Origin of the sequence: Micromonospora sp. PLK6-60, assembly GCF_019890675.1 — a bacterium.
Lineage (GTDB): Bacteria > Actinomycetota > Actinomycetes > Mycobacteriales > Micromonosporaceae > Micromonospora.
Genome location: NZ_JAIOAA010000013.1, coordinates 1 through 57,671 on the forward strand (window position 1 = coordinate 1; position 57,671 = coordinate 57,671).

Genomic DNA, 57,671 nt, shown 5'->3' on the forward strand with positions numbered 1-57,671 from the left:
GTCAAGGGCCGCCCGTCAGGGGCGGCCCTTGACTGCGTTAGCGTCCTGGCGACGCAATGAGGAAGGATGTACCGGTGAGTTCTGGACCGCAGGGCGGCGACCGCCCCCGTCGTTACGAGGACCGTGGCGACCGTCAGCAGGGGCGTGGTGACGCCCGACGCGACGACCGTCCGCCGTACCGCGGGAGCCGTGACGACCGTTTCGGTGGCCAGCGAGGCGGCGCCGGCGGCGACCGCCGCGACGGCGGTTCCCGCGAGGGCGGCGACCGCCGGGACGGCGGCTTCCGCTCCGGCCCCCGCGAGGGCGGCTTCCGGCGGGACGACAGCCGCGACGGTGGTTCCCGTGGCGGGGACCGTCGCGAGGGTGGTTTCCGCTCGGGTTCGCGCGAGGGTGGCTTCCGCCGCGACGGCGACGCGCCGCGCGAGGGCGGCTACCGGGGCGGCGACCGTCGTGAGGGCGGCTTCCGTGGCGGTGACCGTCGTGAGGGCGGCTTCCGCTCGGGTCCCCGTGAGGGTGGTTTCCGCCGGGACGGTGACGCGCCGCGCGAGGGTGGCTTCCGGGGTGGCGACCGTCGTGAGGGCGGCTTCCGCTCGGGTCCCCGTGAGGGTGGTTTCCGCCGGGACGGTGACGCGCCGCGCGAGGGCGGCTTCCGCGGTGGCGACCGCCGTGAGGGCGGCCCCCGTGGTGACCGTGAGAGCGGTGGCTTCCGGGGCGGTGACCGTCGCGAGGGCGGGGACCGTCGTGAGGGTGGCTTCCGCTCGGGTCCGCGTGAGGGCGGCTTCCGCCGGGACGACAACCGTGGCGGCGACCGTCGTGAGGGTGGTTTCCGCTCCGGTCCCCGTGAGGGCGGCTACCGGCGGGACGGCGACGCGCCGCGTGAGGGCGGTTTCCGGGGCGGTGAGCGCCGCGACGGCGGGTTCCGCGGTGGCGATCGCGATGGCGGCTTCCGCGGTGGCCGTGAGGGCGGCGCCCGGGGCGACGACCGTCGTGAGGGCGGTTTCCGGCGGGACGACAGCCGCGGCGGTGACCGCCGTGAGGGCGGCTTCCGCTCCGGCTCCCGTGAGGGTGGTTTCCGCTCGGGTCCGCGCGAGGGTGGTTTCCGCCGGGACGGCGACGCGCCGCGTGAGGGTGGCTTCCGCGGTGGCGACCGTCGTGAGGGCGGCTTCCGCTCGGGCCCGCGCGAGGGTGGTTTCCGCCGGGACGGCGACGCGCCGCGTGAGGGTGGCTTCCGGGGCGGCGACCGCCGTGAGGGCGGCCCCCGTGGCGGCCGCGACAGTGGCGGCTTCCGCGGCGGCGATCGTCGCGAGGGCGGCCCCCGTGGTGACCGCGAGGGCGGTGGCTTCCGGGGCGGTGAGCGCCGCGAGGGTTTCCGTGGTGACGACCGTCGTGAGGGCGGTTTCCGCCGGGACGGCGACGCGCCGCGCGAGGGTGGCTTCCGGGGCGGTGACCGTCGGGAGGGCGGCTACCGGGGCGGTGAGCGCCGCGACGGCGGGTTCCGGGGTGGCGATCGTGACGGCGGCTTCCGGTCGGGGCCCCGCGAGGGCGGCTACCGCCGGGACGGCGAGCGTCGCGAGGGCGGCTTCCGGGGTGGGCCGGACCGGCCGCGTACCGAGCGCGGCGGCGCCGACCGCCGGGGTTTCGACGACCGTCGCGGCGAGGGCGGCTACGGCGCCGGTCCGCAGCGGGACCGACGGGACGACCGGGCCGAGGGCACCGAGGGCGGCCCGGCCGCGCCCGTGCTGCCCGACGAGATCGTGGCGAGCGACCTCGACACCGCGGTCCGCGCCGAGCTGCTCTCCCTGAACAAGCCGGTGGCGGAGACCGTCGCCCGGCACCTGGTGGCGACCGGTCAGCTGATCGACGAGGACCCGGCGGAGGCGCTGGCGCACGCGCTGGCCGCCCGGCGGCTCGCCTCGCGGATCTCCTCGGTGCGGGAGGCGGTCGGGCTGGCCGCGTACCACGCGGGGGAGTGGCAGACGGCCATCGCCGAGCTGCGCACGTACCACCGGATGACCGGGTTGCAGAGCCACCTGGCCGTGCTGGCGGACTGCGAGCGCGCGCTGGGCCGTCCCGAGCGGGCGATCGACCTGTTCCGTGGCGCCGACCGGGACAAGCTCGACCAGGCCGTCGCCATCGAGCTGCTGATCGTGGCGGCCGGGGCCCGGGGCGACCTGGGCCAGAAGGACGCCGCCGTGGCGATGCTCCAGGTCCGCGAGTTGACCGCCGACACGGCCGAGCCGTGGACGGCACGGCTGCGCTACGCGTACGCGGACGCGCTGCTCGCCGTCGGCCGGCGCGAGGAGGCCCGGGAGTGGTTCTCCCGGGCGGCGGACGTGGACACCGACGGCGAGACCGACGCGGCGGAGCGGCTGCTCGAACTCGACGGCGTGGTGATCGAGGGCGACGACGAGGACGACGAGCCGGTCGAGGAGCTGGCTGGCCCGGGTACGCCGGGCGCGGTGCCGACCCGGCCGGACACGGACGCCGCCGACGACCTCGCCGACGCCGACGAAGTCGCGCAAGATGTCGACGCGGACGACGATGTTGACGCGGACGACGAGGACGCGGACGCGGACGTTGACGCGGACGACGATTATGCGGACGACGAAGACGATTACGCGGACGACGACGACGGCGACGCGGACGACCTCACGGACGACGAGGACACCGACACCGGCATCGACCGGGAGCCCTTGGCGGCGGACGACCTCGTCCGGGACGACGACCGGGACGCGGACGGCCGGACCGGCGACGAGCTGACCGACGACGCGGCGACCGCCGTGGCAAACCGGACCGCACCGTCGGCCGCCGCGACGGAGGCGACCGGCCCCGTGGCCACCGGTGCCGCGGTCGAGTCGACCGACGCGGGCGAGCCGGGCGACGCGGGCGGCGTGACCGAGCCGGTCGCGGACGTGCGCGGAACGGACTCGCCGCAGCGATGAGCGGGAACGCGGGGGACCGGCTGGTCGACGGGTACACCCTGGTCGTCTTCGACCTGGACGGGGTGATCTACCTGATCGACCGGCCGATCCCCGGCGCGGTCGAGGCGGTACGCCGGCTGCACGCCGAGGGGCGGGGCGTCGCGTACGCGACCAACAACGCGTCCCGGCGCTCCAGCGAGGTCGCCGAGCTGCTCACCGGCATGGGTGTGCCGGCCCGGGCGGAGGAGGTGCTGACCTCGGCCGCGGCCTCCGCCGAGTTGCTGCGGGACCGGCTGCCCGCCGGCGCCAAGGTGCTGGTGGTGGGCGCGGAGGCGCTGCGCGCGGAGGTCCGCGCCGCCGGGCTGACCCCGGTCAGCCTGGCCGACGACGCCCCGGCCGCCGTGGTGCAGGGCTACGGCCCGCGGGTCGGCTGGACGGAGCTGGCCGAGGCGGCGGTGGCGATCCGGGCCGGCGCGTCGTGGATCGCCACGAACACCGACCGGACCCTGCCCAGTGACCGCGGTCCGCTGCCCGGCAACGGCTCGCTCGTCGCCGCGCTGGTCACCGCGCTGCGGCGGGAGCCCGACGTGGTGGTGGGCAAGCCCGAGCCGGCGCTGTTCGCCACCGCGGCGCGCCGTGCCGGGGCGGGGCGGGCGCTGGTGGTCGGGGACCGGCTGGACACCGACATCGAGGGCGCCCGGCGGGCCGGACTCGACAGCCTGCTGGTGCTCACCGGGGTCAGCGACGTACCGGAGCTGCTGGCCGCCCCGGAGGAGCGCCGGCCGACGTACGTGGCGCTGGACCTCGCCGGGCTGTTCGACCCGGCGGCGGTGGTCCGGGTGCCGGCCGGGTCGGTCCCGGGCTGGTCGGTCGTCGGGACCGGCGGCGGCCTGGAACTCGCCGGCGCCGGCCGCCCGCTGGACGCCCTCGCCGCGCTCTGCGCGGCGGCCTGGTCGGCGGCGGGGGAGCCGACGCTGGTGCGACCGGCGTCGGAGGCGGCGGAGGAAGCCCTCGCGGCCCTCGGCCTGCCGGCCTGAGCCTGGGCCGGGCTCAGAGCAGCTTGCGGAGCTTCATCAGGTCGAACGGGTTCGCCTTGATCGAGACCCGCCGGGCGGCCACCGCCTTGGTGACGTCGAGCTGACCGTGGACCAGGGCGACGAGGTCGTCGCTGGTGGTGCTGAGGACGATCTTGGCTTTCGGGTCGTCCCCGTCGGTCAGCTCGACCAGGCGACCGCCGGTGATCCGCCCGTGGAACGCGGTGTCCAGGTCGGTGACCCGGCAGGCCAGGGTCCGGTCGAGGTCGATCCGGTCCTGCACGTCGGCGTGCCGGTCCAGCCGGGCGGCCAGATCCCGCAACGCCTGCCGGCACTCGTCCACGCTGGCCACATCGTCTCCTCACCACGCGCCACGCCGTTTCCCGGCACCGTACCGCACGCCGACCGTCAGCCCGGCCCGGTAGCGTGACACCAGCACAACCCACCCCGCGGAAGGACTCAGGCATGCAGGACGCGTGGCGCGCCTACCTCGAGCTGGCCATGGGCCTGACCGAAACGCCCCGCAGGCGGGCCCAGGACGTCGTCCGCCGGATGGTCGGTTCGGGCGGCGCCACCGCCGCGCAGCTCCAGGCGCTGGCCGAGGAGCTGGTCTCCACCGGCCTGGCCAACCGGGAGGCGCTGACCAAGCTGGTCCGGTTCGAGGTCGACCGGGCCCTCGGCGCGGTGGGGTTGGCCACCGCGGACGAGGTCGCCGAGCTGACCCGCCGGGTGCACGAGCTGGAGCGCCAGCTCCGCGAGGCCAAGGGCGGGCCGGAGGCGGCGGTGACCGCGCCCCCGTCGGCCGCCCCCGCCGTGCCAAGTGCGCCGGCACCGGGCCGGGCCGTGGCGAAGAAGGTGGCGAAGAAGGCGGTCGCGAAGAAGGCGCCCGGCGTGGTGACCCGTGCCGCGGGCCCGGCGGCGGGCGCCGCCGAGCCGGCCGCGCCGGTGCGGAAGGCCCCGGCCGCGCCGCGGCTGCCCGGGGACGCCCGGTGACCGGCTCGACGCGCCGGCGAGGCCGCCGGTGACCGGCCCGTACCGTCCCGGCCCGCCGCCCGGCGGGCGACCGGTGCCGTCGCCGGGCCCCCGGCCCGGGCCGCCCCCCGCGGCGCGTCCCGGCCCGCCTCCCGGCACCGCGCCGACGGAGTTCGAGGACGCCCGGCATCCGGCGGTGGACGCCGCGGTGCGGGCGATGGCGAACGCCGAGGCACTGTCCCCGGCGGACCAGATCGCCCAGTACGAGGCGGCGTACGAGACGCTGCGCGAGACCCTGGCCGGCATCGACCAGGCCTGACCGACCGGAGAACCACCACCCATGGCACGTCGCAACCGGCTCGACGCCGAACTCGTCCGTCGCGGTCTGGCCCGTTCCCGGGAGCAGGCCGCCGCGCTGGTCGAGGCCGGCCGGGTCCAGCTGCGCGGGGTGCCGGCCCGCAAGGCCGCTGCGATGGTCGACCCCGCCGACCCGCTGCTGGTCACCGGCGCGGACCCCACCTCGGAGTACGTCTCGCGGGGCGGCCACAAGCTGGCCGGCGCGCTGGCCGCCTTCGCCCCGGGCGGGCTCGCCGTCGCCGGTCGCCGCTGCCTGGACGCGGGTGCGTCCACCGGCGGCTTCACCGACGTGCTGCTGCGCGCGGGCGCGGCCGAGGTGGTGGCGGTGGACGTCGGCTACGGCCAGCTCGCCTGGGCGCTGCGCACCGACGAGCGGGTTCGGGTCTTCGAGCGCACCAACGTGCGTACCCTCACCCCGGAGCTGATCGGTGGCGAGGTCGACCTGACGGTGGCCGACCTGTCGTTCATCTCGCTGCGGCTGGTGCTGCCGGCCCTGGCGGCCTGCACCCGCGCCGACGGCGACCTGGCCCTGATGGTCAAGCCGCAGTTCGAGGTGGGTCGGGAGCGGGTCGGTGCCGGCGGGGTGGTGCGCGATCCGGAGCTGCGCGCGGAGGCGGTGCTGGACGTGGCCGCCGCCGCCGCGACGCTCGGGCTGGGCCTGGCCGACGTGACGGCCAGCCCGCTGCCGGGGCCGAGCGGCAACGTCGAGTTCTTCGTATGGTTACGCCGGGGCGCCCCGCCGGCCGACCCGCAGCGGGTGCGGGCGGTGGTGGCGGCCGGCCCCGAGGGCCGGGGCGCGTCCGGCGCCCCGACACACACGGAGGAGATGGCCCCTTGACCGTGGAGCGGACCGCGCTGCTGGTCACCCACACCGGCCGTCGGCGCAGCACCGAGCACGCGCGGGCGGTGGCGAGGGATCTGACCGCCGCGGGCTTCGAGGTGCGGGTGGTGGCGGAGGAGGCCGAGGACCTGGATCTGCCGGGCGCGGTGCCGGTGACCGGTCCGGAGGCGGCCGAGGGCGCGGAGATCGTCTTCGCGCTCGGCGGCGACGGCACGTTCCTGCGTGCGGCGGAGCTGGCCCGGCCGGCGAAGGCGCCACTGCTCGGCATCAACCTGGGCAAGGTGGGTTTCCTCGCCGAGGCCGAGATCGGCGACCTGGACTCGGCGGTGCGGGACGTGGTGGCGCGCAACTACACCGTGGACGAGCGGCTCACGCTGGACGTCACCGCCGAGTTCGAGGGCGGGCCGACGATCGAGTCGTGGGCGTTGAACGAGGTGAGCGTCGAGAAGGGCGAGCGGGCCCAGATGCTGGAGCTGCTCGTCGACGTGGACGGCCGGCCGCTGTCCCGGTACGGCTGCGACGGCGTGGTGTGCGCCACCCCCACCGGCTCGACGGCGTACGCGTTCTCCGGCGGGGGGCCGGTGGTCTGGCCCGAGGTGGAGGCGTTGCTGCTGGTGCCGATCAGCGCGCACGCGCTGTTCAGCCGGCCGTTGGTGACCGCGCCGACGTCCACCTTCGTCATCACCGTGGATCCGTTCACCACGCTGGCGGTGCTCTGCTGTGACGGCCGCCGGGTGTACGACCTCCCGCCGGGGGCGCGGGTGACGGTGCGGCGGGGGGCGTTGCCGGTGCGGATCGTGCGGCTGCGGCCCCGCCCGTTCACCGACCGGTTGGTCGCCAAGTTCGACCTGCCGGTGCAGGGCTGGCGCGGCAGCCGCAGGTGAGCGCCGTGGCGCCGGTCCGGCCGGCCCGCCGGTGGCGCTGTCGGGCGGGCCGGGGGCGCCGTGCCGGCTGGTCAACTGTCCCAGGGCGCGTCTAGTGTCGGTTGCTGTGCTGGAAGAGCTGCGCATCACCGGACTGGGCGTCATCGAGGACACCACGCTCCCGCTGACCGGCGGGATGAACGTCATCACCGGCGAGACGGGCGCGGGCAAGACCATGGTGGTCACCGGTCTGGGCCTGCTCTTCGGTGGTCGGGCCGACGCCGGCCGGGTCCGGGCGCAACCGGGGCGGGCGGTGGTGGAGGGGCGGCTGCGGTTGCGCGGCCGGGTCGGTGACACCGTGCACGCCCGGATCACCGACGCCGGTGGCGAGCCGGACGAGGACGGTGCGGTGCTGCTGAGCCGGACGGTCACGGTGGAGGGTCGGTCGCGGGCGCACCTGGGCGGCCGGTCGATGCCGGTGTCGATGCTCGGTGAGGTCGGCGAGCAGGTGGTGGCGGTGCACGGCCAGTCCGACCAGCTGCGGCTGCTGCGGCCGGCCGAGCAGCGGGCCTCGCTGGACCGGTTCGCCGGCGCGGAGCACGAGAAGCTGTTGGACGCGCTGCGGGAGGTGTATTCCCGCTGGCGGGCGGTGGTGGACGACCTGGCCGACCGGCGGCGCAACGCCCGGGAGCGCCACCAGGAGGCCGACCTGCTGCGGTTGGGCCTGGACGAGATCACCCGGGTCGACCCGCAGCCCGGCGAGGACGACGACCTCAAGGCGGAGGCGCAGCGGCTGGAGCACGCCGAGGGGCTGCGCACGGCGGCGCAGCTGGCCCACCAGTGCGTGGCCGGCGGGGTGGAGGCGACCGACGACACGCCGGACGCGACGGTGCTGCTGGGCACGGCCCGCCGCACGCTGGAGGCCCAGGCCGGCACGGATCCCGCGCTGGGTGAGTTGGCGGCCCGGTTGGAGGAGGCCGCCACCCTGGTCGCGGACGTGTCGGCCGAGCTGTCGGGATACCTGGCGGGGTTGGACGCTGATCCGGCCCGGTTGCAGACGATCTACGAGCGCCGGGCGGCGTTGCGGGCGTTGACCCGCAAGTACGCCGACGACGTGGACGGCGTGATCGCCTGGGCGGAGCGGGCCCGGACCCGGCTGTCCGATCTGGACACCTCGGACGACGTGCTGGAGGAGCTGGACCGGGAGGGTCAGCGGCTGGCCGCCGAGGTGGCCGAGCTGGCCGGCCGGGTGTCGGCCTCCCGACAGGAGGCGGCGCTGCGCTTCGCCGAGCAGGTGACGGTGGAGCTGGCCGGGTTGGCCATGCCGCATGCCCGGATCGAGGTGGCGGTGCTGCCCCGGGCGGCCGGCCGGGCGGAGCCGGCCCTGCGGGTCAACGGTGCCGAGGTCGGGGTGGGCCCGGACGGCGGCGACGAGGTGGAGCTGCGGCTGCTGGCCCATCCCGGTGCGCCGTCGCTGCCGCTGCAGAAGGGCGCCTCCGGTGGCGAGCTGTCCCGGGTGATGCTGGCCATCGAGGTGGTCTTCGCCGGGTCGGGGGGGCCGCCGACGTTGGTATTCGACGAGGTCGACGCCGGGGTCGGTGGTCAGGCGGCGGTGGAGATCGGGCGCCGGCTGGCCCGGCTGGCCCGCAGCCACCAGGTGCTCGTGGTCACCCACCTGCCGCAGGTGGCGGCGTTCGCCGACCGGCACATGGTGGTGGCCAAGGACACCGGGGGAGCGGTGACCACCAGCGGGGTGCGGGTGGTGGAGGACACCGAGCGGGCCCGGGAGTTGGCGCGCATGCTGGCGGGTTTGCCGGATTCGGATCTGGGTATCGCGCATGCGGAGGAGTTGCTGGCCGTGGCGGCGAAGGAAAGGCGTTCGTGAGCCCGGCTTTGTGAGCGCAAGCACACCGGCTTGTGCTCGGAGTGTGCTTCCCTGGGTAGGCGGCCCTGCTCAGGCATGTCGCGACAGAAATGCCTGCCTCAACATGCCAGGATGGTCACGATGCGTCTACCCACGTTGCGCCGGACCCGGAATGCGGAACCGGGCACAGTTGCCGGCACCGCTCGCCTCGATCGCCGGACGAAGCGCCTGGTCGGGCGGCTGAGGCCCGGGGACATCGCGATCATCGACCATGTCGACCTGGACCGGGTGGCGGCCGACTCGCTGGTCGCCGTCGGCGTCGCCGCGGTGCTCAACGCCAAGCCGTCGGTCTCCGGCCGCTATCCCAACCTCGGCCCGGAGGTGCTCGTCAAGGCGGGCATCCCGCTGCTCGACGATCTCGGGGAGTGCGTCTTCGAGCAGGTCCGCGAGGGCGATCAGGTGCGGATCGAGGGCAACACGGTCTTCGTCGGCGAGGAGCCGGTGGCGCACGGCGCGCTGCAGGACGCCGAGTCGGTGGCCAAGTCGATGGCCGACGCCCGGGAGGGCCTGTCCGTGCAGTTGGAGGCGTTCGCCGCCAACACCATGGACTACCTCCGGCAGGAGCGGGACCTGCTGCTGGACGGGGTCGGCGTACCGGAGATCGAGACCGAGGTCCGGGGCCGGCACTGTCTGATCGTGGTCCGGGGCTACGACTACAAGGCCGACCTGGACGTGCTGCGGCCCTACATCCGGGAGTTCAAGCCGGTGCTGATCGGCGTGGACGGCGGCGCGGACGCGCTGGTGGAGGCCGGCTACACCCCCGACATGATCATCGGCGACATGGACTCGGTCACCGACGACGTGCTGCGCTGCGGCGCCGAGGTGATCGTGCACGCGTACCCGGACGGTCGGGCCCCGGGCCTGGCCCGGGTGAACGGGCTCGGCGTGCCGGCGATCACCTTCCCGGCGGCGGCCACCAGCGAGGACCTGGCGATGCTGCTGGCCGACGAGAAGGGCGCGTCGCTGCTGGTGGCGGTGGGCACGCACGCCACGCTCGTCGAGTTCCTGGACAAGGGGCGCGGCGGCATGGCCTCGACGTTCCTCACCCGGCTCAAGGTCGGCGGCAAGCTCGTCGACGCCAAGGGTGTCAGCCGGCTCTACCGGCAGAGCATCTCCGGCTCCTCGTTGCTGTTGCTGGTGCTGTCCGCGGTCGCCGCGATGGCGTCCGCGGTGGCCGTCTCCACCGTCGGCAAGGCGTATCTGGGCGTGGTTTCGGAGTGGTGGGACAATTTCGTGTTCCGGCTCGGCCAGCTCTTCTAGCTCCCCGACGATCAAGAGGCTGCAAGCGTGATCAACTTTCGGTACCACGTGGTGTCCCTGACCGCGGTCTTCCTGGCGCTGGCCATCGGGTTGGTGGTCGGCACGGCGGCGCTCAACGGCCCGGTGGCCGACTCGCTGCGGGAGAACGTCAACCTGCTGCGCAAGGACAACCAGCAGATGCGTCAGTCGGTCAACAACCTGCAGAAGGAACTGGACTCGGAAGAGGACTTCGCGGCCGAGATCGCCCAGGTGGTCCTGCCCGGCAAGCTCACCGGCAAGCGGGTGCTGGTGCTGAGCCTGCCCAGCGGGCGGCAGCACACCGACGGCGTGGTCAAGATGCTGGACCTGGCCGGGGCGGACGTGACCGCCCGGGTCGAGCTGCAGGAGAAGTTCATCAACCCGGACAACAACAGCAACCTGATGGAGCTGGCGGTCACCGCGGCCCGACCCACCGCGCCCGCCTCCGGGCTGCCCGGCAACGGGCACGGGGTGGAGACCTCCAGCGCGCTGCTGGCCAGCGTCCTGCTGGACCGGGCGGCCGGCGCGGCCCCGGTCAGCGAACCCGACCGGCGGTCGGTGCTCGGCGCCTACTCCAGCGCCGGCTACCTGACCACCGACGACCGGGTGACCAAGTCCGCCGAGGCGGTCGTGCTGGTCAGCGGCCAGCCGTACGTGGACAAGGATTCGGTCAAGAAGGACGAGTCGGTGGTGAAGGTGGCCGAGCAGTTCGACCGGACCGGCTCGATCGTGGTCGGCGGCAACGGCTCCGCCGGCGGCAACGTGGTGGCCGTGGTCCGCGGCGACCCGGTGCTGGCCCAGGCCATCTCCACCGTCGACAACGCCAACACCGTCCAGGGTCAGCTGGTCACCACCCTGGCGCTGGTGCAGCAGCTGACCGAGAAGAAGGCCGGCCACTACGGCGTGGGCGACAGCGCGGCGGCGATCCTGCCTAAACTGCCCCAGTGAATCAACGGCGGACGCCCGGTTCGCGCCCCCGCGCGCCCCGGGTCCGGATCGGAGGGCTCGCGTGAGCAGGTGGGGTCGGTTGCTGGCCGCCGGGGCCGGGGCGGTCGCCGCCCGGTACGTGCTGCGGGAGGTGCGCACCGCACCGGTGGCGCCCGCGCTGGAGCGGACGAACTTCCGCGGCCGTACCGTCACCCTCGCCGCCGGGCCGGCGCTGGCCGTGGGCGGCGCCGGGGCGGCCGCGGTGGGCGCGGGCAGCGGGGCCGCCGGGGCGGCCGCGCTCGTCGCCGGGCTGGGCGCGGGCGCGGTCGGGCTCTACGACGACGTGGTGGGCGCCCGGCCGGAGCAGAAGGCCGCGAAGGGATTCGCCGGGCACCTGGCCGCGCTGCGCGAGGGCCGGGTCACCGCCGGACTGGTCAAGATCGCCGGGGTGGGCGCGGCGGGGCTCGGCGCGGCCGCCCTGCTCGCCGCCGACCCTCGGGTAGCCGCCCATCCGCGCCGGCAGCGGCACGGCGGACTCGGCCGCGCCGTCGACGTCCTGCTCGGCGCCGGCGTGGTGGCCGGCACCGCCAACCTGCTCAACCTGCTCGACCTGCGCCCCGGCCGGGCGCTGAAGTCCGGCCTGCTGCTGGGCGCGCCGCTGGCCGGCGGCCCGCACGGCGGGATCGCCGTCGGGGCGGCGAGCGCCGCCGCCGGCCTGCTCCGCGACGACCTCGACGAGACGGTGATGCTCGGCGACAGCGGCGCCAACGCGCTGGGCGCCCTGCTCGGCGTGTCGCTGGCCGCCCGCAGCGGGCCGCTGGGCCGGGCCGGCGTGCTCGCGGTATTGGCCGGCCTCACCGCCGCCAGCGAGCGGGTCAGCTTCACCCAGGTGATCCACCGGACCCCGGGGTTGCGGCACCTCGACGAGCTGGGCCGGCTCGCCGACTGACGTGACGAAACCGGCACCTCTCGCCGCCGCCGGCCGCGTCGCCGGGGCGGCCGCCCTCATCGCCGTCCTCACCGTGGTCAGCCGGCTCGCCGGCTTCGGCCGTACCGCCGTGTTCACCTGGACGCTGGCCCCCACCGACCTCGGTGGCGCCTACCTGGTGGCGAACTACGTCCCGAACTTCATCTTCGAGATCGTCGCCGGTGGGGCGCTGGCCAGCCTCGTCGTACCGCTGCTGGCCGGTGCCGTCGAGGTGGGCGACCGGCGGGCCGTGGCCGCCACCACGGGTGCGCTGCTGACCTGGACGTTGAGCCTCCTGATCCCGCTGGCCGTGCTGGTCGCGCTGCTCGCCGATCCGCTGACCGGCCTGCTCGGGCACGGTCTCAGCGACGTCCAGCAGGCCGCCGGGGCGCGGATGCTGCGGGTCTTCGCGCCCCAGCTGCCGCTCTACGGCGTGGGCATCGTGCTCACCGGCGTCCTCCAGGCGCACCGCCGGTTCGCCTGGCCGGTCCTCGCGCCGTTGCTGTCCAGCGTCACCGTCATCGCGGTCTACCTGTGCTTCACCGCCGTCGAGGGGCGGCTGGCCGGCATAGGCGAGGTCGGTCGGGGCGGTGAGCTGCTGCTCTCCGGCGGCACCACACTCGGCGTCGTGGTGCTCTCCCTGTCGCTGCTGATCCCGCTGCGCCGGCTGCGGCTGCGGCCCCGGCCGGGCTACCGGTTCCCGGCCGACGCCCGGGCCCGGGTCGGCGGGCTGGTGGTCGCCGGGGTGGTGACGGTGGCGGCCCAGCAGATCGCCCTGGTCGTCACGCTCAACCAGGTCACCTACGGCCGGACCGCCGACGTGGGTGTCTACAACCTGGCCCAGACGATCTACTTCCTGCCCTGGTCGGTGCTGGCGGTGCCGCTGGCGGTGGCGGCGTACCCGACGCTGGTGGCGGCCCGGGCGAGCGGCGACGAACGGGCCTACCGCGAGACCCTGGCCCCGGCGGTGCGCGGGGTCGTGCTGTTCAGCCTGCTCGGCGCCGCCGCGCTGGTCGGCGCCGCGATCCCGGTCGGGCACTTCTTCTTCGCCGACCCGGTCGACGCGCGCACCGCCGCGGTCGGCATCGCCGGCTTCGCCCCCGGCCTGGTCGGCTACGGCCTGTTCGCGGTCCTCACCCGGGCGCTCTACGCCCGGGGCGAGACCCGCGCGGCCACCCTGGCCACCGCGTGCGGGTGGCTGAGCGTGCCCGCCCTCGCGCTCCTGTTCGGCCGGGTGCTGCCGCTGGCCGACCGGGTGCTCGCGGTGACGCTGGCCACCTCGGCCGGCATGCTGCTGCTCGGCGCGCTGCTGGTCACCGCCGTGCGGCGCGCCGCCGGCCCGGAGGCGCTGGCCGGCATCGGGCGGGCCGGCGCCGCCGGGCTGCTGGCGGCTGCCGTCGCCGCGGCGGGTGGGGTGGCCACCGCCCGGGGCCTCGGCGGGCTCGGCGACGGGACCCCGACGACACTCCAGGCCCTCGCGCAGGGCATGCTGTCCGGGGTCGTGGCCGGCGTCCTGTTCCTCGCCGTCGCCTGGCTGACCGACGCCCGCGACGTGCGGCCGCTGCTCGCGGCCGTGACCCGCCGGCTGCGCCGGCGGCGACCGGCCGGCGGGGCCGACGGCCCGCGGGCGGACCAGCACCCCGGCGAGCGGGGCGACGGAAAGGAGACCGTTTCCTCATGACGGACGCCTCGTCGGCACCGCGGTGGCCCGGCTCGGTGGCCCTGGTCCTCGCCTCCAGCACCGGCGGGGTCGGCCAGCACGTCCGGTCGGTGGCCCGGGGCCTCGCCGAGGCCGGCGCGTCCGTGCTGGTCTGCGGGCCGGCCGCGACCCAGGAACAGTTCGACTTCACCGGCGCGGGCGCCCGGTTCGTCCCGGTGGAGATCCCGGCGAGCCCCACCCCGGCCGACGCCCGGGCCGTCGCCGCGCTGCGCCGGGCCCTCGCCGACGCGAAGGTGGACGTGGTGCACGCGCACGGGCTGCGCGCCGGGCTGGTGGCCGTGCTCGCCCGGCCCGCCGTCCCGCTGGTGGTGACCTGGCACAACGCGGTGCTGGCCGGTGGGCTGCGGGGCCAGCTGTCCCGGCTGGCCGAACGGGTGGTGGCCCGGTCGGCCACGATCGCCCTGGGAGCCTCCGCCGACCTGGTGGCCCGGGCCGCCGCGCTGGGCGCACCCGACGCCCGGCTCGCGCCGGTGGCCGCGCCCACGCTGCCGGCGCCGCGCCGGCGCCGGACCGCCGTCCGCGCCGAGTTCGGCGTCGCCGCCGGGCAGCCGCTGATCCTGTCGGTCGGCCGGCTGCACCCGCAGAAGCGCTACGACGTGCTGGTCGACGCCGCCGCCCGCTGGCGTACCCGCCGGCCCGCGCCGGTGGTGGTGATCGCCGGCAGCGGCCCCGCCTACCTGCCGCTGGCCGCCCGGATCTCGGCGGCCCGCGCCCCGGTGACCCTGCTCGGGCACCGCACCGACGTCGCGGACCTGCTGGCCGGCGCCGACCTGGCCCTGGTCACCAGCGACTGGGAGGCCCGCCAGCTGTTCGCGCAGGAGGCGCTGCGCGCCGGCGTGCCGCTGGTGGCCACCGACGTGGGCGGCCTGCCGGAGCTGGTCGGCGACGCCGCCGTGCTGGTCCCGCCCGGTGACGTCGACGCGGTCGACGCGGCGGTGCGCGGCCTGCTGGACGACGACGCGCGCCGGGCGGAACTCGCCCGGCGGGGCGTGGAGCGGGCCGCGGCCTGGCCCACCGAGGCCGACACGGTCGCCGCGCTGGCCGCGCTCTACGCCGAGCTGAGCCCGCCGGGCTCCGGCCCGGCCCGGCCCGACGCCGGCGCCCCGTCGACGGGGCAGCGCTGATGCTGCGCAGGCTGACCCCGGTGCTGCTCACCCTGGTCGTGGTGGCGCTGGGCATCACCGCCCTGGCCGCCCGGCCGGACCAGACCGCGCCGCGCCGGTCGGCCGACTTCGTCGTGCTGGCCGGGGTGGCCGGGCTGCGCTGGGAAGACGTCGACCCGCAGACCACCCCGACGCTGTGGCGGATGGCCGAGCAGGGCTCCATCGGGTCGCTGTCGGTGCGGTCCGCGCACCGGCCCACCTGCCCGGTGGACGGCTGGCTGACCCTGGGCGCCGGGAACTTCGCCGCCTGGAACGGGTCCCGCCCGGCCGGCGGCTGCCCGGCCGGTGCGGTCACCGTGGAACAGCCGGACGGCATCGGCGCGAACCTGCCGCAGCAGGAGGGGGTGGTCGCCCACAACCAGGACCGGCTGCCCTGGGGCGCGGTGCCGGGCTCGCTGGCGGAGTCGGTGCGCTGCTCGGTGGCGGTCGGCCCCGGCGCGGCGGTGGCCGCGGCCCGGCCGTTCGGCCGGGTCGACCGGTACGCGTCGGCGCTGCCGAAGGACCCGGCCAAGCTGCTCGGCTCCTGCGTGCTCAGCATCGTGGACCTCGGCACGGTCAGCGGCACCGACCCGGCCGGGCGGGCCGAGGCGGCGCGCCTGGCCGACCAGCAACTGGCCCGGGTGCTGGCCGCGCGCCCGCCCCGGTCGCTGGTGCTGCTCGCCGGGATCTCCGACACCGACGAGACGTCCCGGCTGCACGTGGCGGTCGCCGACGGGCCGGGTTGGGAGCGGGGCTGGCTGACCTCGGCCAGCACCGGCCGGGAGGGCTACCTGCAACTGGCCGATCTGGCGCCCACCGCGCTCACCGCGCTGGGCCGCCCGCTGCCGCAGCGGCTCTTCGTCGGCCGGCCCGCCCAGTCGGTGGGGGAGCGCCCGGGTGATCTCGCCGCCGACATCGAGGCGACGGCGGACGCCGACCGGGAGGCCGGCGCCCAGCGCCGGGTGGCCGGGTGGTTCTTCGCCCTGCTGGCGGTTGCCCAGGTGGCGCTCGCCGTCGCGGTGCTGCCACTGCTGCGCCGCGCCCGCCGGCACGCCGGCCCGTACGGCCCGGAGCCGGTGTCGCCGCGGGTGGTCGGCGCGGTGGAGCTGCTGCTGATCGCCGCCGCGCTGGCCGTGCCGGCGGCCCTGCTGGCCGACGCGGTGCCGTGGTGGCGGGGTGAGCACGCGGGCGGGTACTTCGCGCTGGTGACGGTGCTGCTGATCGGTGGCGGGACGGCCCTGGTGCGGATCGCGCCGGGGTACGCCGGGACGCTGGGACCGCTCGGCGCGGTGGCCGGCCTGGCCACCCTGGCGGTCGGCGCGGATGTGCTCACCGGGGCCCGGTTGCAGCTCAACGGGGTGGTGGGCTACTCGGCGTTGCAGGGCGGCCGGTACGCCGGGCTGGGCACGGTGGGTTTGGGGGTGTTCCTGGCCGGCGCGCTGCTCAGCGCCGGCTGGCTGGCGCAACGGTTCCGGCGCGGCTGGCGGCCGGCGGTGATGGTGCTGGTGGGTGGCCTGGCGGTGGTGGTGGTGGGCAGCCCGTATCTGGGCGCCGACTCGATCGGGGCGATCGCGCTCACCGCCGGGGTGAGCGTCGCCGCCGCGATCAGCGCCGGTGGCTGGCTGACGGTGAGCCGGTTCGTCTGGGCCACCATGGCCGGGCTGGCGGTGACCATCGGCTTCGCCACGGTGGACCTGCGCCGGCCGGAGTACGAGCGGGGCAGCCTGGGCCGTTTCCTGGCCGCGCTCGGCGACGGCACCGGCGGGTTGACGGTGAACCGGTCCAGCAGCGCCAACTTCGAGACCCTGGTGAACAGCCCGCTGACGGTGATCGCGCTGGCCGGCGCGGCGCTGGTCTGGCTGGCCCTGCTCCAGCCGTGGGGCGGCCTGATGCGGTTGTTCGGCATCTACCCGGCGGTCCGGGCGGCGATGGCCGGCACCGGCGTCGCCGCCGGCATCGGCGGCGTGCTGGGCGGGGTGGCGCTGGACGTGGCCGGCGCGGCGGCGGCGCTGGTGGTGCCGATGGCGGCGCTGGCCGCGCTGCGGGTGCTCGACCACTCCACCGACCGCACCCAGCCCGGCACCGGCCGGCCCTGGGACGACGTGCCGGGCGGCGGCCCGGACGACGCGCCCGACGGCCGGCCCGGGGGACAGCGGCGGCCCGGCGGCGGGCCGGCGCCGGACGACGCCGGTCCCGGCGGGCCGGTCTCGGACGACGCGGCGGGCGCGGCCGGTCCGGGGCCCGGTGACGGGGCCGACCCCGCCGACGGGCCGGTGCCGCACCAGGCCCGGCGGGCATCGACCGAGGTCACGGCCGGCTGAGCCGGCCCGGCCCGGATCGGGCGTACGACGGGTGCGGCCCCGGTCCCCGGCGGGGAAGGTGTTACCGTGGAATCCCGTGGATCGCGTGATCACCCAGGTGATCGGCACGGCGGTTCGCACGACCGCTACGGACGACACGGGAGCAGGCCTTGGCCCCTTCAGCACGGACGACCCGGCACATCTTCGTCACCGGGGGCGTCGCCTCCTCGCTCGGTAAGGGCCTCACCGCCTCCAGCCTCGGCAACCTGCTCACCGCCCGCGGGCTGCGCGTGGTGATGCAGAAGCTCGACCCGTACCTCAACGTCGACCCCGGGACGATGAACCCGTTCCAGCACGGCGAGGTCTTCGTCACCGAGGACGGCGCCGAGACCGACCTGGACGTCGGCCACTACGAGCGGTTCCTCGACCGGGCGCTGTCCGGCAAGGCGAACGTCACCACCGGCCAGATCTACTCCGACGTGATCGCCAAGGAGCGGCGCGGCGAATACCTCGGCGACACCGTCCAGGTCATCCCGCACATCACCAACGAGATCAAGTCGCGGATCCTCGGCATGGCCGACCCGGACGCCGACGGGCAGCTGCCCGACGTGGTGATCACCGAGGTGGGCGGCACCGTCGGCGACATCGAGTCGCTGCCGTTCCTGGAGGCGATCCGCCAGGTCCGCCACGACCTCGGCCGGGACAACTGCTTCTATCTGCACGTGTCGCTGGTGCCGTACCTGGCGCCGTCGGGTGAGCTGAAGACCAAGCCCACCCAGCACTCGGTGGCGCAGCTGCGCAACATCGGCATCCAGCCCGACGCCATCGTGCTGCGCTGCGACCGGGAGATCCCGGAGAAGCTCAAGGAGAAGCTGTCGCTCTACTGCGACGTGGACCGCGAGGCCGTGGTCGCCGCCCCGGACGCGCCCAGCATCTACGACATCCCGAAGGTGCTGCACCGCGAGGGCCTCGACGCGTACGTGGTGCGCCGGCTCGGCCTGTCCTTCCGGGACGTGGACTGGACCAGCTGGGACGACCTGCTGGACCGGGTGCACCAGCCGCACCACACGGTCACCGTCGCGCTGGTCGGCAAGTACGTCGACCTGCCCGACGCGTACCTGTCGGTCAGCGAGGCCATCCGGGCCGCCGGCTTCGGCCACCGGGCCCGGGTGCAGCTCAAGTGGGTGCCCAGCGACGACTGCGTCACCCCGGCCGGGGCCGCCGCCGCGCTGGCCGGCGTGGACGGCATCGTCATCCCCGGCGGTTTCGGCGTGCGCGGCATCGAGGGCAAGATCGGCACCGCCCGGCACGCCCGGGAGAACGGCATCCCGCTGCTCGGCCTCTGCCTCGGCCTGCAGTGCATGACCATCGAGGTGGCCCGCCACCTGGCCGGCCTGGACGGGGCGAACTCCCTCGAATTCGACGAGGACGCCAAGCACCCGGTCATCGCCACCATGGCCGACCAGGAGGACATCGTCGCCGGCAAGGGCGACCTGGGCGGCACCATGCGCCTGGGGGCGTACCCGGCGAAGCTCACCGAGGGCTCGCTGGTCGCCGAGGCGTACGGCAGCACCGAGGTCAGCGAGCGGCACCGGCACCGCTACGAGGTGAACAACGCCTACCGGGACCAGCTCGCCAAGGCCGGGCTGCACATCTCCGGCACCTCGCCGGACGGCCGGCTTGTCGAGTTCGTCGAGCTGGACCGGGGGCAGCACCCGTTCTTCGTGGCCACCCAGGCGCACCCCGAGCTGAAGAGCCGCCCGACCCGCCCGCACCCGCTGTTCGCCGGGTTCGTCGCGGCCGCCATCGCGTACTCGGAGGCCGACCGGCTCCCGGTGGACCTGGACGGCCCGCCGGCGAAGAAGGCGGGCCGCAACGGTGGCGCGCCGGTGGCCGAGGCGGCCGCGCGCCCATGAGCGCGGTCGAGCACCGGTACGAGGTGACCGGCCGGCGGGAGCGTTACGCCGGCCCGGTCTTCACCGTGTTCAGCGACGAGGTCACCATGCCGGGCGGCGGCACCGCCACCCGGGACCAGGTGCGGCACGTCGGCGCGGTGGCCGTGGTGGCGCTGGACGACGCCGGGCAGGTGGTGCTGCTGCGGCAGTACCGGCACGCCGTCGGCCGGCACCTGTGGGAGCTGCCCGCCGGGCTGATGGACGTCGAGGGTGAGGAGCCGCCGGCCGCGGCGGCCCGGGAACTGGCCGAGGAGGCCGACCTCACCGCCGGGCGGATCGACCTGCTGGTCGACGTGCACACCTCGCCGGGCTTCTCCAACGAGCTGGTCCGGGTCTTCCTCGCCCGCGACCTGGGTGCGGTGCCGGCCGAGCGCCGGCACCGGCGCACCGACGAGGAGGCCGACCTCCAGGTGGTCCGGCTGGACCTGGACGAGGCGGTCGGCATGGTGCTGGCCGGTGAGATCACCAACGGTCCGTGCGTGGCCGGGCTGCTCGCCGCGGCGCGCGCCCGGGACGCCGGCTGGTCGGTGCTGCGCCGGGCCGACGCCCCGCTGCCCCGCTGACCGGGTACGCCCCGACGGGCCGGCGCGGCTGTCGCCGCACCGGCCCGTCGCCCGTCGCGCACGCGTCCGCGTCTCCGTCCCGGCGGGGCGTATTGCGGCATGTCGGCCTGTTCGGCCTCGGTTAGGCCGCTTATTGCCGCACGTCGGTGCCACCCCGCCGGCCGAGCACGGCCCAGCGGCGCGGCCGCGGTCGTGGTCGGTGGGCGGGGACGGTCACCCGGTGCGACGATGGGGGTGGTTCCACGGGCGGCAGGGAGGGCCATTCCTGACACATCGTCAGGCGAACCCGTCACCGGGTGTCAGTGTGCTGGCTTCCCGAGGGTGGGTGCGGCCCTAGACTGCCGCCGGGCGGACCGGTGGACCGCGTCGGCAATGGGGCCGCCGTGGCGCCGCGCAGTCGGGGATGAGCAGCCCCGGAGGAAGGTGTCTGCATCGTGAAGGTCGGAATCCCGCGCGAGGTCAAGAACCACGAGTACCGCGTGGCGATCACGCCCGCGGGCGTCAACGAGTTCACCCGCCACGGCCACGAGGTCTTCGTCGAGGCCGGTGCCGGCGTCGGCTCCAGCATCACCGACGACGAGTTCGCCGCGGCCGGCGCGAAGATCCTGGCCACCGCCGACGAGGTCTGGGACGCCGCCGAGCTGGTGCTCAAGGTCAAGGAACCGATCGCCGAGGAATACCACCGGATGCGCGAGGGGCAGGTGCTCTTCACCTACCTGCACCTGGCCGCCTCGAAGGACTGCACCGACGCGCTTGTCGACCGCAAGGTCACCGGCATCGCGTACGAGACCGTCGAGCTGCCCGACCGCTCGCTGCCGCTGCTCGCCCCGATGTCCGAGGTGGCCGGCCGGCTCGCCCCGCAGGTGGGCGCCTTCTACATGATGCGTACCGGCGGCGGCCGGGGCGTGCTGCCCGGCGGCGTCTCCGGCGTGTACGCGGCGAAGACCGTGGTCATCGGCGCGGGCGTGTCCGGCATGAACGCCGCCGCCATCGCGCTCGGCCTGCAGTCCGAGGTGCTGCTGCTGGACAAGAACGTCGCCCGGCTGCGCCAGGCCGACGCCATCTACCGGGGCCACCTGCAGACGGTCGCCTCCAACGCGTACGAGATCGAGCGGGCGGTGCTCGACGCCGACCTGGTGATCGGCGCGGTGCTGGTGCCCGGCGCGAAGGCCCCGAAGCTCATCTCCAACGAGCTGGTGTCCCGGATGAAGCCGGGCAGCGTGCTCGTCGACATCGCCATCGACCAGGGTGGCTGCTTCGAGGACTCGCGGGCCACCACGCACGCCGACCCGACCTACAAGGTGCACGAGTCGATCTTCTACTGCGTGGCGAACATGCCCGGCGCGGTGCCCAACACCAGCACCCACGCGCTGACCAACGTCACCCTGCCGTACGCGCTGGAGCTGGCCAACCAGGGCTGGCGGGCGGCGCTGCGCAACGACCCGGCCCTCGCCCTGGGCCTGAACACCCACGCCGGCCGGGTGGTGTACGGCCCGGTGGCCGAGGCGCACGGCCTGGACGTGCTGCCGCTGGCCGAGGTGCTGGGCTGAGCGCTGCCACCGACGCCAGGGCCGGCGCGGAACCCGCGCCGGCCCTGCGCCGCGCGGTCCGGGGCTACCTGGACCACCTCACCGTCGAGCGGGGCCTGTCCCCGAACACGCTCGCGTCGTACCGCCGGGACCTGGACCGCTACCTGGACACCCTCGCCGCGGCCGGCGTCACCGACCTCGCGTCGGTCGGCGCCGGCACCGTCGAGGCGCACCTGGCCCGGCTGCGGGCCGGCGACGACGACCACCCGCCGCTCGCGGTCTCCTCGGCCGCCCGGGCCGCCAGCGCGGTGCGCGGCCTGCACCGGTTCGCGCTGCGCGAGGGGCTGACCGCCGCCGACCCGAGCCGCGACGTGCACCCGCCCACCCCACCACGGCGGCTGCCCCGGGCCCTGCCGGTCGCCGACGTGGTCCGGCTGCTGGAGACCGCCGGCCCGACCACCGCCACCGGCGACGGGGCGGCCCTCGCGCTGCGCGACCGGGCGCTGCTGGAGTTCCTGTACGGCACCGGGGCGCGGATCTCCGAGGCGGTCGGCCTGGCCGTGGACGACCTGGACGCCGAGGCCGGCTCGGTGCTGCTGCGCGGCAAGGGCGGGCGCAGCCGGCTGGTCCCGATCGGCGGGTACGCCGTCGAGGCGGTGCGCGCCTGGCTGGTGCGCGCCCGTCCCGGGCTGGTCGCCGCCGGCCGGGGCACCCCGGCACTGTTCGTCAACGCCCGGGGCGGCCGGCTGACCCGCCAGGGCGCCTGGACCATCCTGCGCCGCGCCGCCGACCGCGCCGGCCTGCCGGTGGACGGGCCGGACGCGGTCTCCCCGCACACCCTGCGCCACTCCTTCGCCACCCATTTGCTCGACGGCGGCGCGGACGTGCGGGTGGTGCAGGAACTGCTCGGTCACGCGTCGGTCACCACCACCCAGGTGTACACGTTGGTCACCGTGGAGCGGCTGCGCGAGGTGTACGCCACCGCCCATCCGCGCGCCCGCGGCTGAGCCGGACCGGGCGGCGGTCGCCGGTCCGGTGGCCGACACGCCGGACCGGTACCGAACGCCCTGCTCGCCGGTGGCGTACAGTCGGCATCGGCGCGGACCTCCTGGGCGACACCGACCGGGGTACGCAGCGGCGCCGCGAGGGACGTCGGACGGCTCCGACGCCGGGTGGTCGTCGGGAGGGGGCAACGAGGACATGGCTGGCAACGAGGATCGTGCCGACGCCTGGACGTCGGAGCTCCGCGAGCAGCAGGCGTCGCTCGGCGCGGACCTCGGGCCGGCGGACCCGGCCGCGTACACGATGCGCAAGCCGATCCCGGAGCCGATGCCCACCGACCGGCACGGCCCGGCGCGGATCATCGCGATGGCCAACCAGAAGGGTGGCGTCGGCAAGACCACCACCACCATCAACCTGGGCGCCGCGCTGGCGGAGTACGGCCGCAAGGTGCTGCTTGTCGACTTCGACCCGCAGGGCGCGCTCTCGGTGGGCCTGGGGGTCAACCCGCACAACCTCGACCTGTCGGTCTACAACCTGCTCATGCAGGACGACGTCACCGCCGAGGACGTCCTGATCAAGACCGACGTGGCCGGCCTGCACCTGCTGCCGGCCAACATCGACCTCTCCGCCGCCGAGATCCAGCTGGTCAACGAGGTCGCCCGGGAGATGGCCCTGGCCCGGGTGCTGCGGACCATCCGCAAGGAATACGACTTCATCCTGATCGACTGCCAGCCCTCGCTGGGCCTGCTGGCGATCAACGCGCTGACCGTGGCGCACGGCGTGCTCATCCCACTCGAGTGCGAGTTCTTCAGCCTGCGCGGCGTGGCGCTGCTGCTGGACACCATCGACAAGGTGCGCGAGCGGCTCAACTTCGACCTGGAGCTGGAAGGCATCCTCGCCACCATGTACGACAGCCGCACCACCCACTGCCGGCAGGTGCTGCAACGGGTGGTGGAGGCGTTCGGCGACAAGGTCTACCAGACGGTGATCACCAAGACGGTGAAGTTCCCCGAGTCCACCGTGGCCGGTGCCCCGATCACCACCCTCGACCCGGCGTCCTCCGGCGCCCGCAACTACCGCCAGCTCGCCCGTGAGGTGATCGCCGCCCAGGCGGAGCGGTAGCCGCAGGTCCGGTCCGTGCTGACGTGGACTACGGTCTTCCGGTGACCGCGCCCCTGCTCGACCCGCCGGCGAGCCCGGACCAGCCGCCCGTGGCGGCGGCCGAGGCCGCCGCCGAGGTGCCCACCGACCCGGCCGGCGTGCCGGCGGCGGAGGAGAGCGCGGGCTTCACCGTCCGGCTGGCGAACTTCACCGGCCCGTTCGACCTGCTGCTGCAACTGATCAGCAAGCACAAGCTCGACGTGACCGAGGTGGCGCTGCACCGGGTCACCGACGAGTTCATCGCCTACATCCGGGCCATGGGCGACCAGTGGGACCTCGACGAGACCAGCGAGTTCCTGCTCATCGCGGCCACCCTGCTGGACCTGAAGGCGGCCCGGCTGCTGCCCGCCGCCGAGGTCGAGGACGAGGAGGACCTGGCCCTGCTGGAGGCCCGGGACCTGCTCTTCGCCCGGCTGCTCCAATACAAGGCGTACAAGGAGGCGGCGGCGCACATCGCCGAGCTGGAGGCCGTCGGCGGCCGGCGCTACCCACGGGCGGTCACCCTGGAACCCCGGTACGCCGAGGCGCTGCCCGACCTGGTGCTCGGCGTCGGCCCGCAGCGGCTGCTGAAGTTGGCGCTGCGGGCGATGACGCCGAAACCGGTGCCCGAGGTCTCCATCGCGCACGTGCACATGGTCCGGGTCAGCGTCCGGGAGCACGCGGAGATCATCACCGGCCGACTGCGCCGGGCCGGCACGGCGAGCTTCGCCGCGCTCTGCGCGGACTGCGACATCACCCTGGAGGTGGTGGCCCGCTTCCTGGCGCTGCTGGAGCTGTACCGGCAGGGGCTGGTCGCCTTCGTGCAGGACGAGGCGCTGGAGGAGCTGACGGTGCGCTGGACCGGCCCGGCCGACGGCGGCACCGACCTGCACATCGACGAGTACGCCGGCACCCCCGCCGAGGCGGGGCCGTCGGCGACGGGGCCGGGCGGTGACGTGGTGGGGACGACGGAGGAGCGAGCGGAATGAGCGAGCAGCAGCGCCGGGACTCCCTGGCCGAACAGGCCGCCGCCTGGGTCCCCCCGTGGGAACGCCCCGCACCCCCGCCGAACCCCGAACCCGACCCCACTTCCGAGCCGCCCGAGCCGCCCGTCGACGGCGAGGACGACCCGATCTTGGACAGTTACCGTTCGTCCGGAACGGAAACTGTCCAAGATCCGGCGGTGGCGGGTGGGCCGGCGGGACAGGACGAGGCCGCGGGCCGGAGCCGACCCGAGGCGCGGGAGGCGGCTGCGGAGGGCGTGCCGGCTGCGCGGGCGGCGGGGGAGGACGGCGCTGGGGGCGTACCCAGGAAGCAGCCGGCGGGGCGGCGGCGGGCGACGCCGCCGCCGGAGCCCGGGCCGGTGCTGGACGACGCGGAGCTGCGTGGCGCGCTGGAGGCGATCCTGCTGGTGGTGGACGAGCCGGTCAGCGAGCTGACCCTGGCCCAGGTCCTGGAGCAGGCCCCGGAGCGGATCGGTCCGGCGCTTGCCGGCATCGCCGCCGGTTACACCGCCGCCGGACACGGCTTCGAGCTGCGCCGGGCCGCCGGCGGCTGGCGGCTCTACACCCGGCCGGAATACGCGAGCTACGTCGAGCGGTTCGTGTTGGACGGGCAGTCGGTGCGGCTGACCCAGGCCGCGCTGGAGACCCTGGCCGTGATCGCCTACAAGCAGCCGGTGACCCGGTCGCGGATCTCGGCCATCCGGGGTGTGAACTGCGACGGGGTTATCCGTACCCTGGTCTCCCGCGGCCTGGTCGAGGAGTGCGGCACCGAGGCGGACAGCGGGGCGTTCCTGTACCGGACCACCACGATGTTCCTGGAGAAGCTGGGACTCGACTCGGTGGCCGACCTGCCGCCCCTGGCCCCGTTCCTGCCTGACGACGTGGAAGAGCTTGCCGATGCGACGTGACGACCGTGCCCCGAAGCCCGACGCCCCCGTGTACGAGGGCGCCGAGCGCCTGCAGAAGGTGCTCGCCGCCGCCGGCGTGGGTTCCCGGCGGGCCTGCGAGGACCTGATCTTCCGGCGCCGGGTGACCGTCAACTGCCGGGTGGCGCAGCTCGGCGACAAGGCCGACCCGGCCCGCGACGTGATCTTCGTCGACGGGGAGCGGTTGCAGGCCGACGTCCGCCTGGTCTACGTGGCGATGAACAAGCCGCGCGGGGTGGTCACCAGCATGGCCGACGACAAGGGGCGCAACGAGCTCGCCGAGTTCATCGGCAACCGGGTGGAGCAGCGGGTCTACCACGTCGGGCGGCTCGACGCGGACAGCGAGGGCCTGCTGCTGCTCACCAACGACGGCACCCTCGCGCACAAACTCATGCACCCGTCTTACGAGGTGTTGAAGACGTACCTGGCCGAGGTGGCCGGGCCGATCCCGCGCAACCTGAGCAAGCGTCTGCTGGCCGGCGTCGAGCTGGAGGACGGGCCGGTCAAGGTCGACTCGTTCAAGGTGGTGGACACCCTGGGCAAGACCGCCCAGGTGGAGCTGAGCCTGCACGAGGGGCGCAAACACATCGTCCGGCGCCTGCTGGCCGAGGTCGGGCACCCGGTGTCCCGGCTGGTGCGTACCTCGATCGGGCCGATCAAGCTCGGTGAACTGCGTACCGGGCGGCTCCGGCGGCTGACAAACGCGGAGGTCGCCGCCCTGTTCAAGGCCGTCGGTGACTGACGGCCGCCGGGGCGGGTACCGCTGCCGGTAGGCTTCGTCGCGGCCGACAGCGGGCCGGGCGGGCCGCGGTGGCGTGGGTCGCCCCCGGCGGCGGCGCGTGCGGGCCCGGACGGGGCCGCGGGCATCATGGATGAGGAACACTTCCGCTCAACGGCACAGCCGGTGCCCGCGAGACACGGGCCGAGGAGGAACACGGTGGGGCAGAACATACGAACCGGGCGGTGTGTGGTCGCCGTCGACGGACCATCCGGTTCGGGCAAGTCCACCGTCTCCCGACGGCTGGCCGTCAGCCTGGACGCCCGCTACCTGGACACCGGCGCGATGTACCGGGCGATCACCTGGGCGGTGCTGCGCTCCGGGGTCGACCCCGCGGACGCCGAGTCGGTGGCCAAGGTCGCCGGCGAGGTCGAGCTGCGCATCGGCACCGACCCCCGGGGGTACGGCGTGACCGTCGACGGCACCGTCGTGGACAAGGAGATCCGCGGCCCGGAGGTGACCGCGGCGGTATCCGCCGTCTCCGCGGTGCCGGCCGTGCGCGCCCTGCTGGTCGACCGGCAGCGGCAGATGATCGACAACGCGGGCCGGATCGTGGTCGAGGGACGCGACATCGGCTCGGTGGTGGCGCCCGACGCCGACCTGAAGGTCTACCTGACCGCCTCGGAGACGGCCCGGGCGCGGCGGCGCAGCGCCGAGGACGCCGCCGACGTGACGGCCACCGCCGCCGACCTGGCCCGGCGGGACAAGCTCGACTCGACCCGCAAGACCAACCCGCTCCAGCAGGCCCCCGACGCGGTGGTGCTGGACAGCACCGAGCTGGGCATCGACGAGGTCGTCGCCCGGCTGCGCGACCTGCTCACCGAGCGGGGTGTCCAGTGACCGAGGAGTACGGCGGCTGGGTGGAGCTGCGCGAGCCGGACCTCGACGTCGAGGAGCCGTCTGGCCCGCAGCCGGTGGTGGCCGTGGTCGGCCGCCCCAACGTCGGCAAGTCCACGCTTGTCAACCGGATCATCGGCCGCCGGCAGGCGGTCGTCGAGGACATCCCCGGGGTGACCCGGGACCGGGTGCCGTACGACGCGCAGTGGAACGGCCGGGCGTTCACCGTGGTGGACACCGGCGGGTGGGAGCCGGACGCGAAGGACCGGGCGGCGGCGATCGCCGCGCAGGCCGAGATCGCGGTGGTCACCGCCGACGTGGTGCTGTTCGTGGTCGACGCGATGGTCGGCTCCACCGACGTGGACGAGGCGGCGGTGAAGATGCTGCGCCGCAGCGCCAAGCCGGTGATCCTGGTGGCGAACAAGGCCGACAACACCGCCATCGAGATGGAGGCGACCTCGCTGTGGTCGCTGGGCCTCGGTGAGCCGCACGTGGTGTCGGCGCTGCACGGCCGGGGCTCGGGCGAGCTGCTGGACGCCATCCTGGACGCGCTGCCCGAGGCGCCGAAGATCGTGGAGAACCGGCCCCGTGGCCCGCGCCGGGTGGCCCTGGTCGGCCGCCCCAACGTGGGCAAGTCCAGCCTGCTGAACCGCTTCTCCGGCGAGGAGCGGGCGGTGGTCGACTCGGTCGCCGGCACCACCGTCGACCCGGTGGACAGCCTGGTGGAGATCGGTGGGGAGACCTGGCAGCTGGTGGACACCGCCGGCCTGCGCAAGCGGGTCGGCAAGGCCAGCGGCACCGAGTACTACGCCAGCCTGCGGACCGCCTCGGCGATCGAGGCGGCCGAGGTGGCCGTGGTGCTGCTGGACTCCAGCGAGGTGATCAGCGAGCAGGACCAGCGGATCCTGTCCATGGTCGTGGAGGCCGGCCGGGCCCTGGTGATCGCCTTCAACAAGTGGGACCTGGTCGACGCCGACCGCCGGTACTACCTGGACAAGGAGATCGAGCGGGAGCTGCGCCGCATCCCCTGGGCGATCCGGCTGAACCTCTCGGCCCAGACCGGCCGGGCGGTGGACAAGCTCGCCCCGGCGCTGCGCCGGGCCCTGGCGAGCTGGGAGCAGCGGATCCCCACCGCGCAGCTCAACCAGTGGCTCACCGCCCTGGTGCAGGCCACCCCGCACCCGGTGCGCGGCGGCCGGGCGCCGAAGATCCTCTTCGCCACCCAGGCCGGGGTCGCGCCGCCGCGGTTCGTGCTCTTCACCACCGGCCCGATCGACGCCGGCTACCAGCGCTTCGTCGAGCGCAAGCTGCGCGAGGAGTTCGGCTTCGAGGGCAGCCCGATCGACATCTCGGTCCGGCCGCGCAAGAAGCTCGGCCCGGGCGGTCGCGGCAAGGCCCACGGCTGACCTGCCCTTTTTCGGTACGCCGGGCGGGCTTCCCCGCCCGGCGCACCGTTCAACCCACCCTCCTAGGATGCCTTAGCGGTGGTGACGGGTGAGGCTGAAGTGGCGCGGGGAGGGGTGTGCGCGGCTGTGGCAGTAGCTGCGCTAAGCTGTACCGGCTGCCGCGGGGGAGACCGCGCGGGGAGCATCGGGACGTGGCGCAGCTTGGTAGCGCACTTGACTGGGGGTCAAGGGGTCGTCGGTTCGAATCCGGCCGTCCCGACACATCAGAAGCCCTGACCAGCGGAAACGCGGTCAGGGCTTCCGCTTTCTTCGATGAGGTTTTGAACCGCCACTGTCCAGCATCGACGTGCTGCGACAGCGCCGCAGGGCGTTGGCTGTCCTGGAACGCATCATCGACGCCGGGGAGCCGAGTCAGCGATGTCGTCCGGCCATCCGATCGGCGCTAGGTATCGCAACAGGTCGGGGTGGGGACCGGGCGTGGTTGCCAGTGGGAAGCTGGGCTCACCGGCGGAGGCTGCCGGGCCCGCGGCCGGTCGTGGACGGCGGGCTGACCGGCGCCGCCGGTGGTGTGTCCAGCGCGCAGTGCACCAGGTGCCTGGTCGGGGTCGCGGCCACCGTGCCGGGCAGCCGGCGAATGGTCAGCGCCGCGAGCAGGCCACCGGCCAGGCACAGGGCCGCGCAGATCAGTACCGCGGTGTGGAAGCCGGTGGAGAACCGCGCCGGCTGCTGCCAGTCACCGCCGGTGATGCCGGCGGCCGCCGGCAGCACCGCGACGGCGATCAGGGCGGCGGCGCGGGCGACGTCGTTGTTGACCGCCGAGGCGATGCCGGCCTGGTGGGCCGGCGCGGCATTGAGCGCGGCCGAGGTCAGCGGGGCCACCGTGGTGGCCAGTCCCAACCCGAACACGATCACCGCCGGCAGGACCTGGGTGGCGTACGTGCCGTCGGGGCCGACGCGTACGAGCAGGGCCAGCCCGGCGCCGACCAGCACCGGTCCGACGCTCATCTGCACGCGAGGGCCGATGCGGGCGGCCAGCGCGCCGGAATGCGCCGACAACAGCAGCATGATGATCGTGACCGGCAGCAGCGCGATACCGGACTGCAGTGGCGTGTAACCGCTCACCTGCTGCAGTTGGATGGGCAGCAGGAACAGGGCGCCGCCCAGCGCTCCGTAGACGATGAAGGTGATGGCGTTGGTGGCGCTGAACTGCACCGAGCGGAACAACCGTAGGGGGAGCATCGGCGTCGCCGCTCGGTGTTCCCAGGCCAGGAACCCGGCCAGCGCCGCTGTACCACCGACCACCGACGTGAGCACCGCGGGGTGGGTCCAGCCGGTGCCCGGCCCCTGGATCAGTCCGTAGGTCAGTCCGACCAGCCCCAGGGTGACCAGCGTGCCGCCGGTGATGTCGATGCGGGGGGCGGCGTTCCGGTCGCGTGATTCGGGTACGTGTCGCAGCGCCATGGCCACCACGAGTGCGGCGAGCGGCAGGTTGATCAGGAAGATCAGCCGCCACGATCCGGCGGCGACCAGCCAGCCGCCCACGAACGGGCCGATCGCGGTCGCCACGCCGCCCAGGCCGGACCAGGCGCCGATGGCGCGGCTGCGGTCGGCCGGTGCGAAGGCGGCCTGCAGGATGGCGAGGCTGCCGGGCGTCAGTAGGGCGGCGCCGACGCCCTGCAGCGCACGCATCGCGACCAGCATTCCGGCGGTGGGCGCGACGGCGCACAACAGCGACGCGACAGCGAACCACACCACCCCGGCGACGAACACCCGCCGCCGTCCGTACCGGTCTCCCAGCGCCCCGGCGACCAGCAGCAACCCGGCCAGGGTCAGCGTGTAGCCGATGACCACCCACTGCAACGCGGCCAGCCCGGCATTGAACTCCCGGCCGATCGCCGGCAGCGCGATGCCGACCACGGTCGCGTCGATCGAGGCCATCGCGGACCCGAGCACCATGGCCGCCACCGTCCACCGCCCGGACGCGCTCGAGAACGTCAGGCCCGACTCGGCCTCGGACGCGGTCACTGCCGAACCCATGATTGCCCACTCCCTGCCGGCGGTGTGGTCGCCGGTGTCTGTCCTCGATGCCGTCAGGGCAGCGCCGGTGTCGCCCGTACGCCGGAGCCGTTGTCAGGGTGGTGCCCGCAGGTGGGGCGAGCGCCGCATCGGTGTTCTCGAGCGCGGCGATCCGGCCGGTGGCGTGGACGAACTGTACGCACGCGTCGGCCTTCGGCGCCATCGACTCGGCAGGCGACGCGGTCGCTTCTCACCTCGTCGCAGGTTCTGGGCCCGGGTGTCCGGGGCCGTGCGCCGACAGGGCGTCGCGGAGCCCGGCGCGTGACGACACGCCGAGTTTGGGGAAGATCCGGTACAGGTGGGCGCCGACCGTCCGGTGTGAGAGGTAGAGGCGCTCGGCGATCTGCCTGTTGGTGAGGCCGCTGGCGGCCAACCGGGCGATTTCGAGTTCCTGGGCGGTCAGGGCGGCCGGCGGTGGCTCGGCGCTAACCGGGCGGTATCCGGTGGCCCGCAGTTCGACGATGCATCGGGCCAACCACGGTTCGGCGCCGATGGCGGTGAAACCGGCGCGCGCGGCGAGCAGTTGGATCCGGGCGCGGGCGAAGTCCTTACGTCGCCGCAACTTTTCCGCGAAGGCGAGTCTGATCCGCGAGGCATCGAAGAGCCAGCGCTCGGAGAGCTCGTCCTGGAGTGTTTCCTCCAGTCGATTGTCCGCTTCGTCGGTGTCGAGCACGAGGGCGTCGACGCCGTGTTGGATCAGCCTCATGCGGGGGGACAGCTCGGCGACGCGGGCGGCTCGCATGGCGTCGGCGTGTGCCCGGGCGTCGGCCGTACGCCCGGTGCGCAGTGCTGCCTCGACCAGGTCGAACATCACCCAGGTGCTGATCGGGACGTACGGTGCGAGGACGCCGGCGGGGCTTATCGCGGTGGCGTGCAGGTAGGCGGCCTCGAAGTCACCTTCCGCCACCGCGGCGAGCGTTCGGGGATGGTGGGCGATGGCCGTCGCGCCGGCGACGCCGCGGGGCAGTGCCCAGTGGGTGATCTCGTCGGCCAGCTTGAGCGCCTCGTCGCAACGGCCGCGGCCAGCCGCGACGATGGCCTGGTTGTAGAGGAAGTACCAGTTCAAGAAGGGGAGGCCGCTGGCGACGCAGACCTTCTGGGCTTCGTGGGCCAGCTCGTCGGTCTCGTCCCACCGGCCGGTGAGGAAGCCGTCGAGGCAGAGGTGCATCAGCCCGGCCAGTTGCCGGCGCGGCGCACCTCCGTCCCGGCCCTGGCGGATCAGCCGCCATGAGTGTTCTCGGTTGTCGCCGAGCCGGTCGAGGTAGACCGAGGCGGTGCCGATCCGCATGACCCGCGTCAGGTCCTCCTCCCGCGCCAGGGTGGAGATCAGCGAGTCCAGCTCGGACCGGGCGGCCGCACCGGTGCGTACGGGGTCGGCGAAGGTCCTGCTGAGCACCGAGAGGATGTCGGGCGGGCCGGGGACGAGCCGGTCCATGGCTCGGTGGAAGACGGCCCAGTGCTCGGCCGTGCCGGCGTACCAGGACAGCAGGAGCAGGGTGTGCATGGCCTCGTCCAGCGCCGGGTCGTCAGCCCGCCAGCCGTGCCCGCCCGTCTCGATCGCCCCGGCGAGCAGCCGGTGGGCGGTGTGCACGTCGCCGTCTCCGTTGATCACCAACAGGGCGGCCGCGTTGGCCGCGTGCAGCGACCCGGCGGTGCCCGGGCTGGTCGCCTGGGCATCGGCCAGCAACGTGGTCGCATCGCCGGCGCCGCCGGCTTCCGCGCCGATGTACGCGGCTTCGGCCAGTCGCCGCGCTCGGGCGTCCGCGGTGGCGCTCAGCTCCGCCGCGCGGACCAGGGCGGCGATGGCGGCCAGGGCGTCTCCACGCTGCATGACACGGTGCGCGGCGTCCTCGAGTTCCGCCGCCACCGCCTCGTCCGGGCCGGCCGTGGCCGAGGCCAGATGCCACGCGCGGCGTTCCGGGTCCGTGGGCAGTCCGGCCGCGGCGGCGAGATGGGCGTTGCGGCGCTCCTCGTGGGTGGACGTCGCGACGATCGCCGATCGGATCAGCGGGTGGCGGAAGGTGATCTGCCCGGTGGCGTCGTCCACTCGTACCAGGTCGGCCCGTTCGGCCGGCGCCAGGTCGACGAGGCTCGCCATGCCGCGCAGCACCCGTACGTCGCCGCTGCCCTCGAACGTGGCGAGCAGCAACAGCAGCCGCGTCGCCTCGGGCAGGCCGGCTATCCGCTGGGCGAAGACCGCCTGGAGTCGTTCGCTCAGCGGCACCACGTGGGACCGCTCGGCGCATTCCGCGGCGGAGCCGGTCAGGGTGCCGGGCAGTTCGACAAGGGCGAGCGGGTTGCCTTGTGCGAGGTCGATCAGGTGCTGCCGGGCACGTGCCGGCATGGTGGGGAAGCGGGTGTCCAGGAGTTGGGCGCCGGCGTCCCGGGTGAGCGGCTGAACCGTGACCTCGGTGAGGCCGCGGCGGTCGAGGAAACTCTCGGTTCCGGTGCGCGAGGCCGCCACGACGCCGACCGGCGAGCCCGGCACCCGCCGCGCGATGAAGCCCAGCACCACGGCGCTCGGCCGGTCCACCCACTGCACGTCGTCGACGACCAGGAGCACGGGCGTCTTCTTGGCGACGGTGGTGAGCAGCATGAGGGCGGCGTTGCCGACCAGCAGCGGCGCGGGGGTGGGGCCCGGGCCGAAGCCGAGGGCGACGGTGAGGGCGTCTCGCAGGGCGGGTGGCAGGCGCTGCACCTCGTCGTGCAACGGCAGCAGCAGCTGGTTCAGGATCGAGTAGCTGACGTCCGCCTCGAACTCGGAGCCGGATGCCTGGAGCACCCGCATGCCGTCCCGATCGGCCAGGTCCGCCGCGGCGGCCAGCAGCGCCGATTTTCCGATGCCCGGCTCGCCGCGGACCATTCGTACGTCGCCGCCGGCCCGCACCGACTGCAGGAATCGGCTGATCCGGGCCAACTCTGTCTCGCGGCCGAAGAGATGTTCCATGGCAACCGCCTCGATCAGGTCGGGCCGGAGCCGGAAGCGCCCAGCGGGTGGCCAGGGTTCGCCGGTTGGCGGAAGCGCCTACGTCTCGACTGACGGATGCATCATGCAATATGTTGCACGGCGGCCTCGGAGGTTGTCAAGGGTGGCGCCGATGATCAGCTCGACCGACTCTCCGCGAAGGAGAGGAGGGGAACTCCCCGGCGGGTCCGCGGACTCGCCCCAGCACAGTGCCGGTCGACCCTCGGGAGCTACCTGTCGAATGACCTAATCGTGCCACCCGTGGTCGTCTGCCGACATCGATCCGCCCCGTTGTTCGCCGTGGGCTCGCGACTGCTGATGCCGGCCCGGGAGCCCGAGTGATCCGGACAGTTCGGGCCAGGCTCTGCCGGGTCGCCGGCGCCCGGCCGCGCCCGCCCGCAGGCGAATGACTGATTCGGTACGCCGCGCCGGAGCCGACTCTGGGATCCATCAGCGGCCCGCCGCAATGTCGCATCGAGCTTCAGGGAGCCAAGCCCAGATGAAACCCACAGTCGTCCTCGTCCATGGCGCCTTCGCGGAGTCGGCCAGCTGGAACGGCGTCATCAGCCGGCTTCAAGCCGCCGGTCACCGCACCATCGCGGCCGGGAATCCGCTGCGCAGTCTCACCGGAGACGCCGCCGCCGTGTCCAGCCTTCTCGCCACGATCGAGGGTCCGATCGTACTGGTCGGTCACTCGTACGGCGGCGCGGTCGCCTCCAACGCGGCCGTCGGCAACGACAACGTCAAGGCCCTCGTCTACGTGGCCGCGCTGGCTCCGGACAAGGGCGAGAACGTGCCGGACCTGACCGGCAAGTTCCCGGGGGCCACCCTTGGTGATCACCTCTACGAGGTGCCCCTCGGCGACGGCACCGCCGACGTCTACGTCCGTCCGGAGAGCTACCACGAGCACTTCGCCGCCGACCTGCCGTTCGACCAGGCCGCGCTCGCCGCGGCAACCCAGCGGCCGTTCAACACCAACGCCCTCACCGAGGGATCCGCCGAGCCGGCGTGGAAGACCGTCCCGTCCTGGTTCATCTCTCCGGAACGGGACCTCGCCATCCCGCTCGAGACGTTCCGCTTCATGGCCGAGCGGGCCAACGCGCGGGAATCGGTCGAGGTGCCGGGCGCCTCGCACGCCCTTCCGACGTCGCAGCCACGGGCGGTGGCCGACCTCATCCTCCGGGCCGCAGCGGCTGTCTGACGCTCCACCAGGTTCCCCCGAGCGACGCCCATCGTCGCCCGATTTCCCACCATCCCTGATGGACGACCCGAGTCAGTCGGGCCGTCCTGGAACTGAAAGGACGATCCCATGAACCTCTCCTTCTTCCGTGCTTCCCGACAGCTGGCCTCCTGGACGGCCGTCGTCGCCGGTGTCGCCACCGCCGCCCTCGTCGCCGGGTCCGCCCAGGCGGTGCCGGGACACCGCCCATGGGCCAAGCCCACGGTGGTGCTGGTGCACGGCGCGTTCGCCGACTCGTCGAGCTGGAACGGTGTGATCAAGGACCTCAAGCGGGACGGCTATCCGGTGGTCGCGGCGGCGAACCCGCTGCGGGGGCTGCACTCGGACGCCGAGTACGTGCGCAGCGTGCTGGACAGCGTGCAGGGGCCGATCGTGCTGGCCGGGCACTCCTACGGCGGTTCGGTGATGAGCGAGGCCGCCGACGGGGACAAGGACGTCAAGGCGCTCGTCTACATCGCCAGTTTCGCCCCGGACAAGGGCGAGAGCACCTCGGGGCTGGCCGCGAAGTTCCCGGGCGGGCAGCTGGGCCCGGCGCTGGTGAGCGTGCCGGTGTCCATTCCGGGCGCCGGCGCGGGCACCGACCTGTACATCAAGCAGGACCAGTTCCGGCAGGTGTTCGCCGCTGACGTCCCGCGGAACGTGACCGACCTGATGGCGGCCACCCAGCGGCCGATCACCAGCGCGGCGCTCGACGAGACGGCCACGAAGACGGCGTGGAAGTCGATCCGGTCGTGGTTCATGGTGACCCGACAGGACCTGGCCATCCCGGCCGAGTCGATGCGCTTCATGGCCAAGCGCGCCAATTCGCGCACCGTCGAGATCAACGCCTCGCACGCCGTGACGGTCTCCGAGCCGAAGGCGGTGGCGGATCTGATCGACGAGGCCGCCCGCGCCACCACCCGCTGACCGATCGAGGCAGACGCCCGGCATGCCGGCTGCTCCGGCCGCCGTCATGCCGGGCGGCATCGAGAGATTTCGCCACAGTTCCCGGTGGACGTAGGAGGTTGGGACCATGTCCGTCACCAAGCACCACCAGACGCCGCTGTGCTTCGGCGTGCTCGGGCCGGTGCGGGTCTGGCGCCAGGGCACACACGTGGATCTCGGCCCTCGCCAGCAACGTCTGATCCTGGGTCTGCTGCTGGCCAACTCCGGACAGCCGGTCGGCGTCGGCGACATCGTCGAGGTGCTGTGGGGGCAGCGGCCACCGCAGAGTGCCGTGAACGTCGTGCACCGGTACGTGGGCGCACTGCGGCGGCTGTTCGAGCCCGGTCTACCGCCGAGATCCGCCGGACGGTGGCTGCTGGGCGACGCCGCCGGATACCGGTTGCGGGTCGACGCCGACAACCTGGACCTGCTGAGACTGCGCGCTCTGGCCGAACGGGCCAGGTCGGACGAGAGCGCCGGACGGCTCGCTGAGGCGATGTCGGCCTATGAGGCGATACTCGGCCTGTGGCGTGGTCCCTGCGGCGGGGCCTCGGAGCTCGGCGCGAACGATCACCTGGCCTTCGGCGTCGTCGACCACGAGTGTGCCGACCTGGTCCGCGAGGCGACCACGCTGGCGTTGCGCCTGGAACGCGCCCGAGCCGTCCTTCCCGTCCTGCGACGGATGGCGGAGCATCGCCCGTGGGACGAGGCGCTGCAGGCCCAGCTCCTGCTCGCGTTGTCCGCCGACGGCCAGCAGGCCGAGGCCATCGCGCTGTTCCGGAACGTCCGACGCCGGCTCGCCGACGAGCTGGGTGTGGATCCGGGTGAGGAGCTCCGCGAGGCGTATCAGCTGGTGCTGCGGCAGAACGCGACCGCACCCGCGACGCCGGAGACCGTCGAGCCCTCGTCCCCGAGCCCGCACCCGGGTCGGATGCGGATCGCGCGGGCGCCGTGGCGCACCGAGGTGCTGCCCGCACAGCTACCGGCCGATCTTCCGTACTTCACCGGCCGGGATGACGCTCGGCGCCGGACGCTCAGCCTGGTCAACGGTCACGTGATGTCGCAGGTGTCGATGCCGGTGCTCGCCATCGACGGGATCCCTGGTATCGGGAAGACGTCCCTCGCCATCCACCTCGCCCACCAGTTGGCCGACGCGTACCCCGACGGGCAGCTCTACGTCGATCTCCAGGGCTTCGACCCCGACCAGTCCCGGCTGCATCCCGCCGAAGTCCTGCAGGGCTTCCTCAATGCCCTCGGCGTTCCGGACGCCGACATGCCCGCCAGCCAGCACGCCCGGTCCGGCCTGTACCGCAGCATCCTGGCCGGCCGCCGTGTTCTCGTCGTGCTGGACAACGCCCACAGCGTCGAGCAGGTGCGGTCCCTGCTGCCGGGCGCCCCCGGATGCCTGGTGCTGGTCACCAGCCGTAGGCGCCTCACCGGGCTGGCGACCGCGCACGGCGCCCACCTGATGACGCTCGACGTGCTGTCGCCGGAGGACGCGCGAAGCTTCCTGATCGCCCGCATCGGCGCGGCGCGAACCGCCGCGGACCCGACGGCGCTGGACGAGATCACCGAGCGCTGCGGACGGCTGCCGCTGGCGCTGGCCGTGGTGGCCGGCCGGGCCCTGGCCCATCCGGATCGCTCGCTGACCGCCATCGCCGGTGTGCTGCGGGACGCCCAGGGCAGCCTGGACGGCTTCTCCGACATGGGCGACGACCTCCGGGCGATCTTCTCGTGGTCGTACCGAATGCTCGGCGTCCGCGCGGCCCGCCTGTTCCGACTGTTGTCGCTGCATCCCGGGTCGGACCTCACGATCCCCGCGATGGCCGGTCTCGCCGGGGTACCCCTGCCTGAGGTGCGGCTGCTCACCGCCGAACTGGTCGGGACCGGGTTGATCACTGAACACAGCCCGGGCCGCTTCACCACGCACGACCTGATCCGGGCCTACGCCCGAGAGTTGGCCCACCTGCACGAGGACGACGAGGCCAGGGAACAGGCGCTCCACCGGCTCGTCCAGCACTACCGGCAGACGGCCCACGCGACGGGTCTGCCGCTGGCCCCCGAACCTGGGCTGGACCCGCCCAAGGCGATGGACGTGGTGGTCACCGGCCGGCCGGTCGGTACCGACGGGGCCATCGCCTGGCTGAACGCCGATCGGCACGTCCGCTCGGCGGTGGTGCACCGCCGGATCGACGACGGGTACGCGACAACCCGCCGCTCGACTGGTGGGCGGTTGACCCACTCGGCGCCGGACCGGGAACTCCCGGGCGACCGGCTCGGGGTAGGCGGAATTCGCACCGGAGTGGGTAGGCGCACACGTCCTGAGCAGGGCTTGTTGAGAAACACTGCACGCAATATACTGCATATCGCAGGCGGCATGCCGCCAGTTCACCAGGAACCCCCGCTCCGGGATGGCCGGCGCGGCGACGGAAGGAAGAAGCCATGAGCACTACCGATCGAGAGATCCAGAACGTCGTGCTCGTGCACGGCGCGTTCGCCGACGGTTCGGGCTGGCGCGGCGTGTACGACAACCTGACATCCCGGGGATACCGGGTCACCATCGTGCAGAACCCGCTCACCTCGCTCGACGACGACGTCGCGGCCACCGTCCGCGTGCTCGACCGGCAGGACGGTCCGACGATTCTCGTCGGCCACTCCTGGGGCGGCACGGTCATCACCGAGGCGGGCGTCCACCCGAACGTCGCCGGGCTGGTCTACGTGTCGGCGCTGGTGCCCGACGCCGGAGAGACCTCCGCCCAGCAGTACGAGGGTTTCGCCCCGACGCCGGACTTCGTCATCGACGTGGTCGAGGGATACGGCTACCTCAACCCCGACAAGTTCAAGGCCGGGTTCGCGGCGGATGCCAGCGACGCCGACGCCGCCTTCCTGCGCGACTCGCAGGTGCCCGTCAACATGTCGGCGTTCTCGACGCCGGTGAAGAACGCCGCCTGGCGCGACAAGCCGAGCTGGGCTGTCATCGCGACCGAGGACAAGGCGTTCGACCAGGCGATGCTGCAGCACATGGCCAAGCGCATCAACGCGGAGATCACCAACGTCTCGGCCAGTCACGCCCTGTTCGCGACCCAGCCCGACGTCATCTCCGACGTGATCGTCACCGCCGCACAGAGCGCCGCCGGCGCTCGCTGACACCGACCACTGTCGACCCAGGGCCGGCTCGCACGCGCCACGCGAGCCGGCCTCGATCTCCCCGGAGTGTGACCGCATGTCCACGACCTTCCAGGTGGCGCTCTGGATCGAACTCCTCGCCGCAGGACTCGGCGGCCTTCAGGGCGCCCTGTTCGCCGCAGGAGAGCGACATCGCCGCATCGACGTGCTCGGCGTCATCGTCATCGGGCTCACCGTGTCACTCGGGGGAAGCCTGCTTCGCGACATCGTGCTCAATCAGCCGCCCGTCGTGGTCTGGAAGAACTGGTACCTGCTGGTGGCCGGCGCCTCGGCGGTCCTGGGCATGGCGCTGCAACCGGCGTTCGCGCGGGCGGACTGGCTGATCACCGTGCTGGACGCGGTCGTCATGGGCCTGTTCGGCGCGATCGCCGCCTCGAAGGCGTTGTCCCTCGGCGTCGGCGAGGCCGGAGCGCTGGTCGTGGGAGTCATCGGTGCCATCGGCGGCGGGATGCTGCGCGACGTCATCCTGGGCCTGCCGATCTCCATCCTCCAGGTCGGCACCCTCTACGCCGTCGCCGCCGGGGCGGGCGCCGGGACGCTCATCCTGCTCACCGAATTCGGCACCCCGACCCTGATCGCGGGAGTCGTCTGCGTCGTCGTGACCACGTCCGTCCGGCTGGCCGCGATTCGCTTCCGCTGGACGTTCCCGGAACAGCGCGCGGTACGCCCGCGACGCCCGAAGGGCCCGCGGCCCGTGAAGACGCCCACCGGGTAGGCGTCGGCGCCCGGACGGGTGACCGCCCCCACGGCCCAGCCTCGTCTGTCGACGCTTCCCGACCATCTCGCGGCGGCCTGAGCGCCTGGTCGTCCGGTCCGGGGCCCACCCGGCGCGGAAAACTGACGTCCCGCCGCTACGAATGCGGCATCCCGACGTTCAATCAGACATCGCTGAATTTCTGTCTGTCTAGTCACCGCTCCGGGTGGTTGTCTCCGACAGTCGCGCGCATGACGCTGTTTGTGGCGGGCCGGAACGGACCGAGATGGGTCGCCGGCCGACCATTCGTTCCGCACGGAAACCAGAACTGGGGAGGGTGTCAGTATGCAGAGGAGAATCCGTACCGCAGCGGGCCTGACCGTGGCCGGTATCGCGGCGATGGTGGGAATTCAGGCCCAGCCCGCACTGGCCGTCGACGTTCCGGAAACGGGACTGAGCATTTTCGAGGGTACGTTCGCTCGATCCGTCCTGTACGTGGCCGAACCTGACGGTAGCTGCACGGCGATGCCACCGACCGCGGACTCACTCACCGGCGAGCGCACCATCGAACAGGTGAGCGCGTTCACCGGCCCGGACTGCACCGGGGACCAGTGGAATCTCGGCACGTTCCGCACCTTCCCAACCGGGAAGTACCAGTCGTTCCGCGCGTTCATGTTCACCCGCTAACTGGGGTCGTGAGCCCTCGGCGGATCCGCCGGTCTCGTCAGGGCGGCGTATCTGGCGAACCGGCGGCCCGCTCAGCAGTGGCTGCGGGCAGCCTCCGGTGTCCGGGTGACGGCCTTGGCCATCCCGACGTTCTGGCCCGCGGCGGTGAGCGTGGCGATCAGCACGTCGGCTTCGCTGTCGGTCAGTGGTACCGGTCCGGCGACAGCGGCGAAGACGATGGCGTGCGCGACCTCGACCGGGTGGTTTCCCGCCAGCCGCTTTCCCAGCGCCGCGACGAGCTCCTCCGGCAGGCGCCCGGCGAGGGCTCGGAGGAGTCGGAAGAGGTCGGTTCCCGGTTCTCCCGGTTGCGTCATTCGGATCACCTCTCGCTGCGGTCGACGTGGGTGGTGCGGCACTCAACTGTTGATCAATGCGTTGCGCAGGAACCGCGTGGCGTAGTGCGCGCGGGATTTGACGGTCCCGACCGGGACACCGAGCCGCGCGGCGGTCTCATCGACGGAGTTTCCCTTCACGTACAGCTCCGTCAGCACGGACCGGTGGGCGGCGCTGAGTAGACCGATGGTGTGTTGCATGGTCACCGTCGCGATCGCCGTGTTCGCCGCCTCGCTCCCGGCCGCGGGCTCGATGTCGAGAAGGCTCACCTCCACGGGCCGCGACTGCCGCTTGCGGTGCGCGTCGATCGCCAGCCGGCGGGCCACCGCGAACAACCAGCGCCGCTGTGAATCGGGCTCGGTCGGCACCGTGTCGAGTCGCCGCCAGGCACGCAGCATGGTCTCTTGGAGGAGGTCCTCGGCGGTGTGGCCGACGCCGGGGGAAACGAGGCCACGCAAAAAGTAGAGCAGCGCGCCGCTGTTGTTCCGGTGAATGTCCCGCAGCCGCGCCTCGGCGCGGCGGTCCGGACGGTGTGTGGCAGCCGCACCGGGCGCACGAAGGTCGGACCCGATGGCGTCGGTCGTTGTGATCATGGCTCGCCCCTGTAGCAATCCGGCAGGTGGGAGCAAAGCGTATGGGGGAGCGGGTGAAAATCTACTTCATTGGTAGTTACGTCGATGTGGACGAATTATGGGCGGAGGATTGTCGGTAGGGGGTGGCGTCCGATGCAATCGGTAAATGCGACGACCTTCCTGCCTTTATGGGATGGCTGCTGTGACGATGCGAAAAAAAGGGGGGTCGCCTTCCGCGCTCCGAACTCGGTTGGCCGGTGTTCGCCCGGCCGCCGGCTGATGGGCCGGTCGCGAGCGGCCCTCGGTGGGTGATCCTGGACGACCTCGACCAGGCCGAGGTGGCTCACCGCCGGCTGGCCCGGTCCGGCGCTCGACCCGGCGGTCCGCACCCGACGCGAGTGGGATGTGCCTCGTTGACAGGCGCTACCACGCAGTGTGGAATATATTGCATGCCGATCCCCGAGCGCCAGGGTGTGATTCCGCGAGCCCTGCTGCGCGAAAATGCCTACCGGTCGATCCGCGACGCAATTGTCGACGGCACTCTGGCGCCGGGGGAGCGGCTCAACGACGCGGATCTGGCGCAGTGGCTGGGGGTGAGCCGCACCCCGGTGCGCGAGGCGCTGGCCCGGCTCGAGGAGGCCGGCCTCGTGCAGACCAAGCCCGGCCGGTACACCATGGTCACGCCGCTGGACGTGCAGGCCGCGAGGGCGGCGCAGTCGGTCACCGCGGCGATGCACGAGCTGGCCGTGCGCCAGGCCGTGCCCCAGTTGTCGGCGGAGGAGATCGAGGCCATGCGGGCGGCCAACCGGCGGTTCGCGGCGGCGCTGCGGGCAGGTGACGTCGATGCCGCGATCGCCTCGGACGACGAATTCCACGGCGTCGCGGTGACGGTCGCCGCCAATTCGGCCATTCGCTCGGTGCTGGAGCAGTTCACGCCGATTCTGCGACGGCTCGAACGCCTTCGCTTCTCGTCACTGAACGGGCGCGCCTCGGTGGCCCTGCACGAACGCATCATCGAGTTGTGCGAGGCGCGCGACGTGGATCGCGCGGCGGTGGCGGCCCGGGACAACTGGCTGAGCCTGGATCCCCTGTTCGATTTCTAGACGCCCGCGCAGTAGGCGCCGGTTCGTCTTTCGTCGAGGGCGGGGCGGCGGGCGGGTGCCGCCGTGCTGCGGCCTTGTTGCGTCGTCGGGGCGTGGGTGACGGCGTCCCGCGAACCGGCGCGGTCGGGCGCCGATCATGTTGCTCCTTGACAGCCTCGCGTCCATGACATGCAATATATTGCATGCTGGGCTGCGGGCCCCTTGCTTCCCGCCCCGGCTCGGTTCCCGGTCTCGCGCGCCACCCCTCGCGTGGGACACCCCCGACGAAGGAGTGACCCATGTCCCTCGACGCGTTCGAGCGCTACCCGCTGCTGTTCGGCCCCAGCCCGATCCACCCGCTGGACCGGCTCAGTGACCACCTCGGCGGCGCCCGGATCTGGGCGAAGCGCGAGGACTGCAACAGTGGCCTGGCCTTCGGCGGCAACAAGACCCGCAAGCTGGAGTACCTGCTGCCGGACGCGCTGAGGCAGGGCGCCGACACGCTGGTCAGCATCGGCGGCATCCAGTCGAACCACACCCGCCAGGTGGCCGCGGTCGCCGCGCGGGCCGGCCTCAAGGCCGTCCTCGTGCAGGAGAGCTGGGTGGACTGGCCGGACCCGGTCAACGACCGGGTCGGCAACATCCTGCTGTCGCGGATCATGGGCGCGGACGTACGCCTGGTGGGGGACGGTTTCGGCATCGGCTTCAAGCAGAGTTGGCACCAGGCGCTCGACGACGTCCGCGCCGCCGGCGGCACGCCGTACGCGATCCCGGCGGGCGCCTCCGACCACCCGCTGGGCGGCCTCGGCTTCGCCAACTGGGCGTACGAGGTGCAGCGGCAGGAACAGGAGCTCGGTGTCTTCTTCGACACGATCATCGTGTGCAGCGTGACCGGCAGCACCCACGCCGGCATGATCGCCGGGTTCGCCGGCCAGGACCGGCCACGGCGGGTGCTCGGCATCGACGCCTCCGCCACGATCGACGAGACCCGGGCCCAGGTGACCAAGATCGCCCGCAACACCGCCGAGCTGATCGGGCTCGGCCGTGACCTGCGCGACGACGAGATCACCGTGCTGGCGGGCTGGGCCGGCGACCGCTACGGCGTCCCGGTGCCGTCGACCGTGGACGCCATCCGCCTCACCGGCCGGCTGGAGGGCATGATCATCGACCCGGTGTACGAGGGGAAGTCGATGGCCGGGCTGATCGACCTCGTCCGCGACGGCGACATCCCCCGGGACTCGAACGTGCTCTACGCCCACCTCGGCGGCCAGCCGGCCATCAACGCCTACAGCGGCGTGTTCGCGTAGCGCCCGGCCGGCCGCGAGAACCACGTCCCGATCGGTGGGCCTGTTCCTGCGGTGACCGCCCGATGTGTCGTGTGCCGCAGCGGTGAACGACACGCGCAGGGTGCCGTCGCACCGGATGGGCGGCGGCACACGCGCGCGGCCCGGCGGCCGACGCCACGGCCGGCCCATCTGCCGGGACGGCTGACCGGACCGGAGGTCACTGCGGACGACCGACCTCGAACCGGCCGTCGCGGGACAGCACCGTGACGGTGACGGTCGCCGGCGCACCGGCGACCTGAGCGGAGCAGGAGAAGCTACTGCCCACGGTGACCGACCGGCCCGGCGGGCAGGCGACGAGGTCCGCGTCGAGCTGGTAGTCCTCGCGCAGCACCGACAGCACGCCCTGCTGGAGCGCCGCCGTGTCGAAGACCTTCCGGTGGAGGAATCCGGGCCAGGCCAGCCCGAGTACGAGCACCAGCGCCACCACGGCCACGACCGGGCCGGCCACGGCGATCACGAGTTTCCGGGAGACGCGCCGTCGACGCCCGACGGGCGGGCTCGCCCCGGTGGAATCCGGCCCCCACTGCGCCGGTGGTGCCGGTGCCCAGCCAGGGGCGGGCGTCGGGGAGCCGCCGTCGGCTCCCGGGTACGGGGTGGTCATTGTCGTCTCCTCTTCGGGCTCAGCGGGCGGCGGCAGGGCTGGGCGTGCTGACCACCTCGGGTCCGGAACCGGTGCGCTCACCGGTCGGGCTGATCGCGAACCAGGTGCCGCCGACCCCCTGCCCCAAGGTGTCGCCCGGCTCGGTGTCCTTGGCGAACAGGTAGACGGGCCAGCCGGCGATGGTCACCTGGCAGGTGCCGTCGGCCCGCTCCACGTAGCCGACCAGCTTCGGGTTGATCCCGCTCGGGTAGATCTGCCCGGCTGACCTGACGAGCAGCGGCGGCCACGTCGCGGCGCACTCGCCGGCGCAGTTCGACGTCGACGGCTCGGCGGTGTCCTTGTCGAACCGGTACAGCGTCCGGCCCTGCCCGTCGGCGACGTACGTGCCGAGCTCGGCGGACGCGGTCCCGTTCAGCTCGATGACGGTGCTGCCCCGCCCGGTGTCCGGCGCGGGGGAGAGCGCGACGTCGGACGGGCCGCTGTAGATCCGTACCCGACCCTGGGTCTTCGCCACGGTCGGGGCCGCGACCGGGCTCGCCGGGGCCTCGATCACCTCCGGCGGGCTGCCGGCCTCCGCGGTCGGACCCGGCGTCGCCGGCGCCACCGTGCGGGCCGCCACCGTGGCCGGCGTCGCCGGCCCGGTCACCTCGTCGCCACACGCGGCCAGGGCCGCCACACCGGCCAGTGCGATCGCGGCCCGCGCGATCCGGCTGTGCACAAGCATCTCTGCTCCACCTCGTGTTCGGGGAGGACCGCGCCCGTACGCGTGATCCGGCATCCACACGGCGTGGCCGGCGAAGTGGTTCACCGAGTCCCCGGTCCCGACGTCGAATCCTGCGCTGAACCGTTCCGGGCGACCGTCCGTGTGGGTGGCGGCGACGGCGGAAGGCGGCCCACGAGAGGCCACCCCGCGAAGCCGGTGAACGACCGACGACACGAAGGAGCGGAACGTGGCCACCTACCACATCGTCAGCGAGGACATGCAGGAAGCCTCGACCTGGCTGAAGCAGAACATGCAGACGCTGCTGGACGGGATGAACCAGGCCAAGAGCAAGATCGACACCCTGATCCAGGGTGGCTACAACACCCCGGCCGCCCAGCAGAAGTTCGGCCCGTACTTCGACGAGTACAAGGGCAGCGTCGACCAGACCCTCAACGGCATGGAGGGCATCAGCCAGTACCTCTCGCAGGTCAGCGACGCGTTCTCCGAGACGGACAACCAGACCGGGGCCAGCCTCGGCCGCTGAACGACCGGACGGGCCCGGGGCCGCGTGGTGAGCGAATCACCGCGCGGCCCCGACCGTCTTTCCCGACGGACCATCCGACCAGGAGACCCTCGTGCGCCTGCAGCTCACCGTTGCGGATCCGTCCACCGCCGTCCTCGACTACCAGGTCGAGGCGGACCCCGACACCACTGTGGGGGAACTCGCCGAGGCGCTCGCCGCGCGTCGGCCGGACCCCGCCCGCCGACCACCGGCGATCTTCGTCGCCGGGGCGCCCGTGGACCCACAGCTCACCCTCGCCGAAGCCCCGCTGCGGCAGGGCACCGTGATCGGGCTGGACCGTCCCGTGCCGCAGGCCCCGACGCAGCCGCCGGGGCTGGTGCAGGTGCGGGTGGTCAGCGGCACCGACGCCGGCGCGGTCCATCCGCTCGACCTCGGCGAGCACACCATCGGCACCGCGAGTGTCAGTCGGGTCCGCCTCACCGACCCCTCGCTCGCCCCCGTCGTGGCGTCGGTCCGGGTCAGCCCGGACGGCGCGTGCCGGATCCGACCGGCCCGGCCCGGCCTCCTGCTCGACCGGGCCGAACTCGACGACGAACAGGTGTGGTCGCCCGGCGGTCAGCTCGCCGTCGGCTCGTCCCTGTTGGAGCTGCGCGTGCCGGTCCGGGCCGAGGCCGCGCTGCAGATCTCCGAGGACCGCACCGGCCTGGACTACAACCGTCCGCCACGGTTGCTGCCGGAGGTCCGCGCGACCCAGTTCACCCTGCCGTCGCTGCCGTCGCCGCCGGAACGCCGCCCGTTCGTGCTGATCACCGTGCTGGCCCCGCTGGTGGTCTCCGGCGCCGCCTACCTCATTACCGGCAATCCGCTGACCCTGCTCTTCGCCATCCTGTCGCCGGTGGCGCTGATCGCCGGTCAGGTCAGCGCCCGTCGGCAGGGAAAGGCCAGCTACCGTACCCGGCTCGCCGAGTACGAGGCGAAGCGGACGCGGATCAGCGCCGAGGCGCAGGAGGCGTTGGCGGCCGAGCGGCTGGCCCGGCGGGACAACTTCCCCGACCCCGCCGCGGTACGACTGATGGCGGTGGGACCGGAGCGCCGCCTCTGGGAACGACGCCGCACCGACCCCGACTTCCTCGAACTGCGGGCCGGCAGCGCCGACCTGCCGTCCGAGGTGCTGCTGCGGGATCCCAGCCAGGACGAGCACCGCCGAGAGGTGCGGTGGAGCGCCCTGGACGTGCCGGCGACCGTGCCGGTGCGCAGACACGGTGTGGTCGGTGTCGCCGGCGGCGCCACCGCCCGGGTGACGGCCCACTGGCTGGTCGCCCAGGCCGCCACCCTGCACAGCCCCGAGGACCTCCAGATCTATCTGCTCGCCGGTGCGGGTGACGAGGAGGGCTGGTCGTGGGTCGGCTGGCTGCCGCACGCGGCGCCGCGCGACGGCCAGGACACCCTCGCCACCGTCGGCACCGACACCCAGACCATGGCCCGCCGGGTGGCCGAGCTGGGCGCGGTGATCGCGGCCCGCGCCGGCGCGCGAACGGACGGGGCCTTCCGCGACGTCCTCGTGGTGCTCGACGGGGCGCGGCGGCTGCGGTCCCTGCCCGGGGTGACGCAGATCCTGCGCGAAGGACCCGCGGTCGGGGTGTACGCGATCTGTGTCGACGCCGAGGAGCGGTTGCTGCCGGAGGAGTGCCAGGCCGTCGTCGCCGAGCAGCCCGACGGCTCGCTGCTGGTGACCCGGACGCTCGCCGCGCCGATCCCCGGGGTGCACCCGGACCTGCTCTCCACGCGGTGGCTGCGTATGGTGGCCCGCGCGCTCGCGCCGTTGCGGGACACCGGTGGCGGGGACGACGGCGCCGCCCTGCCGGACGCGAGCCGGCTGCTCGACGTGCTCGGCATGGAACCGCCGGAGCCGGACGCGGTGGCGGCCCGGTGGACCACCGGAGGCCGGACCACCGAGGCGGTGCTCGGCGTCTCGTTGGACGGGCCGTTCGCGCTGGACCTCAAGCGGGACGGACCGCACGCCCTGGTCGCCGGGACCACCGGTTCCGGCAAGTCGGAGCTGTTGCAGACCCTGGTCGCCTCGCTCGCCGTCGCCAACCGGCCGGACGCGATGACGTTCGTGCTGGTGGACTACAAGGGTGGCAGCGCGTTCAAGGACTGCGTCCGGCTGCCACACACCGTCGGCATGGTCACCGACCTCGACACCCACCTGGTCGGTCGGGCGCTGACCTCGCTCACGGCGGAGCTGAAGCGGCGTGAGCACATCCTCGCCGAGGCGGGTGCGAAGGACATCGACGACTACGTCGACCTGCTGCGGCGCGAGCCGACCCGGACGTCGATGCCACGACTGTTGATCGTGATCGACGAGTTCGCGTCGATGATCCGCGACCTGCCGGACTTCGTGACCGGTCTGGTGAACATCGCCCAGCGGGGCCGGTCGCTCGGCATCCACCTGGTGCTGGCCACCCAGCGGCCGGGCGGGGTGGTGTCGCCCGAGATCCGGGCGAACACCAACCTGCGGATCGCCCTGCGGGTCACCGACACCAGCGAGAGCCAGGACGTGCTGAACGCCCCGGACGCCGCCTCGATCCTCAAGTCGACGCCGGGCCGCGCGTTCGTCCGCCTCGCCCAGTCGTCGCTGGTGCCGTTCCAGGCCGGGCGGGTCGGTGGCTTCCGCCCGGGCGCCCGCGCCGAGGTCCGGGCGGCGCCCTGGCTCGCGCCGGTCTCCTGGCAGGACCTGGGCCGGCCCCGGCCCAGCCGCCCCGGCGTGCAGGCCGCGCCATCGGCCGAACTCACCGACCTCGCCGTGCTGGTGGAGGCCGTCCGGGGCGCCAGCGAGCAACTCGCCATCGCGCCGCCGCACAGCCCGTGGCTGCCGGCGCTGCCGGACACGCTGACCGTTGACACGCTTCCCGCGCCGCGCGGCAGCGGCTACCACCTGCCCGCGGTGGCGTACGGCCTGGTCGACCTGCCGGCGCAGCAGGAGCAGGCGCCGCTGGAGCTGGACCTGGGGACGCTCGGGCACCTGCACGTCATCGGATCCTCGCGCAGCGGCCGGTCGCAGGCGTTGCGGACGATCGCCGGCACCGCGGCGGGCGCGCACTCGACCGCCGACGTCCACCTCTACGGGGTCGACTGCGGCAACGGGGCCCTGCTCGCCCTCACCGAGCTGCCGCACTGTGGCGCGGTGGTGCAGCGGACCGAGGCCGAACGGCTCGGCCGCCTGTTCGCCCGCCTCGTCGCGGAGCTGGGACGCCGCCAGCAACTGCTCGCCGCCACCGGCTCGGCCGGGCTGGTGGAGTACCGGGCCGCGGCGGCCGAGGCCGACCGGCCGCCGCACATCCTGGTGCTGCTGGACCGGTTCGAGGTCTTCGACAAGACGTTCGCCGACTACGACAACGGCAGCATCATGGCGGCGCTGCTGACCCTGCTGCGCGAGGGCGCCGGGGCCGGCATCCACGTGGTGCTGGCCGGCGACCGGAGCATGTTCAGCACCCGGATCTCGTCGACGACCGACGACAAACTGGTGCTCCGACTCACCGAACGCAGCGACTACAGCCTGGTCGGCATCAACCACCGGCAGCTGCCCGACGAGATCGGCACGGGCCGGGCGATCCGGGCGGCCGACGGCGCGGAGGCGCAGATCGCCCTGCTCACCCCGGACAGCTCCGGGCAGGGTCAGGCCCGCGCGCTCGCCGCGATCGCCGAGACGGCGCGACTGCGCGACGCGGCAGTCGATGCCGCCGGCCGTCCGTTCCGGATCGACGTGCTGCCGGACGAGCTGACCCTGGCCCAGGCGAGCGTGCTGTCCCGGCCGGGCGGCCCGCTCTGGACGATGCTGGGCGTCGGCGGGGACGAACTCTCGGCCATCGGCCCGGACCTCGGGACCAACCCGTCCTTCATCCTGGCCGGACCGCCCCGGTCCGGGCGGAGCACGGCCCTGCTGACGATGGTCGCCGGTCTGCTGGAGCGGGGCACGCCGGTGGTGATCGCGGCACCCCGCCGATCCCCGCTGCGGGACCTGGCCGGGGTGCCCGGGGTGCTCGACCTGGTGACGAGCGAGAACTTCACCTCCGCCGGGCTCGCGGCGGCCCTGGCCGGGCGCGCCGGACCGGCCGTGGTCGTCCTGGACGACGCCGAGCAGCTGCTCAAGTGCGACGCCGGCAGCGATCTCGGTGAGATCGCCCGGGTCGGGGCGGAGAACGGCCTCGGGTTGATCCTGGGCGGTTCGATCGACGGCCTCTCCGGCGGCTTCGGCGGTTGGCACGTCGACGCCCGCCGCAACCGGCAGGGCGCGCTGCTCAGCCCGCAGGGACTCGGCGACGGTGAGCTGATCGGCGTGAAGCTGTCCCGCAGCCAGCTCGGCGGCGGGCGGCCGGGCCGGGTGCTCGCCCACTTCGGCGACGGCCGACCGCATCTGGTGCAGGTGCCCCGGACCGAACCGGCCGCGCTGCGGAAGCTGCCGGCCGGGGCCGACGACGCCGGATAGCAGGCGACCGCGACGACGGGTCCGGCCCGGATCGGGCCGGACCCGACCGTCTCCGGCCAACGCCGAGGGCCGGAAACGCCCGGCCGAGGTAGCCCCGGGTACGAAGACGGCCCGGGTACGCAACCGCCCCGGCGCCCCGACCGGGCACCGATACGACGTTGGGGGGACACCACCCCCAGGTGTCCCCCCAACGCAGGTCGGCAGTCACCCCTGGCTGCCGACCTCCCCCGGGGAGGCTGCCGGCGGCGTGAGCGCGGGCGCCTCCCCCTCATACGAGAAGGTCAGTGTCGCGGTGATCGCGGCGAAGAGTTCGAAGATCTCCTCCGCCTCCGCGAGATTCGGGCTCGAACCGGTGACCACCACCACGTTCGCGGATCCCGGTAGTGGTACGACGGTGTGCATCACGGCGCTGCGCATGGTGGCGCCGTCCTGGGTGACGTGCTGGATGCCGTGCACCCGGCCGACGGTGCCGATCGCGGGAAGGTGGGCGGTGCTCACCCGACGCCAGGTGCCGTCGGCGTGGGCGGGCTGCGCGACAGCGGTCAACGCGCCGATGATGTCGCCGGTGGCGGGCGGGTTGACCACCGAGACCAGCACGGTGGCGATGAGCGCGCCGTCCTCGTACACCTGGAAGGTGCCGGCGGCGTGCACCGTGCCCGCGTCGCGGGCCTGGCGCACCGACCGGCGGAGCTGCTCGGCGTACTGTCCCGCCTGCTCCTCGGTGAACCCGCCCGCGCGGGCCCGGGTCCACACCTCGTCCGCGACGCGGTTCTCACTCGCCTGGTCGGCGACCGAGAAGTCGACCCAGTCCGGCGGCGTCCGCAGCTCGAAGCCGGTCGGGACCGCCACCGACGTGCCTCCCGCGCCGGTCAACTCGTGGCCCCGTCCGACTCGAGCGCGGCTGCCGTCTGGTCGTCGGTCTCCCGGAACGCGTCGGCCACCGCCTTGGCGGCGTCGCGGACCCCTTCGAGGTCCTTGGCCACCACGTACCGTCCGTCGCCCCAGCGCTTCTCGAACTCGCGTGCGGCCGACTCCAGCTCGCGCTGCCCGAGCGTGTCGACCACCGGACCCATCGACCTGATCGGGGAGCTGTCCATCAGCTCCCTGGTGCGCTGCAACAGGTCGTGCACCCGGATCAGCTCCGCGCCGGGTACGTCGATCACGCTCATGCCGCCACCCCGACGTCGAGCCTGCCCCGCTTGCCCATCCCCGATCTCCTCCCCGGTCAATGACTTCGCGCCGTACACGGACGGCCGGTCGGATCGGTTCAGTCCGGCTGAACCGTTTCCACGACCGCCACGTGTGCGAGTCGGCTCACGGCATCGGCCGGAGCGGGGAGCGGTCGGTGCGAGGGGGAGGTTGGTCATGGCGCGTCCGGGAGACGCCGAGTGGTCGGTGTTGCAGGTGGACTCCGACCCGGTACCCGGTGATCCGGAGTCCTTCGACGAGATCACCCGGGCCTACCAGGAGTTGTCCAGGACCACCCGGGAGGCGCACGACCTGCTCGCCTCCGGTGGCCAGGTCCAACTGGGTCAGGGCAAGGCGATGGAGGCGTTCCGGGACCTGATCGGCAAGCTGCCCGGCCGGCTGGACCGGATGGCGAACTCCTACTCGGCGGCGGCCGACGCGTACCTGCGGTACCTGCCGTCGCTGGAGGAGGCGCAGACGATGTCGCTGCGCGCCCTGGACCAGGCCCGGCAGGCCTCCGGCGACCAGAGCGCGGCGCAGGCGGCGCTCGCCTCGGCGCAGGCGGCGCTCACCGCGCTGGGCGGGGACCCGGCGGCGGACCAGGCCGCGAAGGACCGGGCCAGCGACGACGACGCCGCCGCGCAGCGGCGCGCCGCCGACGCCCAGCAGGCGCTCGACCAGGCGAAGGCGCTGCTGGGCCAGGCGACGGCGTTGCGGGATCAGGCCGCCCGGACGGCGGCGCAGACGTTGCGGGGGTTGGCGAAGGACGCGCCGCAGCGCTCGCTGTGGGAGAAGATCGTCGAGGCGTTCCAGGCGTTCATCGACTTCCTCCGCAGCACGGTCATCCAGTGGATCACCTTGATCCTGGACGCGCTGTCGGTGATCGCCTCGTTCATCTTCCCGCCGCTCGGCCAGGCGATCGGCTTCCTCTCCGGTGCGATCGACCTGGCGGCGGCGGCGCTGACCGGGGACCCCGCCGCGATCGGGTTGGCCGCCGGAGGTCTGGTGCTCGGTCTGGTGCCGGGCGGGCGGCTCGTCGGTCGCATCATCAAGATCGCCGGCAGTGCCGGCAACAAGCTGCCCGGCAGCGTCTCGGAGGGGATCAGGAACAGCATCAAGGGGCTCGGCGGCACGCCGGGGGCGACCCGGGACGTGGGCAAGGCCCCCACGCCGGGGACGGGGATCGACACCACGGTCACCTCGCTCGGCCTCGGCAAGACCATCAAGGGCGTGTTCACGTCTATCGGCAACAAGATCGAGGACATGCGCTTCGCGCGCGACCTCAGGATCTCCAACCAGAGGCGCGCCAACGACCCCCGACTGCTGGCCGGGATGAACCAGAAGGGCCGCCTGGAGACGTTCAGCATCGACGACGTCCAGTCGGTCCCCCTCAAGGACAGCAACGGCAAGCAGATCGGGGTCATCTTCCCCAGCAGGTCGACCGATATCGCGAACTTCACCGACTGGGGAGCGCAGAAGGCCAACCTCGCCGCGGGTAGGAACCTGGGCGGCTCGATGGACGTCGGGGGCCTGAAGATCATCAGGCAACTGCCCGGCGACCAGCCCACCCTTGCCGGCAACACCTTCCTGGCGGCTCCGTGGAGCAGGCTGAAGAGCGACCCGATGTTCATCTTCGCCCACGGCAGCCCGGACAGCGCAGCGGTGACCCTGACCGGCGGCAAGGTGGTGAACGTGCCCGGCGCCAGCATGGCCAAGATCCTCAGCAACGACCCCAACTTCCGGGCGCTCGCCGAGGCCAACCCGAAGGCCGCGATCGCCATGATCTCCTGCAACTTCGCCAACACGGCGGGCGACGCCGGCCAGCAGTTCGCTGACGTCATGCGCGACCTCGGCAACAAGCGGCCGATCTTCGCGGCGAACAACACCGTGCACGCGACCCAGGGCCAGGATCTCGACGGGTTGTTCACCACTCCCGGCGAGACCATCGCGACCCTGGCCGTGGAGAGCACGAACGACGAGAGAGACGGCAGGGGCGAGTTCCGGAGGATCACTCCGACGCCGAAGGGAAGGTCCTGATGAACGAGCGCGACGAGACCGACGTGCAGCGCGACTGGATGCTGCTGCTGGACAGAGACGACGAGGAGTCGACAAGGGACCCTGCGGTGGAGACGATCGTCGGCGGCTGGCTGGTCTCCGACGACGGGACCATCGGGCGGTTCGAGGCCAACCCGCTGTATCAGCCGCGTAACGCCGACTCACCCACCAGCGCGGTGGACGCGGCGGCGAAGCTCGTCGTCAGCGACCGGGCCGACGTCGGCCTCGTGTTGCGCACGGTGCGCGACAGCCTGGTGATGGTGGCGCTCGACGAGGCCGGCGAGGTGGCGGTGATGTCCGCCCCGGACGGGGTGGCCTGCGCGGTGATCGCCTCCGGCGCCGTCGACCAGGCGCGCGTCGACGCTCCACAGTGGCGGCAGGTCGGCCTGGCCGAGCTGTTGGGGCTGCTCCCGGACGGGCTCGACGTCCTGGTCAACCCGGGCGGCCCCCGGTCCATGCGCCTGCTCGCGGACGCCCTGCGCGAGTCACTGAACGCCGACGGAGCCGCGTGAGATGTCCCGGACCAGGGCGTACGCCGGACTGGTGCTGGCGGTGGTGACCGCGTTCCTGCTCGCGGCCCCGACCGGGGCGGACGCCGTGCAGCCGTCGGTGCCGTACTGGGTGGTGCCCGGGGAACCCGGCACGGAGAGCGAGCTGACGCTGCCCGGGGTGGCCGACCGGGTGCTCGGCGACAGCCGGCGCTGGCCGGAGCTCTTCGAGCTGAACCAGGGGCGGACCCAGCCGGACGGCGGCTCGCTCACCGATCCGGCGCAGTCGATCCGGGCCGGCTGGGTGTTCGTCCTGCCGGAGGGCGCGACCTCCGGCGAGATCCGGGTCGGCACGCCGCCGTCCGCCCCGCCGGACGGTGGCCGGCAGCCGGATGCGCCGGCGGACGAGGGCCGGCAGCCGGATGCGCCGCCGGTCGCCCGACCGCCGGGGGTGGACAGCGGCGGGATCCCGGGGCTCCGGCCGGTCGCGGTGGCGCTGCTGGGCGTCGGCGCGGCGCTGCTGGCGATCGTCGTACCGGTGCTGGTCCGGCGGCGTCGCGCGGCCGGGCCGCCGCGCCCGGCCCCGGCGACCGGCTCGCGGCAGGTGCTGGACCGCGCCCTGCGGCAGGTGGCCGCGCAGACGGCCCAGGCCCAGGTGTACGCGGCGCTCCTCGGTCCGGACCGGGTGTCGCTGCGGCTGGCGCCGGCGCTGCCTGTCGCCCCGCCGCCCTGGCGGGTGCGCCAGCAGGGTGCGATCTGGGAGGCACCGAGCTGGCAGCTCGACCAGAGCGTCGACGGCCCCGACGGGATGCCGCTGCTCGCCACCGTCGGTACGGTCGGGGGTGAGCTGGCCGTCGTCAACCTCGGCCGGGCGCCGGGCATCGTCGCGCTCACCGGAGATTCCCACGTCGCTCAGCGCCTCGCCCGCGCCTTCGTCGACGAGATCGGCCGGCGCGACGCGGCGGCGTCCCTCCGGATCACTGTGGTCGGTCCACCCCCTCCCTCGGCGCCGGTCCCGGAGCAGGTCCGGGCCGTCGCCGACGTACGGGAGGTGCTGACGCCGCACCGCGACGTCCGGGGTGCGACAGGTCAGCCCGACGCGCTGCACCACCACCTGGTGCTGGTCACCACCGCGATCGCGCCGACCGAGCTGGAGCGCCTCGGCGCGCTGGCGACCGCCTCGGGCGGCACGGCGGCGGTCCTGGTCGTCGGCGACGCACCGAACGCCGCCTGGCGGTTCGAGGTCGACGCCGACGGGACGCTCGACGTCGGGGTGCTCGGGCTCGACCTGGACCATCCCACGCCGCGCGGCCGGCGCCTCGCGAATCCGCGCCGCTGACCGGCTCCCTGTCCGAACCCGTCGATCGATTGGTGTGGCGATGAAGGCACGTACTCCCCGTACCCTGCTCGGTGCCCTGGCGCTGGCCGCCGCGCTGCTCGCGTCCGGATGCGCCACCACGGTCACCGACCCGGTCGCCGTACCGCAGCCGGACATCGGCGGCGGGCCGCGGCCGACGTCCGGCGCCGCGCCGGATCCGCGGGTGCCCGGCGCGCCGGACGGCCTGGGGGAGCGCAGCCCCGACGGGGGTTACTGGCCGGCGTCGGTGCAGCTCGGCGAGCACCCGGAACTCGGCCCGGTGGTCCTGGACGGGCAGGGCTTCACGCTCTACCGCTTCGACCGGGACAGCGCCGCGCCCTCGCGGTCGAACTGCATCGGACGGTGCCTGACAGTGTGGCTGCCGGTCCTGGTGAACGAGACCGTCAAGTTCAAGGACCTCGATCCCGCCCGGCTCGGCGCGGTGGCCCGTCCGGACGGGACCCAGCAGGTGACCGTGGGCGGACGGCCGGTCTACCGCTTTGTGGACGACCGGGTGCCCGGTCAGGCCACCGGGCAGGGGGCCGACGGGCTCTGGTTCGTGGTCGCTCCGGACGGGGACAAGGCGGCCGCGCCGACGGGCCGAGAGCGCGAAAGTTCACCCTCGTGAGCATAAAAACATATTCATTCCTTATTGCCGATATCAGAAGGTGCGGCAGGCATCCTGGTTACCCGGTGCACCGTCGGCGACGCCGGCGAGGGTCAACAGAGGATGGTTGGTATGGCGGGGTTGCGGCCCGATCGTCGGCCGGAAGTGGACGAGGCCCTGATCCGATCCCTGTACGAGGAACACGGCCGCGCGATGCTCGCCTACGCGACGCAACTGACCCGCGACCGGGCCGCCGCGGAGGACATCGTCCAGGAGGCGCTGGTACGCGCCTGGCGCCACGCCGACAGCCTGGTCAACGGCAAGGGATCGGTGCGGGGGTGGCTGCTCACCGTGGTCCGTAACCTCGTCACCGACACGGTGCGGGCCCGCAAGGCGCGACCGCCCGAGGTGCCGGAGAGCCCGACGGACGGCGCGATCGAACGGGACCACGCCGACCAGGTGGTCAACTCGATGGTGGTGGTGGACGCGCTCAACCGCCTCTCCCAGGAGCATCGCGAGGTTCTTGAGCAGGTCTATCTGCGCGGGAGTACAGTCGCGGAAGCCGCCAAGGCGCTGGGCATCCCGCCGGGAACGGTCAAGTCACGCTCCTACTACGCACTCCGGGCGCTCCGCGACATCGCGGTGCACTGAACCGGGTGGAACGGTCTGCCCCATGAAATCGGACAGCTTGACGCCGGCCGGTGACCACGTGGACATCGGCGGCTATCTGATGGGCGAGCTCGACCAGGAGCAGCTCCGGCAGGTTGAGGAGCATCTCGCGGCCTGTGCGGAGTGCCGCACCGAGGTCGAGTCGCTCCGGGAGTGGCAGCACGCCCTCGAAGCCGTGCCCGAGGCGATGCTGCTCGACGGCCCACCGGAGGGCGGCGACCTGCTGTTGCAGCGCACCCTGCGCCAGGTTCGCGGCGAATCGGCCGGGCGTCGTCGGCGCCGCACGGTGATCGTGAGCGCGGCCGCGGTGGCGGCTCTCGCCGCCGCGGCGACCGGCGGCGTCCTGCTGGGTCGCGCGACCGGCGACGCACCCGACACGCGTGCCCTGCCCACCCCGCCGGCCTCGGTGACCGCCGCTACCCGCTACGCCAGCACCACCGACCCGGACACGGGTGCCCGGCTCACCGTCGCGATGACCCCGGCGACGGGCTGGGTGCGGATCAACGCGGCCGTCTCCGGCATCCCGCAGGGGGAGCGCTGCCGACTGCTGGTCGTCGGCAAGGACGGCAGTACCGTGCTGAGCGGCGGTTGGCTGGTGTCCGAGGCCGGGGCGGCCGACGGCACCACCCTCGACGGGAGTGCCCTGATCGAGCCCGCCCAGGTCGACGGGGTCCGGGTGGAGAACACCGACGGCAAGGTCTACGCCACCGCGAAGCTGTAGGGCATCGCCGCGGTCGCTGCGGCGGTGCCTCGGGAGGGCGGGTCGGGGCGCGGCTGGGCCGACCCGAAGACGGGTGTGCCGGCCCGGCGACAGAGCCGGACCGGCACACCCGGGCGGTCGGCGGTCAGCCGAAGCGGACCGAGGCGACGGCGTTGTCGAAGTCGATGGCCGCCAGGTCGGCGACGTCACCGTTGATGACCTGCGTCCGGCCGGTGCAGTCGGGGCCGGCCCAGATCTTCAGCGAGCCGGGGGCGGCGACCGAGGAGGCGACACCCGGGCGGGGCAGGTTCTGGCACCCGCTGCCGGCCACGCCCTGCGATTCGCCGTTGTCGCTGAAGTTGGCGTCGTCGAAGAAGACGGCACTGGTGGCGGGCGGCGCGGTCGCGTCACCGGTGTCCGGGGTGTCCTGGCCACCCTCCGGCGCGCCGGCCTTGCCGCCGGTCGGGGTGACCCCGAACCAGGTGCCACCGACGCCCTGGCCGAGGGTGTCACCCCGCTTGGTGTCCTTGGCGAACCGGTACACCGGCCAGCCGCCGATGGTGACCTGGACGGTGCCGTCGGCGCGCGTGACCGTACCGACCGCCGACTTCCTGACCCCGGCGATGAAGACCTTGCCGCGCGGCGCGACCGTGACCGGCGGCCAGGTCTGCGCGCACTCCCCGTCGCAGGTCGAGGTGGGCGGGTTGTTGCTGTCGTTGTCGAAGCGGTAGAGGGTCAGCCCCGCGCCGTTCACGACCACG

Annotated in this window: 49 protein-coding genes, 1 tRNA gene and 1 pseudogene (1 of these 51 running past the window's edge); 40 read left to right on the top strand and 11 right to left on the bottom strand. The window is 73.6% G+C overall.

Features of this window, described 5'->3' with window-relative positions; genetic code table 11:
• The coding region (locus K7640_RS21815) for a hypothetical protein (protein WP_222956741.1) at positions 1-1,835 on the bottom strand (1,835 nt) is incomplete at its 3' end.
• On the opposite strand from K7640_RS21815, the pseudogene K7640_RS21820 reads away from it, so the two are divergent.
• Positions 1,791-2,487: pseudogene (locus tag K7640_RS21820) on the top strand (hypothetical protein); the annotation flags it as partial. The gene K7640_RS21815 and the pseudogene K7640_RS21820 sit on opposite strands and share 45 nt — an antisense overlap.
• Before the next feature lie 451 nt (positions 2,488-2,938).
• Positions 2,939-3,958, top strand: a complete 1,020-nt coding sequence (locus tag K7640_RS21825) for an HAD-IIA family hydrolase (RefSeq protein WP_222956742.1) — start codon at positions 2,939-2,941, stop codon at positions 3,956-3,958.
• A gap of 13 nt (positions 3,959-3,971) precedes the next feature.
• On the opposite strand, the gene K7640_RS21830 is transcribed toward K7640_RS21825, so the two are convergent.
• On the bottom strand, positions 3,972-4,307 hold the full coding sequence (locus K7640_RS21830) for an SCP2 sterol-binding domain-containing protein (RefSeq protein ID WP_222956743.1): 336 nt from the start codon (positions 4,305-4,307) through the stop codon (positions 3,972-3,974).
• 113 nt (positions 4,308-4,420) lie between these two features.
• Here K7640_RS21830 and K7640_RS21835 point away from each other — a divergent pair, with 113 nt between their 5' ends.
• From K7640_RS21835 to K7640_RS21940, 22 genes are all read left to right on the top strand, one after another.
• The gene (locus tag K7640_RS21835; RefSeq protein ID WP_222956744.1) at positions 4,421-4,948 is read left to right on the top strand and encodes a hypothetical protein; all 528 of its coding nucleotides are present in this window, start codon (positions 4,421-4,423) and stop codon (positions 4,946-4,948) included.
• Between the two features lie 28 nt (positions 4,949-4,976).
• A complete protein-coding gene (locus K7640_RS30880) occupies positions 4,977-5,246 on the top strand; it encodes a hypothetical protein (RefSeq protein WP_222956745.1) in 270 nt (89 codons plus the stop codon).
• Positions 5,247-5,267: 21 nt separating this feature from the next.
• Positions 5,268-6,122: a TlyA family RNA methyltransferase gene (locus tag K7640_RS21845; protein WP_222956746.1), complete on the top strand. Its 855-nt coding sequence runs from the start codon at positions 5,268-5,270 to the stop codon at positions 6,120-6,122.
• A 2-nt stretch (positions 6,123-6,124) separates the two neighbouring features.
• The gene (locus tag K7640_RS21850) at positions 6,125-7,009 is read left to right on the top strand and encodes an NAD kinase (RefSeq protein ID WP_222956870.1); all 885 of its coding nucleotides are present in this window, start codon (positions 6,125-6,127) and stop codon (positions 7,007-7,009) included.
• 106 nt (positions 7,010-7,115) lie between these two features.
• Complete coding sequence (recN, locus tag K7640_RS21855) at positions 7,116-8,873, top strand: DNA repair protein RecN (protein ID WP_222956747.1); 1,758 nt, start codon at positions 7,116-7,118, stop codon at positions 8,871-8,873.
• A 120-nt stretch (positions 8,874-8,993) separates the two neighbouring features.
• On the top strand, positions 8,994-10,172 hold the full coding sequence (steA, locus tag K7640_RS21860; protein WP_222956748.1) for a putative cytokinetic ring protein SteA: 1,179 nt from the start codon (positions 8,994-8,996) through the stop codon (positions 10,170-10,172).
• A gap of 27 nt (positions 10,173-10,199) precedes the next feature.
• Positions 10,200-11,138, top strand: coding sequence for a copper transporter (locus K7640_RS21865; protein WP_222956749.1), 939 nt, complete (start codon positions 10,200-10,202; stop codon positions 11,136-11,138).
• 61 nt (positions 11,139-11,199) lie between these two features.
• Positions 11,200-12,066, top strand: coding sequence for a hypothetical protein (locus K7640_RS21870; protein ID WP_222956750.1), 867 nt, complete (start codon positions 11,200-11,202; stop codon positions 12,064-12,066).
• Between the two features lies 1 nt (position 12,067).
• Entirely contained in the window at positions 12,068-13,765 is a 1,698-nt protein-coding gene (gene murJ, locus K7640_RS21875) for a murein biosynthesis integral membrane protein MurJ (protein ID WP_222956751.1), read from the top strand.
• Entirely contained in the window at positions 13,762-14,928 is a 1,167-nt protein-coding gene (locus K7640_RS21880; protein ID WP_222956752.1) for a glycosyltransferase family 4 protein, read from the top strand. Before murJ ends, K7640_RS21880 begins: the two co-directional genes overlap by 4 nt.
• Positions 14,928-17,267 carry a hypothetical protein gene (locus tag K7640_RS21885; RefSeq protein ID WP_222956753.1) on the top strand — a complete coding sequence of 780 codons (2,340 nt, stop codon included), beginning with the start codon at positions 14,928-14,930 and terminating at the stop codon, positions 17,265-17,267. The genes K7640_RS21880 and K7640_RS21885 overlap by 1 nt, the downstream gene beginning before the upstream one ends.
• 149 nt (positions 17,268-17,416) lie before the next feature.
• Positions 17,417-19,162 (top strand): CTP synthase, encoded by a 1,746-nt coding sequence (locus tag K7640_RS21890; protein WP_222956754.1) that lies wholly within the window; start codon positions 17,417-17,419, stop codon positions 19,160-19,162.
• Entirely contained in the window at positions 19,159-19,764 is a 606-nt protein-coding gene (locus K7640_RS21895) for an NUDIX domain-containing protein (RefSeq protein ID WP_222956755.1), read from the top strand. The genes K7640_RS21890 and K7640_RS21895 overlap by 4 nt, the downstream gene beginning before the upstream one ends.
• Before the next feature lie 434 nt (positions 19,765-20,198).
• Positions 20,199-21,314: an alanine dehydrogenase gene (gene ald, locus K7640_RS21900; protein WP_222956756.1), complete on the top strand. Its 1,116-nt coding sequence runs from the start codon at positions 20,199-20,201 to the stop codon at positions 21,312-21,314.
• The gene (locus K7640_RS21905) at positions 21,311-22,300 is read left to right on the top strand and encodes a site-specific tyrosine recombinase XerD (RefSeq protein ID WP_222956871.1); all 990 of its coding nucleotides are present in this window, start codon (positions 21,311-21,313) and stop codon (positions 22,298-22,300) included. The genes ald and K7640_RS21905 overlap by 4 nt, the downstream gene beginning before the upstream one ends.
• A gap of 193 nt (positions 22,301-22,493) precedes the next feature.
• A complete protein-coding gene (locus K7640_RS21910) occupies positions 22,494-23,417 on the top strand; it encodes a ParA family protein (RefSeq protein WP_222956757.1) in 924 nt (307 codons plus the stop codon).
• A gap of 41 nt (positions 23,418-23,458) precedes the next feature.
• Positions 23,459-24,424 carry a ScpA family protein gene (locus K7640_RS21915; RefSeq protein WP_222956758.1) on the top strand — a complete coding sequence of 322 codons (966 nt, stop codon included), beginning with the start codon at positions 23,459-23,461 and terminating at the stop codon, positions 24,422-24,424.
• Positions 24,421-25,347: an SMC-Scp complex subunit ScpB gene (scpB, locus tag K7640_RS21920; protein WP_222956759.1), complete on the top strand. Its 927-nt coding sequence runs from the start codon at positions 24,421-24,423 to the stop codon at positions 25,345-25,347. The genes K7640_RS21915 and scpB overlap by 4 nt, the downstream gene beginning before the upstream one ends.
• Entirely contained in the window at positions 25,337-26,107 is a 771-nt protein-coding gene (locus K7640_RS21925; RefSeq protein ID WP_222956760.1) for a pseudouridine synthase, read from the top strand. Before scpB ends, K7640_RS21925 begins: the two co-directional genes overlap by 11 nt.
• A gap of 195 nt (positions 26,108-26,302) precedes the next feature.
• Complete coding sequence (cmk, locus tag K7640_RS21930) at positions 26,303-26,983, top strand: (d)CMP kinase (RefSeq protein WP_222956761.1); 681 nt, start codon at positions 26,303-26,305, stop codon at positions 26,981-26,983.
• Positions 26,980-28,386, top strand: coding sequence for a ribosome biogenesis GTPase Der (gene der, locus K7640_RS21935; protein ID WP_374198111.1), 1,407 nt, complete (start codon positions 26,980-26,982; stop codon positions 28,384-28,386). The genes cmk and der overlap by 4 nt, the downstream gene beginning before the upstream one ends.
• A 185-nt stretch (positions 28,387-28,571) precedes the next feature.
• Positions 28,572-28,645, top strand: a tRNA-Pro gene (locus K7640_RS21940).
• Positions 28,646-28,887: 242 nt separating this feature from the next.
• Here the strand turns inward: K7640_RS21940 and K7640_RS21945 are convergent.
• On the bottom strand, positions 28,888-30,423 hold the full coding sequence (locus tag K7640_RS21945; protein WP_222956762.1) for a DHA2 family efflux MFS transporter permease subunit: 1,536 nt from the start codon (positions 30,421-30,423) through the stop codon (positions 28,888-28,890).
• Positions 30,424-30,652: 229 nt separating this feature from the next.
• The gene (locus K7640_RS21950) at positions 30,653-33,409 is read right to left on the bottom strand and encodes an AAA family ATPase (protein ID WP_222956763.1); all 2,757 of its coding nucleotides are present in this window, start codon (positions 33,407-33,409) and stop codon (positions 30,653-30,655) included.
• Positions 33,410-33,926: 517 nt separating this feature from the next.
• Between K7640_RS21950 and K7640_RS21955 the strand changes: the two genes are divergently transcribed.
• From K7640_RS21955 to K7640_RS21980, 6 genes are all read left to right on the top strand, one after another.
• Positions 33,927-34,628, top strand: coding sequence for an alpha/beta fold hydrolase (locus K7640_RS21955; protein WP_255609718.1), 702 nt, complete (start codon positions 33,927-33,929; stop codon positions 34,626-34,628).
• A gap of 108 nt (positions 34,629-34,736) precedes the next feature.
• Positions 34,737-35,573 (top strand): alpha/beta fold hydrolase, encoded by an 837-nt coding sequence (locus K7640_RS21960; protein WP_222956764.1) that lies wholly within the window; start codon positions 34,737-34,739, stop codon positions 35,571-35,573.
• A gap of 418 nt (positions 35,574-35,991) precedes the next feature.
• Positions 35,992-38,037: a BTAD domain-containing putative transcriptional regulator gene (locus K7640_RS21965; RefSeq protein WP_222956765.1), complete on the top strand. Its 2,046-nt coding sequence runs from the start codon at positions 35,992-35,994 to the stop codon at positions 38,035-38,037.
• Positions 38,034-38,738, top strand: a complete 705-nt coding sequence (locus K7640_RS21970) for an alpha/beta fold hydrolase (protein ID WP_222956766.1) — start codon at positions 38,034-38,036, stop codon at positions 38,736-38,738. Before K7640_RS21965 ends, K7640_RS21970 begins: the two co-directional genes overlap by 4 nt.
• A gap of 94 nt (positions 38,739-38,832) precedes the next feature.
• Positions 38,833-39,492 carry a trimeric intracellular cation channel family protein gene (locus K7640_RS21975; protein ID WP_222956767.1) on the top strand — a complete coding sequence of 220 codons (660 nt, stop codon included), beginning with the start codon at positions 38,833-38,835 and terminating at the stop codon, positions 39,490-39,492.
• 324 nt (positions 39,493-39,816) lie between these two features.
• Positions 39,817-40,158, top strand: a complete 342-nt coding sequence (locus K7640_RS21980; protein WP_222956768.1) for a hypothetical protein — start codon at positions 39,817-39,819, stop codon at positions 40,156-40,158.
• Positions 40,159-40,229: 71 nt separating this feature from the next.
• Here the strand turns inward: K7640_RS21980 and K7640_RS21985 are convergent, their stop codons facing one another.
• A complete protein-coding gene (locus tag K7640_RS21985) occupies positions 40,230-40,520 on the bottom strand; it encodes a hypothetical protein (RefSeq protein ID WP_222956769.1) in 291 nt (96 codons plus the stop codon).
• 33 nt (positions 40,521-40,553) lie between these two features.
• Positions 40,554-41,123: a sigma-70 family RNA polymerase sigma factor gene (locus K7640_RS21990; RefSeq protein WP_222956770.1), complete on the bottom strand. Its 570-nt coding sequence runs from the start codon at positions 41,121-41,123 to the stop codon at positions 40,554-40,556.
• 428 nt (positions 41,124-41,551) lie between these two features.
• Between K7640_RS21990 and K7640_RS21995 the strand changes: the two genes are divergently transcribed.
• Positions 41,552-42,205, top strand: a complete 654-nt coding sequence (locus K7640_RS21995) for a GntR family transcriptional regulator (RefSeq protein ID WP_222956771.1) — start codon at positions 41,552-41,554, stop codon at positions 42,203-42,205.
• Positions 42,206-42,483: 278 nt separating this feature from the next.
• A complete protein-coding gene (locus K7640_RS22000) occupies positions 42,484-43,491 on the top strand; it encodes a 1-aminocyclopropane-1-carboxylate deaminase (RefSeq protein WP_222956772.1) in 1,008 nt (335 codons plus the stop codon).
• Between the two features lie 196 nt (positions 43,492-43,687).
• Here the strand turns inward: K7640_RS22000 and K7640_RS22005 are convergent, their stop codons facing one another.
• Positions 43,688-44,131, bottom strand: a complete 444-nt coding sequence (locus K7640_RS22005; RefSeq protein ID WP_222956773.1) for a DUF4333 domain-containing protein — start codon at positions 44,129-44,131, stop codon at positions 43,688-43,690.
• A 19-nt stretch (positions 44,132-44,150) separates the two neighbouring features.
• On the bottom strand, positions 44,151-44,855 hold the full coding sequence (locus K7640_RS22010) for a hypothetical protein (protein WP_222956774.1): 705 nt from the start codon (positions 44,853-44,855) through the stop codon (positions 44,151-44,153).
• Between the two features lie 226 nt (positions 44,856-45,081).
• Between K7640_RS22010 and K7640_RS22015 the strand changes: the two genes are divergently transcribed.
• Entirely contained in the window at positions 45,082-45,378 is a 297-nt protein-coding gene (locus tag K7640_RS22015; protein WP_222956775.1) for a WXG100 family type VII secretion target, read from the top strand.
• 91 nt (positions 45,379-45,469) lie between these two features.
• Complete coding sequence (locus K7640_RS22020) at positions 45,470-49,846, top strand: FtsK/SpoIIIE domain-containing protein (protein ID WP_222956776.1); 4,377 nt, start codon at positions 45,470-45,472, stop codon at positions 49,844-49,846.
• A gap of 204 nt (positions 49,847-50,050) precedes the next feature.
• On the opposite strand, the gene K7640_RS22025 is transcribed toward K7640_RS22020, so the two are convergent.
• Positions 50,051-50,695 carry a hypothetical protein gene (locus K7640_RS22025; RefSeq protein WP_222956777.1) on the bottom strand — a complete coding sequence of 215 codons (645 nt, stop codon included), beginning with the start codon at positions 50,693-50,695 and terminating at the stop codon, positions 50,051-50,053.
• A gap of 20 nt (positions 50,696-50,715) precedes the next feature.
• On the bottom strand, positions 50,716-51,015 hold the full coding sequence (locus K7640_RS22030; RefSeq protein ID WP_222956778.1) for a hypothetical protein: 300 nt from the start codon (positions 51,013-51,015) through the stop codon (positions 50,716-50,718).
• A 196-nt stretch (positions 51,016-51,211) separates the two neighbouring features.
• Between K7640_RS22030 and K7640_RS22035 the strand changes: the two genes are divergently transcribed.
• The 6 genes from K7640_RS22035 to K7640_RS22060 all read left to right on the top strand — a co-directional run bounded on the left by K7640_RS22035 (position 51,212) and on the right by K7640_RS22060 (position 56,931).
• Complete coding sequence (locus K7640_RS22035) at positions 51,212-53,071, top strand: hypothetical protein (RefSeq protein ID WP_222956779.1); 1,860 nt, start codon at positions 51,212-51,214, stop codon at positions 53,069-53,071.
• Positions 53,071-53,601 (top strand): type VII secretion system-associated protein, encoded by a 531-nt coding sequence (locus K7640_RS22040; RefSeq protein ID WP_222956780.1) that lies wholly within the window; start codon positions 53,071-53,073, stop codon positions 53,599-53,601. The genes K7640_RS22035 and K7640_RS22040 overlap by 1 nt, the downstream gene beginning before the upstream one ends.
• A 1-nt stretch (position 53,602) precedes the next feature.
• On the top strand, positions 53,603-54,916 hold the full coding sequence (locus K7640_RS22045) for a hypothetical protein (RefSeq protein WP_222956781.1): 1,314 nt from the start codon (positions 53,603-53,605) through the stop codon (positions 54,914-54,916).
• Positions 54,917-54,956: 40 nt separating this feature from the next.
• Complete coding sequence (locus tag K7640_RS22050; protein WP_222956782.1) at positions 54,957-55,562, top strand: hypothetical protein; 606 nt, start codon at positions 54,957-54,959, stop codon at positions 55,560-55,562.
• Between the two features lie 111 nt (positions 55,563-55,673).
• Entirely contained in the window at positions 55,674-56,192 is a 519-nt protein-coding gene (locus K7640_RS22055; protein ID WP_222956783.1) for a sigma-70 family RNA polymerase sigma factor, read from the top strand.
• Between the two features lie 22 nt (positions 56,193-56,214).
• Positions 56,215-56,931, top strand: a complete 717-nt coding sequence (locus K7640_RS22060; RefSeq protein ID WP_222956784.1) for a zf-HC2 domain-containing protein — start codon at positions 56,215-56,217, stop codon at positions 56,929-56,931.
• Positions 56,932-57,055: 124 nt separating this feature from the next.
• Here the strand turns inward: K7640_RS22060 and K7640_RS22065 are convergent, their stop codons facing one another.
• Positions 57,056-57,671, bottom strand: the 3' portion of a protein-coding gene (locus tag K7640_RS22065; protein ID WP_222956785.1) for a hypothetical protein. The gene runs 308 nt beyond the window's last position; the window shows 616 of its 924 coding nt (coding positions 309-924); the start codon falls outside the window, past its right edge; its stop codon occupies positions 57,056-57,058.

Bases quoted from the DNA above. Each gene is read 5' to 3' on its own strand.
- K7640_RS21825 (WP_222956742.1), top strand. From the start codon at position 2,939: ATGAGCGGGAACGCGGGGGACCGGCTGGTCGACGGGTACACCCTGGTC.
- K7640_RS21835 (WP_222956744.1), top strand. From the start codon at position 4,421: ATGCAGGACGCGTGGCGCGCCTACCTCGAGCTGGCCATGGGCCTGACC.
- K7640_RS21845 (WP_222956746.1), top strand. From the start codon at position 5,268: ATGGCACGTCGCAACCGGCTCGACGCCGAACTCGTCCGTCGCGGTCTG.
- steA (WP_222956748.1), top strand. From the start codon at position 8,994: ATGCGTCTACCCACGTTGCGCCGGACCCGGAATGCGGAACCGGGCACA.
- K7640_RS21880 (WP_222956752.1), top strand. From the start codon at position 13,762: ATGACGGACGCCTCGTCGGCACCGCGGTGGCCCGGCTCGGTGGCCCTG.
- K7640_RS21885 (WP_222956753.1), top strand. From the start codon at position 14,928: ATGCTGCGCAGGCTGACCCCGGTGCTGCTCACCCTGGTCGTGGTGGCG.
- K7640_RS21895 (WP_222956755.1), top strand. From the start codon at position 19,159: ATGAGCGCGGTCGAGCACCGGTACGAGGTGACCGGCCGGCGGGAGCGT.
- K7640_RS21910 (WP_222956757.1), top strand. From the start codon at position 22,494: ATGGCTGGCAACGAGGATCGTGCCGACGCCTGGACGTCGGAGCTCCGC.
- scpB (WP_222956759.1), top strand. From the start codon at position 24,421: ATGAGCGAGCAGCAGCGCCGGGACTCCCTGGCCGAACAGGCCGCCGCC.
- K7640_RS21925 (WP_222956760.1), top strand. From the start codon at position 25,337: ATGCGACGTGACGACCGTGCCCCGAAGCCCGACGCCCCCGTGTACGAG.
- K7640_RS21945 (WP_222956762.1), bottom strand. From the start codon at position 30,423: ATGGGTTCGGCAGTGACCGCGTCCGAGGCCGAGTCGGGCCTGACGTTC.
- K7640_RS21950 (WP_222956763.1), bottom strand. From the start codon at position 33,409: ATGGAACATCTCTTCGGCCGCGAGACAGAGTTGGCCCGGATCAGCCGA.
- K7640_RS21955 (WP_255609718.1), top strand. From the start codon at position 33,927: ATGAAACCCACAGTCGTCCTCGTCCATGGCGCCTTCGCGGAGTCGGCC.
- K7640_RS21960 (WP_222956764.1), top strand. From the start codon at position 34,737: ATGAACCTCTCCTTCTTCCGTGCTTCCCGACAGCTGGCCTCCTGGACG.
- K7640_RS21970 (WP_222956766.1), top strand. From the start codon at position 38,034: ATGAGCACTACCGATCGAGAGATCCAGAACGTCGTGCTCGTGCACGGC.
- K7640_RS21980 (WP_222956768.1), top strand. From the start codon at position 39,817: ATGCAGAGGAGAATCCGTACCGCAGCGGGCCTGACCGTGGCCGGTATC.
- K7640_RS21990 (WP_222956770.1), bottom strand. From the start codon at position 41,123: ATGATCACAACGACCGACGCCATCGGGTCCGACCTTCGTGCGCCCGGT.
- K7640_RS21995 (WP_222956771.1), top strand. From the start codon at position 41,552: ATGCCGATCCCCGAGCGCCAGGGTGTGATTCCGCGAGCCCTGCTGCGC.
- K7640_RS22000 (WP_222956772.1), top strand. From the start codon at position 42,484: ATGTCCCTCGACGCGTTCGAGCGCTACCCGCTGCTGTTCGGCCCCAGC.
- K7640_RS22005 (WP_222956773.1), bottom strand. From the start codon at position 44,131: ATGACCACCCCGTACCCGGGAGCCGACGGCGGCTCCCCGACGCCCGCC.
- K7640_RS22010 (WP_222956774.1), bottom strand. From the start codon at position 44,855: ATGCTTGTGCACAGCCGGATCGCGCGGGCCGCGATCGCACTGGCCGGT.
- K7640_RS22030 (WP_222956778.1), bottom strand. From the start codon at position 51,015: ATGAGCGTGATCGACGTACCCGGCGCGGAGCTGATCCGGGTGCACGAC.
- K7640_RS22035 (WP_222956779.1), top strand. From the start codon at position 51,212: ATGGCGCGTCCGGGAGACGCCGAGTGGTCGGTGTTGCAGGTGGACTCC.
- K7640_RS22040 (WP_222956780.1), top strand. From the start codon at position 53,071: ATGAACGAGCGCGACGAGACCGACGTGCAGCGCGACTGGATGCTGCTG.
- K7640_RS22045 (WP_222956781.1), top strand. From the start codon at position 53,603: ATGTCCCGGACCAGGGCGTACGCCGGACTGGTGCTGGCGGTGGTGACC.
- K7640_RS22050 (WP_222956782.1), top strand. From the start codon at position 54,957: ATGAAGGCACGTACTCCCCGTACCCTGCTCGGTGCCCTGGCGCTGGCC.
- K7640_RS22055 (WP_222956783.1), top strand. From the start codon at position 55,674: ATGGCGGGGTTGCGGCCCGATCGTCGGCCGGAAGTGGACGAGGCCCTG.
- K7640_RS22060 (WP_222956784.1), top strand. From the start codon at position 56,215: ATGAAATCGGACAGCTTGACGCCGGCCGGTGACCACGTGGACATCGGC.